58 protein-coding genes and 1 riboswitch (2 of these 59 running past the window's edge) are annotated in these 55690 nt (G+C 62.1%); of the genes, 30 read left to right on the forward strand and 28 right to left on the reverse strand.

Annotated features, from left to right (window positions below; genetic code table 11):
* From J2045_RS05415 to J2045_RS05445, 7 genes are all read right to left on the reverse strand, one after another.
* A protein-coding gene (locus J2045_RS05415) for a LysR substrate-binding domain-containing protein (RefSeq protein WP_307370225.1) crosses the window boundary here: on the reverse strand, positions 1-661 show its 5' portion. The gene continues 257 nt to the left of window position 1, outside the view; 661 of the gene's 918 nt are visible here — the first part of the coding sequence; it begins with the start codon at positions 659-661; its stop codon lies beyond the left edge, outside the window.
* Between the two features lie 436 nt (positions 662-1097).
* Complete coding sequence (gene olsB / locus J2045_RS05420; RefSeq protein WP_307370227.1) at positions 1098-1979, reverse strand: l-ornithine N(alpha)-acyltransferase; 882 nt, start codon at positions 1977-1979, stop codon at positions 1098-1100.
* Positions 1980-2065: 86 nt separating this feature from the next.
* Positions 2066-2557 carry a signal peptidase II gene (gene lspA / locus J2045_RS05425; RefSeq protein ID WP_307370230.1) on the reverse strand — a complete coding sequence of 164 codons (492 nt, stop codon included), beginning with the start codon at positions 2555-2557 and terminating at the stop codon, positions 2066-2068.
* Between the two features lie 2 nt (positions 2558-2559).
* Positions 2560-3420, reverse strand: a complete 861-nt coding sequence (locus tag J2045_RS05430) for a TrmH family RNA methyltransferase (protein WP_307370231.1) — start codon at positions 3418-3420, stop codon at positions 2560-2562.
* Positions 3417-4559, reverse strand: a complete 1143-nt coding sequence (locus J2045_RS05435) for a class I SAM-dependent methyltransferase (protein WP_307370234.1) — start codon at positions 4557-4559, stop codon at positions 3417-3419. Before J2045_RS05435 ends, J2045_RS05430 begins: the two co-directional genes overlap by 4 nt.
* Positions 4560-4665: 106 nt before the next feature.
* Positions 4666-5010, reverse strand: a complete 345-nt coding sequence (locus J2045_RS05440; protein ID WP_307370235.1) for a LapA family protein — start codon at positions 5008-5010, stop codon at positions 4666-4668.
* 93 nt (positions 5011-5103) lie between these two features.
* Positions 5104-5406 carry an integration host factor subunit beta gene (locus tag J2045_RS05445; RefSeq protein WP_054149157.1) on the reverse strand — a complete coding sequence of 101 codons (303 nt, stop codon included), beginning with the start codon at positions 5404-5406 and terminating at the stop codon, positions 5104-5106.
* Positions 5407-5708: 302 nt separating this feature from the next.
* Here J2045_RS05445 and J2045_RS05450 point away from each other — a divergent pair, with 302 nt between their 5' ends.
* The 6 genes from J2045_RS05450 to ptsN all read left to right on the forward strand — a co-directional run bounded on the left by J2045_RS05450 (position 5709) and on the right by ptsN (position 10800).
* Positions 5709-6392 carry an LPS export ABC transporter periplasmic protein LptC gene (locus J2045_RS05450; RefSeq protein WP_307371125.1) on the forward strand — a complete coding sequence of 228 codons (684 nt, stop codon included), beginning with the start codon at positions 5709-5711 and terminating at the stop codon, positions 6390-6392.
* A complete protein-coding gene (locus J2045_RS05455) occupies positions 6389-6937 on the forward strand; it encodes an LptA/OstA family protein (RefSeq protein WP_307370255.1) in 549 nt (182 codons plus the stop codon). Before J2045_RS05450 ends, J2045_RS05455 begins: the two co-directional genes overlap by 4 nt.
* A 75-nt stretch (positions 6938-7012) precedes the next feature.
* Positions 7013-7759, forward strand: coding sequence for an LPS export ABC transporter ATP-binding protein (gene lptB, locus J2045_RS05460; protein WP_166602545.1), 747 nt, complete (start codon positions 7013-7015; stop codon positions 7757-7759).
* A 138-nt stretch (positions 7760-7897) separates the two neighbouring features.
* Positions 7898-9469: an RNA polymerase factor sigma-54 gene (gene rpoN / locus J2045_RS05465; protein WP_307370257.1), complete on the forward strand. Its 1572-nt coding sequence runs from the start codon at positions 7898-7900 to the stop codon at positions 9467-9469.
* Positions 9470-9692: 223 nt separating this feature from the next.
* Entirely contained in the window at positions 9693-10268 is a 576-nt protein-coding gene (gene hpf, locus J2045_RS05470) for a ribosome hibernation-promoting factor, HPF/YfiA family (protein ID WP_166602488.1), read from the forward strand.
* 67 nt (positions 10269-10335) lie between these two features.
* Positions 10336-10800, forward strand: coding sequence for a PTS IIA-like nitrogen regulatory protein PtsN (ptsN, locus tag J2045_RS05475; protein WP_102020754.1), 465 nt, complete (start codon positions 10336-10338; stop codon positions 10798-10800).
* 75 nt (positions 10801-10875) lie between these two features.
* Here the strand turns inward: ptsN and grpE are convergent, their stop codons facing one another.
* Both grpE and hrcA read right to left on the reverse strand, forming a co-directional pair.
* The gene (grpE, locus tag J2045_RS05480) at positions 10876-11502 is read right to left on the reverse strand and encodes a nucleotide exchange factor GrpE (protein WP_307370261.1); all 627 of its coding nucleotides are present in this window, start codon (positions 11500-11502) and stop codon (positions 10876-10878) included.
* Between the two features lie 102 nt (positions 11503-11604).
* Positions 11605-12693, reverse strand: a complete 1089-nt coding sequence (gene hrcA, locus J2045_RS05485; RefSeq protein WP_307370263.1) for a heat-inducible transcriptional repressor HrcA — start codon at positions 12691-12693, stop codon at positions 11605-11607.
* A 171-nt stretch (positions 12694-12864) separates the two neighbouring features.
* Here hrcA and rph point away from each other — a divergent pair, with 171 nt between their 5' ends.
* The 4 genes from rph to J2045_RS05505 are packed head-to-tail and all read left to right on the forward strand — an operon-like array spanning position 12865 to position 16187.
* On the forward strand, positions 12865-13581 hold the full coding sequence (gene rph, locus J2045_RS05490; RefSeq protein ID WP_102020751.1) for a ribonuclease PH: 717 nt from the start codon (positions 12865-12867) through the stop codon (positions 13579-13581).
* A gap of 23 nt (positions 13582-13604) precedes the next feature.
* Positions 13605-14249: an RdgB/HAM1 family non-canonical purine NTP pyrophosphatase gene (gene rdgB / locus J2045_RS05495; RefSeq protein WP_307370265.1), complete on the forward strand. Its 645-nt coding sequence runs from the start codon at positions 13605-13607 to the stop codon at positions 14247-14249.
* Positions 14250-14253: 4 nt separating this feature from the next.
* Positions 14254-15435, forward strand: coding sequence for a radical SAM family heme chaperone HemW (hemW, locus tag J2045_RS05500; protein WP_307370268.1), 1182 nt, complete (start codon positions 14254-14256; stop codon positions 15433-15435).
* Between the two features lie 14 nt (positions 15436-15449).
* Positions 15450-16187, forward strand: coding sequence for a class I SAM-dependent methyltransferase (locus tag J2045_RS05505; protein ID WP_307370271.1), 738 nt, complete (start codon positions 15450-15452; stop codon positions 16185-16187).
* Between the two features lie 79 nt (positions 16188-16266).
* Here the strand turns inward: J2045_RS05505 and dnaA are convergent, their stop codons facing one another.
* The 4 genes from dnaA to mutM form a co-directional block, all read right to left on the reverse strand.
* On the reverse strand, positions 16267-17817 hold the full coding sequence (gene dnaA / locus J2045_RS05510) for a chromosomal replication initiator protein DnaA (protein WP_166602482.1): 1551 nt from the start codon (positions 17815-17817) through the stop codon (positions 16267-16269).
* Positions 17818-18629: 812 nt separating this feature from the next.
* Positions 18630-18896: a 30S ribosomal protein S20 gene (rpsT, locus tag J2045_RS05515; RefSeq protein ID WP_006724980.1), complete on the reverse strand. Its 267-nt coding sequence runs from the start codon at positions 18894-18896 to the stop codon at positions 18630-18632.
* Between the two features lie 189 nt (positions 18897-19085).
* Entirely contained in the window at positions 19086-19859 is a 774-nt protein-coding gene (locus tag J2045_RS05520) for an enoyl-CoA hydratase (protein WP_307370277.1), read from the reverse strand.
* Between the two features lie 28 nt (positions 19860-19887).
* Positions 19888-20778: a bifunctional DNA-formamidopyrimidine glycosylase/DNA-(apurinic or apyrimidinic site) lyase gene (gene mutM / locus J2045_RS05525; protein ID WP_307370280.1), complete on the reverse strand. Its 891-nt coding sequence runs from the start codon at positions 20776-20778 to the stop codon at positions 19888-19890.
* Positions 20779-20915: 137 nt separating this feature from the next.
* On the opposite strand from mutM, the gene ubiE reads away from it, so the two are divergent.
* The 4 genes from ubiE to J2045_RS05545 all read left to right on the forward strand — a co-directional run bounded on the left by ubiE (position 20916) and on the right by J2045_RS05545 (position 24976).
* Positions 20916-21692, forward strand: a complete 777-nt coding sequence (gene ubiE, locus J2045_RS05530) for a bifunctional demethylmenaquinone methyltransferase/2-methoxy-6-polyprenyl-1,4-benzoquinol methylase UbiE (protein ID WP_307370282.1) — start codon at positions 20916-20918, stop codon at positions 21690-21692.
* A gap of 5 nt (positions 21693-21697) precedes the next feature.
* On the forward strand, positions 21698-23272 hold the full coding sequence (gene ubiB / locus J2045_RS05535; RefSeq protein ID WP_307370283.1) for a 2-polyprenylphenol 6-hydroxylase: 1575 nt from the start codon (positions 21698-21700) through the stop codon (positions 23270-23272).
* A 139-nt stretch (positions 23273-23411) separates the two neighbouring features.
* On the forward strand, positions 23412-24626 hold the full coding sequence (gene coaBC, locus J2045_RS05540) for a bifunctional phosphopantothenoylcysteine decarboxylase/phosphopantothenate--cysteine ligase CoaBC (protein WP_166602477.1): 1215 nt from the start codon (positions 23412-23414) through the stop codon (positions 24624-24626).
* Complete coding sequence (locus J2045_RS05545) at positions 24623-24976, forward strand: MmcQ/YjbR family DNA-binding protein (RefSeq protein WP_166602476.1); 354 nt, start codon at positions 24623-24625, stop codon at positions 24974-24976. Before coaBC ends, J2045_RS05545 begins: the two co-directional genes overlap by 4 nt.
* 8 nt (positions 24977-24984) lie before the next feature.
* On the opposite strand, the gene J2045_RS05550 is transcribed toward J2045_RS05545, so the two are convergent.
* A complete protein-coding gene (locus J2045_RS05550; RefSeq protein WP_166602475.1) occupies positions 24985-25812 on the reverse strand; it encodes a class II glutamine amidotransferase in 828 nt (275 codons plus the stop codon).
* A gap of 241 nt (positions 25813-26053) precedes the next feature.
* Here J2045_RS05550 and J2045_RS05555 point away from each other — a divergent pair, with 241 nt between their 5' ends.
* Positions 26054-26965, forward strand: coding sequence for a pirin family protein (locus tag J2045_RS05555; protein ID WP_307370287.1), 912 nt, complete (start codon positions 26054-26056; stop codon positions 26963-26965).
* Positions 26966-27044: 79 nt separating this feature from the next.
* Here the strand turns inward: J2045_RS05555 and thiD are convergent, their stop codons facing one another.
* Positions 27045-27872 (reverse strand): bifunctional hydroxymethylpyrimidine kinase/phosphomethylpyrimidine kinase, encoded by an 828-nt coding sequence (gene thiD, locus J2045_RS05560; RefSeq protein ID WP_307370289.1) that lies wholly within the window; start codon positions 27870-27872, stop codon positions 27045-27047.
* Between the two features lie 51 nt (positions 27873-27923).
* Positions 27924-28020: riboswitch (TPP riboswitch) on the reverse strand.
* A 127-nt stretch (positions 28021-28147) separates the two neighbouring features.
* On the opposite strand from thiD, the gene J2045_RS05565 reads away from it, so the two are divergent.
* On the forward strand, positions 28148-28822 hold the full coding sequence (locus tag J2045_RS05565; protein WP_307370291.1) for an HAD-IA family hydrolase: 675 nt from the start codon (positions 28148-28150) through the stop codon (positions 28820-28822).
* A 54-nt stretch (positions 28823-28876) separates the two neighbouring features.
* Here the strand turns inward: J2045_RS05565 and J2045_RS05570 are convergent, their stop codons facing one another.
* Both J2045_RS05570 and J2045_RS05575 read right to left on the reverse strand, forming a co-directional pair.
* Positions 28877-32557, reverse strand: coding sequence for an autotransporter domain-containing protein (locus J2045_RS05570; protein WP_307370294.1), 3681 nt, complete (start codon positions 32555-32557; stop codon positions 28877-28879).
* A gap of 188 nt (positions 32558-32745) precedes the next feature.
* Positions 32746-34329, reverse strand: a complete 1584-nt coding sequence (locus J2045_RS05575) for a peptide chain release factor 3 (RefSeq protein ID WP_307370296.1) — start codon at positions 34327-34329, stop codon at positions 32746-32748.
* A gap of 87 nt (positions 34330-34416) precedes the next feature.
* Between J2045_RS05575 and dut the strand changes: the two genes are divergently transcribed.
* Together dut and J2045_RS05585 are read left to right on the forward strand one after the other, a co-directional pair.
* Entirely contained in the window at positions 34417-34893 is a 477-nt protein-coding gene (dut, locus tag J2045_RS05580) for a dUTP diphosphatase (protein ID WP_307370298.1), read from the forward strand.
* Positions 34894-34901: 8 nt separating this feature from the next.
* Positions 34902-35786, forward strand: a complete 885-nt coding sequence (locus tag J2045_RS05585) for a GNAT family N-acetyltransferase (RefSeq protein WP_307370301.1) — start codon at positions 34902-34904, stop codon at positions 35784-35786.
* 21 nt (positions 35787-35807) lie between these two features.
* On the opposite strand, the gene J2045_RS05590 is transcribed toward J2045_RS05585, so the two are convergent.
* Positions 35808-36440 (reverse strand): LysE family translocator, encoded by a 633-nt coding sequence (locus J2045_RS05590; RefSeq protein WP_307370303.1) that lies wholly within the window; start codon positions 36438-36440, stop codon positions 35808-35810.
* A 123-nt stretch (positions 36441-36563) separates the two neighbouring features.
* Between J2045_RS05590 and J2045_RS05595 the strand changes: the two genes are divergently transcribed.
* The 3 genes from J2045_RS05595 to J2045_RS05605 all read left to right on the forward strand — a co-directional run bounded on the left by J2045_RS05595 (position 36564) and on the right by J2045_RS05605 (position 39497).
* Positions 36564-37181 carry a LysE family translocator gene (locus J2045_RS05595; RefSeq protein ID WP_307370305.1) on the forward strand — a complete coding sequence of 206 codons (618 nt, stop codon included), beginning with the start codon at positions 36564-36566 and terminating at the stop codon, positions 37179-37181.
* A 174-nt stretch (positions 37182-37355) separates the two neighbouring features.
* Positions 37356-38324 carry a cysteine synthase A gene (gene cysK, locus J2045_RS05600; RefSeq protein ID WP_307370307.1) on the forward strand — a complete coding sequence of 323 codons (969 nt, stop codon included), beginning with the start codon at positions 37356-37358 and terminating at the stop codon, positions 38322-38324.
* A 120-nt stretch (positions 38325-38444) separates the two neighbouring features.
* The gene (locus J2045_RS05605; RefSeq protein ID WP_307370309.1) at positions 38445-39497 is read left to right on the forward strand and encodes an HWE histidine kinase domain-containing protein; all 1053 of its coding nucleotides are present in this window, start codon (positions 38445-38447) and stop codon (positions 39495-39497) included.
* 32 nt (positions 39498-39529) lie between these two features.
* On the opposite strand, the gene J2045_RS05610 is transcribed toward J2045_RS05605, so the two are convergent.
* The 9 genes from J2045_RS05610 to rsmI all read right to left on the reverse strand — a co-directional run bounded on the left by J2045_RS05610 (position 39530) and on the right by rsmI (position 48532).
* On the reverse strand, positions 39530-41059 hold the full coding sequence (locus tag J2045_RS05610; protein WP_307370311.1) for a YifB family Mg chelatase-like AAA ATPase: 1530 nt from the start codon (positions 41057-41059) through the stop codon (positions 39530-39532).
* 193 nt (positions 41060-41252) lie between these two features.
* The gene (gene gshB / locus J2045_RS05615; RefSeq protein ID WP_307370313.1) at positions 41253-42200 is read right to left on the reverse strand and encodes a glutathione synthase; all 948 of its coding nucleotides are present in this window, start codon (positions 42198-42200) and stop codon (positions 41253-41255) included.
* A gap of 96 nt (positions 42201-42296) precedes the next feature.
* Complete coding sequence (locus J2045_RS05620) at positions 42297-42725, reverse strand: cupin domain-containing protein (protein ID WP_370873024.1); 429 nt, start codon at positions 42723-42725, stop codon at positions 42297-42299.
* Positions 42726-42876: 151 nt separating this feature from the next.
* Positions 42877-43995, reverse strand: coding sequence for a sn-glycerol-3-phosphate import ATP-binding protein UgpC (locus J2045_RS05625; RefSeq protein WP_307370318.1), 1119 nt, complete (start codon positions 43993-43995; stop codon positions 42877-42879).
* Between the two features lie 15 nt (positions 43996-44010).
* A complete protein-coding gene (gene ugpE / locus J2045_RS05630; RefSeq protein ID WP_307370321.1) occupies positions 44011-44853 on the reverse strand; it encodes a sn-glycerol-3-phosphate ABC transporter permease UgpE in 843 nt (280 codons plus the stop codon).
* Between the two features lie 10 nt (positions 44854-44863).
* The gene (locus J2045_RS05635) at positions 44864-45745 is read right to left on the reverse strand and encodes an ABC transporter permease subunit (protein ID WP_166599958.1); all 882 of its coding nucleotides are present in this window, start codon (positions 45743-45745) and stop codon (positions 44864-44866) included.
* 70 nt (positions 45746-45815) lie between these two features.
* Positions 45816-47114 (reverse strand): extracellular solute-binding protein, encoded by a 1299-nt coding sequence (locus J2045_RS05640; RefSeq protein ID WP_307370325.1) that lies wholly within the window; start codon positions 47112-47114, stop codon positions 45816-45818.
* Between the two features lie 135 nt (positions 47115-47249).
* Positions 47250-47618: a YraN family protein gene (locus tag J2045_RS05645; protein ID WP_307370327.1), complete on the reverse strand. Its 369-nt coding sequence runs from the start codon at positions 47616-47618 to the stop codon at positions 47250-47252.
* Positions 47615-48532 carry a 16S rRNA (cytidine(1402)-2'-O)-methyltransferase gene (gene rsmI, locus J2045_RS05650; RefSeq protein ID WP_307370330.1) on the reverse strand — a complete coding sequence of 306 codons (918 nt, stop codon included), beginning with the start codon at positions 48530-48532 and terminating at the stop codon, positions 47615-47617. The genes J2045_RS05645 and rsmI overlap by 4 nt, the downstream gene beginning before the upstream one ends.
* A gap of 224 nt (positions 48533-48756) precedes the next feature.
* Here rsmI and dnaN point away from each other — a divergent pair, with 224 nt between their 5' ends.
* The 7 genes from dnaN (at position 48757) to J2045_RS05685 (ending at position 53675) form a co-directional block, all read left to right on the forward strand.
* Entirely contained in the window at positions 48757-49875 is a 1119-nt protein-coding gene (gene dnaN / locus J2045_RS05655) for a DNA polymerase III subunit beta (protein WP_307370332.1), read from the forward strand.
* Between the two features lie 127 nt (positions 49876-50002).
* Positions 50003-50596 carry a phospholipid N-methyltransferase PmtA gene (gene pmtA / locus J2045_RS05660; protein ID WP_307370334.1) on the forward strand — a complete coding sequence of 198 codons (594 nt, stop codon included), beginning with the start codon at positions 50003-50005 and terminating at the stop codon, positions 50594-50596.
* Positions 50597-50606: 10 nt separating this feature from the next.
* On the forward strand, positions 50607-51191 hold the full coding sequence (locus tag J2045_RS05665) for a histidine phosphatase family protein (RefSeq protein WP_307370336.1): 585 nt from the start codon (positions 50607-50609) through the stop codon (positions 51189-51191).
* Between the two features lie 2 nt (positions 51192-51193).
* Positions 51194-51898, forward strand: coding sequence for an orotidine-5'-phosphate decarboxylase (gene pyrF, locus J2045_RS05670; protein ID WP_166599965.1), 705 nt, complete (start codon positions 51194-51196; stop codon positions 51896-51898).
* Between the two features lie 23 nt (positions 51899-51921).
* Positions 51922-52209 carry a DUF1330 domain-containing protein gene (locus J2045_RS05675; RefSeq protein ID WP_166599966.1) on the forward strand — a complete coding sequence of 96 codons (288 nt, stop codon included), beginning with the start codon at positions 51922-51924 and terminating at the stop codon, positions 52207-52209.
* A 131-nt stretch (positions 52210-52340) separates the two neighbouring features.
* Positions 52341-53321, forward strand: a complete 981-nt coding sequence (locus tag J2045_RS05680) for a complex I NDUFA9 subunit family protein (protein ID WP_307370338.1) — start codon at positions 52341-52343, stop codon at positions 53319-53321.
* 195 nt (positions 53322-53516) lie between these two features.
* Entirely contained in the window at positions 53517-53675 is a 159-nt protein-coding gene (locus J2045_RS05685) for a hypothetical protein (protein WP_307370340.1), read from the forward strand.
* Between the two features lie 63 nt (positions 53676-53738).
* Here J2045_RS05685 and J2045_RS05690 read toward each other — a convergent pair whose 3' ends face one another.
* A complete protein-coding gene (locus J2045_RS05690; protein WP_307370343.1) occupies positions 53739-54545 on the reverse strand; it encodes an undecaprenyl-diphosphate phosphatase in 807 nt (268 codons plus the stop codon).
* 141 nt (positions 54546-54686) lie between these two features.
* Between J2045_RS05690 and J2045_RS05695 the strand changes: the two genes are divergently transcribed.
* Together J2045_RS05695 and queG are read left to right on the forward strand one after the other, a co-directional pair.
* Positions 54687-55379, forward strand: coding sequence for a glutathione S-transferase family protein (locus J2045_RS05695; protein WP_166599970.1), 693 nt, complete (start codon positions 54687-54689; stop codon positions 55377-55379).
* An 11-nt stretch (positions 55380-55390) separates the two neighbouring features.
* Positions 55391-55690: the 5' portion of a tRNA epoxyqueuosine(34) reductase QueG gene (gene queG, locus J2045_RS05700; RefSeq protein ID WP_307370345.1), read on the forward strand. Its footprint extends 855 nt past the window's final position; the window shows 300 of its 1155 coding nt (coding positions 1-300); the start codon lies at positions 55391-55393; the stop codon falls past the right edge of the window.

The raw sequence follows: 55690 nt of genomic DNA on the forward strand, positions 1-55690 counted from the left end.
CCTCGCTGAAGGTGTGGCGCGCCCTGATCTCGGCGCCGGCGAGCCCCACAGCTGAGAGCCAGACATCCCAGGTGAACATGGCCCTGCCATCGATGACCTTCGGCAAGTCGAGAATGTCCGAGGGCTTTGCAAGAGTGGCGGCCATGGCCGGCGTGCAGAGCGGCGCAATACGTTGCTCCAGGATGAGTTCGGCCTTGAAACCCGGCCAATGGCCGCGCCCGACACGGATCCTCAGATCCAAGTCGGTCTGGATGGCATCTGTCAGCCGGTCGTTGGCATCGATCCGCAGACCGATTTCGGGGAAGCGCTCCGAAAAGGCGGCGATACGGTGGACGAGCCAGCGGGCAGCAAAGACCGGCGCCACGGAGATGGTCAGCAGGCTGTCGTCGCTGCGTCTGGCAAGGGCCAGGGCGCCCGAAAGGTGGCGGAAGCCATCCGAGAGACGCGCCAGCACATCGGTCGCCGTCTCGACCGGGACCATACCCCTGCTGGTGCGCTCGAAAAGCGGGCGGCCGAGCTGCTGCTCGGTCTTGATCACCTGCTGGCTGACGGCGCCGATGGAGACGCCAAGCTCTTCCGCCGCCGCCTGAAGTGAGCCAAGGCGGGCGACGGCTTCGACGGCGCGCAGGCCGTTCAGATGCACCTGATTGAGATTCTTCATATAGGAAAGCTATACTCAGCAGGGGCAAAACTCAATTGAATTTCGCAGGCTATAGGCCGATGGTGAAGCCTCTTTCGAAGGTTCACACCTTCCTTTCATCACACCGAGGCGAAGCCATGTTCAAGTTTCTCTGGAGACGACGCGAACCCGTTACACCGCTGGTGCGGGACTGGCGGCATGATCCTATGGGGCATCCAGCCTTGCGGGAGATGAACCTGCGGGAACTTGCGGACCTGCCCATGGTGGCAGAAGTGCCGATGCGGGTGGCAAGGGTGGAGGCCACGGAGGGTTGCCAGCGCCGTGTCAGCCGGGTGCAATCAGGCGGATGCGCTGTTTCGCGATGATCGGCAAGCACTGACGACTTTGTGGTTCGGCTTCGCCGCCCCCCTCATCTCCCTGCCGGGATCTTCTCCCCGCCGGGGAGAAGAGGCGGTTGTCAGCTGGCGCTGGCGAAGCGACCGGCGTCCGCGCCGTAGTAATTCACGTAACGGCCGGAGATGCTGGAGATCGGCAGGATGATCAGGACATCGGTGGTGTTGAAGGCCTGGTCGACGACCGCGCCATTGCCGACCATGGCACCGAGACGCAGGTAACCCTTGATCAGCGGCGGCATGGCGAAGAGCGCGCGGCGGGCATTCACGGCTTCCGAGGGCATCAGGTCCATCTCGCGGTAGAGATGCGGCAGCGCGTCGACGGCCCATTCATCTTTGGCGACGGCGTTCTGATGGAGGAATGACAAAGCCAGCGCATGCTCTTCCGGCTGCACGCCGGGGAAGGAGCCGCAGCCGAACATGGCATCGATACGGTGATGCAGGGCATAGGCCCAGCAGCCCTGCCAGAGCAGCTCGACCGTGCGCTTGGTCCGGTATTGCGGCAGAACGCAGGAGCGGCCGAGCTCCATGAAACGTTTGTCCGGATGGCGGGCGACGAGTGCGTCGACGCCGAATTCAGAGCCGGAATAAAAGCCGCCATGGGCCATGGCGACATCGGGGCGCAGGATGCGATAGGTGCCAACGATCTGGTCTTCGGCGTCGCCGTCGATCGAGCGGTCCAGTACCAGGAGATGGTCGCAGAGGCTATCCCAGCTGTCGACCTCGCGCCCACGACGGGCATCTTCGGCGGAAACCTGGGCCTTCATCTCCTCTACGAAGACGCGGTAACGCACGGCCTGAGCGGCGTCTATCTCGCGATCGGTGCGCGCGATGCGAGTTTCGAGACTGCCGATACGGCCCAGGAGATCACGTGACGTGCGGAGCCCCAGCGGCAAGACGGCCGGGCTTTCCAGGAGAAGGTCTCGTTCAATCAGTTCCACGCTCATCGGATCTATCCAGCGTTGAAGTCACGGGCCTTTAAACACGAGACTGCTACAGGAAAGTGACAAAACTTCGGAGGCTTCCGCCTCCGTCAAGCCTCCGGCGGCTTCGGCTTACGGTGCTGGATGATTTCGTCGATGACGATAAAGATCGCGCCAATGGTGATGAAGCTGTCGGCCAGATTGAAGACCGCGAAAGACCAGGTCTGCGTGTAGAAGAGGATATAATCGACCACATAGCCATAGGTGAGGCGGTCGATGATATTGCCGAGCGCGCCTGCGATGATCATCGCAAAGCCGAGATGGGCGAAATGCTGCTCGGGGCCGGTCTTCCGCCAGAGCCACAGGACAAAAGCCACGATCACGAGGCGCAGTCCGACGATAAACCAGCTGTCGAGATGCGACAGCATGGAGAAGGCGACACCGAGATTATGGGTGCGGTACAGCGCCCAGAAAGGCAAAACCGGGATCAGCTCATGCATCGGCAGATAGATTTCCACCGCATATTTGATGGCCTGATCAAGGATCAGAGCGATGGCGATGAAGGTCAGGACCGGACCGGGTCGGTTGAAGGCGGCAAGCATGGTCACTTGGCTCCGTCGAGGGCGAGCAGGTGGCGGCGGACCTCGAACAGCATCACGCCGGTGGCGACTGCCAGATTGAGGCTGTCGGCCATGCCGACCTGGGGAATGCGGGCAAGCTTGTCAGCGGCCTCAGCCAATTCATCCGGAAGGCCGGATTGTTCGTTGCCCATCATCAGGATGACCGGCTTCGACTTGTAATCGATCGTGCGATAGTCGACGGCGCCGGCGAGATGCGTGGCGACGAGGCGGGCATCCACCGACTTCTTCCACTTGAGGAAATCAGCGGGCGTGGTCTTCACCAGCGGCAGGGCGAACATCGAGCCCATGGTCGCGCGCACGGTTTCCATCGAGAAGGGATCGGTGCAATCGCCGACGAGGATGACGCCCGAGGCGCCTACGGCGTCGGCCGTGCGGATGATGGTGCCGAGATTGCCGGGATCGCGGACACGGTCGAGCGCGATCCAGGTTTCCGAGCCCTTCGGCTGGATGTCCTTGAGCGGCGTCCAGCGCTGTTCGAAGACGGCGGCGACCATTTGCGGATTATCGCGCCGCGTGATCGAGGACATCACCTTTTCGCTCACTTCCAGCACCAGGCCGCCGGCGGCGACCGTGCGGGCGGCGACCTTTTCGACCAGTGGCTTGCCCTTGCCGGCCTTGGCATAGACGAGCGTGCGGATGATCCAGCCGCGATCAAGCGCATCGATGACCAGCTTCAGGCCTTCAGCAAGGAAGGTGCGGCTTTCGTCGCGGCTCTTCTTCTGGGAAAGCGCCTTGATGTCCTTGATGATGGGATTGGCGAGGCTGGTGACTTCCTTGACCTGGCCGACGCGGCGCGGGCCTTCGTTTCGATAGTCGTCGGTCATTTCGGCACCCAGCGGCTGAAGAGAGAGGTGGAGAGCGCACGCCCCGGCGTCTTGCCGTCGAGGCCGGCTTCGCGGATGACGAGTTCGCCTGACTCGACGAGGCCGCCCTTGCCGCGCATCGTCTCGCGCATCAATTCGTGGATGGAATAGAAGCTCGCGCGGATGGAATAGGCTGTGAGCACGAGGCCGACGGCCTTGGGCGCCAGCAGTTCGCGGCAGATGTCGAGCATCAGCGGCAAATGGTCGAAGAGCTGCCAGACTTCGCCGTTCGGACCACGGCCAAATTTCGGCGGGTCGGTGAGGATGATGTCGTAGCGGTGGCCGCGACGTTCCTCGCGCAGGATGAACTTCATCGCATCTTCGCAGATCCAGCGGATCGGCGCCTTGTCGAGGCGGCTCAACGACTGGTTCTCGCGCGCCCAGCCGATCGCCTTTTTGGAGGCATCGACATGGGTGACCTCGGCGCCAGCAGCTGCGGCCACGAGCGAGGCAACGCCGGTATAGCCGAAGAGGTTCAGGACTTTCAGCGGCCGATCGGCAGCCTCGATCTTCTGCTTCATCCAGCTCCAATGGGCGATCTGCTCGGGAAACACGCCGACATGGCGGAAGGCGGTGAAGCGGCCGTGGAAATCCACACCTAGAAGAGAGAGCGGCCAGGTTTCGCCGAGCGCCTCGCGCTGGAAGCGCCAGCGGCCCATGCCGTCCTCATCGGTGTCGCCTGTAAACACGGCGTCTGCTTTGTCCCAGACATGGGAAGGCAGCGCCTTCGGCCACAGCGCCTGAGCTTCCGGCCGCACAATGCGATAGGGGCCGTATTGCTCAAGCTTCAGGCCATCGCCGCTGTCGATCAGGTGGAAGTCGCCAGCGCCTGTCGATTCCAGGATCAGCGGCACGCGCTCGGTCGGGCGATCACCGGTGCGGACCGTCAGAGCTCGTGCGGGTTCAGCCGTCGTATCGGGCGATTGCGGCTGAGGCTTCGGCTTTGGTGCCTCGGCATCACGGCGCGGCGGGCGGGCCTGGCGCTCGTCCCTGCCCTTCGATGCATAAGGCTTTGCCGTTGCCGGCCGTGTCTCGCCACTGCCTTTGGCCTTCGCTCCCGGGAATGGCTTGGCGCCGGGGCGACGTTCCTTGTTCTTCACGTCAATGATCCGTGGGTCGTGTTCGTCTCGGCCAGCCCTTAGCATTGCCGGCCCGGCGCGGAAAGGAAATTTGCCGCGAGCGTCCGTCGCTCAGGTTTGCCGGGGCTTAGCGGGCACCGAGCTGGGGAAGGGTCGAGCCGGCAATCTCTTCGGCCCGCGTCTTCTGCCGGTCGGCCTCGGCCTGCCACTGCTGGGCCATGCGCGACTGGCTCCGGGCCTTCTTGCGGTGTTTGCCTTGAGTGAACCAGGTGACCGTGGCGCCGAGAAGGACGCCGAGCATGACGGCGACGATCAGGAAGACAAAGAGGGGCGCGGAAACGGACAGCGCCTGATCTGCCGGATTGAACGGGTTGAGGGCCAGATTGACCGAGGCACGGTTGGCAACGGCCAGAACGACCAGAAGCACTCCGAGCGGAAGGAACACCACGAGGCTCACGACTTTCCGGACCATCTCGACAACTCCCTGATCTCTTTCAGCCCCCTGCCGGGACCTCTCAGAGGTTCAAGTTAAGGACAGAGGCGGAATTTTCAACGCGAAATGCGCTTATTCGTCGTCTTCGTCGCCCATGCCGGGGTTCAGACGCTCGCGCAGCTCCTTGCCGGTCTTGAAGAAGGGGACCCATTTCTCCTCGACGAAAACAGTCTCGCCGGTGCGCGGGTTGCGTCCCGAGCGGGAGGGGCGATTCTTGACCGAAAAGGCGCCGAAGCCGCGCAGTTCCACACGATTGCCGGCTGCCAGCGCGTCGGTGATCTCGTCCAGGACTGCATTTACGATATTTTCGACATCCCGGTGATAGAGATGCGGATTACGGGCCGCGACGATCTGCACCAATTCCGACTTTATCACGCGGACCCCCTGAATTTTCTAATGTGACGTGAGTGCTGACAAAGGTGCCAAAGCAAAAAAGCTCAGTCAAGGAACAACTTAACCATAAATTGACGGCTTTGCGAGAGCTATGACGTGCATCACACGCGGAATCGTGATCGGTCAGGCCTCACTTCCTCCGATCAGACACTCCAGGGTGAATCTGGCATGGTTCTTGTAACAGGGCCGCCACTATCCATATTGGCAACAACCAATAGACATGCGAAACGACGATAATGGCGGACAGGCTTGTGCCCGCACGCCCCGACAACCGGGTTCCGAGGATGCTGCAATCAACACATGAGGGCCTGTCGACCGCCGGACACCGATCCGGTGCGGAGGCCTATCTGCGGGCGGTCAGCCATTCCCGGCGGGTGCGGCGGCTGCGGATCCTTCTGCCGCTCGCGGCGCTGCTGGTTACGCTTGCGTTCATCGCGGTTTCGGTGGCTCGCAGCCTGATGCCCGACGAATTGCAGATTGAGTCCGCCAAGATCGAGGACGGCAAGGTCGTCATGGAAAAGCCGGCCATCTCCGGTCGCAATTCGGATGGCGTTCGTTATTCCATGCGTGCCGAGCGGGCTTTGCAGGACATCAAGAACCCCAACATGATCACACTGGAAACAATCGCCGCCGCCGTACCCGTCAGCGACAAGGTGATCGCCCGCGTGGTGGCGACCAGCGGCATTTTCGACCGGAGTGCCAACTTCCTCAACCTCGACCAGCCGTTCACGCTGAACCTGAGCAGCGGCATTGATGCGCAGTTCGGTTCGGCGCGCCTAGACATCAGCGGCGGCACGATGAAGACCGAAGACCCGGTGGCCATCCAGACCAAAGGCGCCTCGATTGTTGCGAACTCGCTCGAGATGAAGGATAAGGGGCGAACAATGATATTTGCGGGCGCCGTCAAGTTGAACATCGAGCCGTCCGCCCTCCGCAGCAATCGGTCTATGGAAGCCGTCCAGCCATGATTTATCACCCCTCCACCAAGTCCATCCTCGCTGGCTTCCTGTTCGTTTCGGCAAGCGTGCTGGCCTCCACCGCATCGGCGCAGACGACCAGCAGCCAGATGAACGGCTTGAAGCTGTCGAACGATCAACCGATCCAGATCGAGAGCGACCAGCTGGAAATTCGCGAACAGGAGAAGAAGGCCTTCTTCTCGGGCAATGTGAAGGTCGTTCAGGGAACGACGACACTGCAGGCCGGCAGCATGGTCGTGCATTATCGCGGCGAAGGTTCGACCGTGACGCAGGGCAATGCCGATATCGAGAAGATCGACGTGGCCCAGAAGGTGTTCCTCTCGTCCGGCACGCAGCAGGCGACCGCCGACAAGGGGTATTTCGATATGGCGAAGCAGCTCTTCGTCCTTGAGGGCGAGCGCGTCGTGCTGTCCGAGGGGCAGAACGTGTTCGTTGGCTGCAAGCTGACCGTCCAGATGGCATCCGGACAGGCCAAGCTCGACAGCTGTGGAGGCCGCGTGAAGATCCAGCTCGATCCGAAGTCCCAGAAGAACTGACAGATCGGCGTGAACGTGCAGATTCCCTTCCTCTCCAGGACGAAGCAGGCCAACAAGGCCGCGACACCAGCCGGTCTGCCCGGCGACAAGTCGCGTTATGACGGTACGCTGATCGCCCATGGACTGACGAAAACCTACAATTCACGCCGGGTGGTCAACGGGGCATCGCTCGTGGTGCGTCGGGGCGAAGCTGTCGGACTGCTCGGCCCCAACGGCGCCGGCAAAACGACATGCTTCTACATGATCACAGGCCTCGTTCCGGTCGATGCCGGCACGATCTCAATCAATGGCAACGACGTCACGTCGATGCCGATGTATCGGAGGGCTCGCCTCGGCGTGGGCTACCTGCCACAGGAAGCCTCGATCTTTCGCGGCCTGACTGTTGAAGAGAACATCCGCGCCGTGCTTGAAGTGCATGTCTCCGACAGGCGCCAGCGGGAAGCCAAGCTCGACGAACTGCTGGCCGAGTTTCACATCGAGAAACTCCGTAAGTCTCCAGCCGTTGCCTTGTCCGGCGGCGAACGACGCCGCCTCGAAATCGCCCGCGCGCTGGCGACCGACCCCACCTTCATGCTGCTCGACGAACCCTTCGCGGGCGTAGACCCGATCTCGGTCTCCGACATCCAGAACCTCGTGCGCCACTTGACGGCGCGTGGCATCGGCGTTCTCATCACCGATCACAATGTGCGCGAAACGCTTGGTCTCATCGACCGGGCCTACATTATCCATGCCGGCGAAGTGCTGACCCATGGCCGCGCCAACGACATCGTCAACAATGCCGATGTCCGCCGCCTCTATCTGGGCGACAAGTTCAGCCTCTGAGCGGCGACGAAGAAAACGCCGCCCCGCCCTCTCCCGTGGCTTGACCAAAGTAAAATAAAAAGCAATTTTTGGGCCAAGTGGATTTTCTCGCCATCAACGGCGAGAATGAGGGGAATGTAGGGGAGTCGAGCGTCCGTCATGGCCTTATCCGCCAACCTATTCCTGCGGCAAAGCCAGTCTCTGGTGATGACACCCCAGCTGATGCAGTCGATTCAGCTGCTGCAGATGACCCATCTCGAACTGATGCAGTTCATCGCACAGGAAGTCGAGCGGAATCCCCTGCTTGAAATGGCGGCAGATGATGGCGATTTGAGCGGCGGGCTCGGCGAAGAGTCCAGTTCGTCGGGCGACAGCGGGCAACCGGACTCCAACAATGGAGCGGAAGAACTCACAAACACGCCCTCGCTTGAGAGCGACTGGTACGAGAAGGACGGCAGCGAGCGACTGAACGACCGGCTCGACACCAATTTCGACAGCGCCTTCGCCGATGAGGGCTCCGCCCAGCGCCCTGACGCGCCGGAACTGCTAGGCCAGTGGAAGTCGATGCCGGGGCATGGCGGCGAAGGCAGCGAAGGCTTCGATCTCGACGATTTCGTTGCCGGACAGATCAGCCTGCGCGACCACCTGAACCAGCAGATTCCCTTCGCACTGACCTCGGCCTCCGATCAGCTTCTGGCCTCCGTACTGGTGGATCATCTGGATGAGGCGGGCTATCTGCGCGCTGATCTCGATGACATCGCCGCTCGTCTGGGCCTTGCGCCCGCACATATCGAGGGCGTCATTCAAACACTGCAAACGCTGGAACCGGCCGGAGTCTTTGCCCGGACCCTCAGCGAATGCCTGGCGATCCAGCTGCGCCAGCGCGATCGTTGCGACCCGGCGATGGCCGTGCTCGTCGACAATCTCGAACTCCTGGCAAAACGGGACTTCGCGACACTCAAGAAGATCTGCGGTGTCGACGAGGAAGACCTGCTCGACATGCTGTCGGAGATCCGCAAGCTCAACCCAAAGCCAGGCAGCACGTTCGAACACGAGGCAAGCGAATCCGTCACGCCCGATATCGTCGTCAGACCAGACGGGATCGGCGGCTGGCGGGTCGAACTCAACCCGGATGCCCTCCCGCGGGTCCTGGTGAACCACAGCTACATGGTCGCTGTCGGACGGCCAGGCGCCGCGAAGGATGCACCCGACCAGGCCTTCATGTCGGAATGCCTGCAGAACGCCAACTGGCTGACCCGCAGCCTCGACCAGCGGGCGAAGACGATTACCAAGGTGGCCGCAGAAATCGTGCGCCAGCAGTCCGCCTTCCTGGATCACGGCGTGGACCATCTGCGCCCGCTCAACCTCAAGACGGTGGCTGATGCGATCAAGATGCACGAATCGACCGTCAGCCGCGTCACCACGAACAAGTACATGATGACGCCGCGGGGACTCTTCGAGCTCAAGTACTTCTTCAGCGTTTCCATCGCATCGGCGGAAGGCGGAGACAGCCACTCGGCCGAAGCCGTGCGCCACAGGATCCGCGTACTGATCGAGAAGGAGAGTCCGGAGGCCGTGCTTTCCGATGACGATATCGTCGACCAGCTCAAGAGTGGCGGTGTCGACCTTGCCCGCCGCACGGTTGCCAAGTACCGGGAGGCGATGAACATCCCCTCCTCTGTTCAGAGGCGCAGGGAGAAGCGCGCCATGGCCAAGGTCACGGCCCTCTGACCGGCGCCTTTTTGCCGCAAAGATTAACGGGAGATTGACTCTTTCACTGAGGGCGGCTAGAAGCGCGCCGCAATCGACAGCGCACACTGTTGACCGAGGGCCGGATCCCTCGACTACGCCCGACAAATGAAGGCACAGACTGACCGAACCGCTCGAAAGGCTTGGACGCGGACGTCGCTTGGCGTAAAATGGATACGCAACCAATCATAAGAAGGGAAACTCCATGAGTGTGCGTGTATCCGGCAAGCAGATGGAAATCGGTGAAACGTTCCGGAAACGGATCGAGGATCGAATCCAGGATGCGGTTACCAAATACTTCGACGGAGGGTATTCCGGGCAGGTGGTCGTCGCGAAATCCCAGTCGCGATATTCCGCTGATTGCCTGGTGCATCTGGATACCGGGGCCAACCTGCATGCCGCAGGGGAAGCGAATGATCCGCAGGTGGCTTTCGACACCGCCTTCGAGCGCGTCGAAAAGCGTCTGCGTCGCTACAAGCGCAAGCTGAAGGATCATCACGCCGGTGAAGCTGCGAACCCCTCGATCGAGGTCGCCTACACGGTCATGGATTCTCTGGCAGAAGAAAATGACGAAGTGCCGGACGACTACGCTCCGACGATCGTGGCTGAAAGCACCAAGCAGCTTCGAACCATGTCCGTAGCATCTGCCGTCATGGCGCTCGACATGACCGACGAACCCGTTCTCCTGTTCAGAAGCCCGGGAAAAGAACAATTGAATATCGTTTATCGTCGGAATGACGGTAATATCGGGTGGATCGATTCCGCCAACATCAAAGGCTGAAGATCGGCTTGGGCGACTGCGCACTGCAGTCGCCCGTTCCTCGATCCGAGGCATGAAGGACATTGATATGGCATTGGCAGATTTGCTGCAGCAGGATGCTGTCGTACCGGCCCTCCGGGTGAACTCCAAGAAGCAGCTGCTTCAGGAACTTGCGGCCAAAGCCTCCAAGCTCACCGACATTCCGGAACGGGAAATCTTCGACGTGATCCTGCAGCGCGAGCGTCTTGGCTCGACCGGCGTGGGTAACGGCATAGCCATCCCGCATGGCAAGCTCAACAAAATCAGCAAGATCACCGGCATATTTGCCCGCCTGGAAACGCCCGTGGACTTCGAGGCCCTGGACGACCAGCCGGTCGATCTCGTCTTCCTGCTGCTGGCGCCAGAAGGTGCAGGCGCTGACCATCTGAAAGCTCTGTCGCGGATTGCACGCGTGCTGCGCGACCACGATCTCGTGGCCAAGCTGCGCGCGACCGAATCGGCGTCGGCGATCTACACCTTCCTCAACGAGGAACAGGCTTCGAACGCCGCCTGACGGCTACAGCCTGAAAGAAGCCAACAAAAAAGCGCCCGACGGGCGCTTTTTTCATTCACGACGGTTCACGGCAAATCACGCCTTGGCGGCATCCTCGGTTGCAGCCTCTGTCTTCGGGCCACCCTTGGCGACGCCGACCATGGCCGGACGAAGGACGCGTTCACCGATGGCATAGCCCGCCTGGACGACCTGAACGACCGTGTTGTTCGGGACGTTCGGGTTTGGCACCTCAAACATGGCCTGATGGAAGTTCGGATCGAACTTCTGGCCTTCTGCCTCGATCTTGCGCACACCATGGCGTTCCAGCGTTGCCAGCATGCCGCGTTCGGTCATTTCCACGCCCTCGATCAATGCCGTCATCGTGGCATCGGCAGAGGCGCGGGCGTCTTCCGGCAAGGTTTCGATGGCGCGGCGCAGATTGTCGGAAACCGACAGCATGTCGCGGGCGAAGCCGGTCACGGCATAGGACTTGGCATCCTTGACTTCACGATCCGTGCGCCGGCGCAGATTGTCCATCTCGGCGGCGAGACGCAGGAAGCGATCGCGCAGATCGGCATTCTCGGCCTTCAAGGCTTCGACGGGGTCGACCTGTCGTTCCGACGTGCCCTCTCCTTCGCCTGCAGCCTGCTGTTCAGCCGCTTCGGTTGCGTGCGCCTCATGGGCGGCCGCGTCAGGTCCGTTCTTGTTGGTTTCTTCGGTCATGACGTTCTCCGAATGGTTTTAGGTGTTCGAACTCTCGGTGTCGAATTCGTGCCCGATATCAGGGTTTGGTGTGAAAAAATCAAGGGTTGGCGGCAAATCCGCCTAACGACTGCCGCGCGAGAGCCTGGCCATCAGCTGCGCCGTGTAGTCGACCATGGGCACGATGCGCGAATAGTTGAGCCGCGTGGGGCCGATGACGCCCACCGCGCCGACGATCCGGTCTTCGCCGTCTCGATAAGGAGCAACGATCAGGGACGAGCCTGAGAGCGAGAAAAGCTTGTTTTCCGAGCCGATGAAGATCCGTACCCCTGGCCCGCTTTCGGCGAGGTCGAGGATCTCGATCAGGCTTTCCTTGCGCTCCAGGTCATCGAAAAGCAGACGAAGACGATCGATGTCATCGGAACCCGCCAGGCCTTCGAGAAGATTGGCGCGGCCGCGAACGATCAGGCGGGCCGGCTGCTTTTCCGCGACTTCGCCCGACCAGACCGCGAGCCCGCGCTCGACGAGATCCTGCGACAGTGTATCGAGTTCGCTCGCGACCTGTGTCTTGAGCTTCTCGATCTGGCTCCGCAATTCCCGCATCGTCTGGCCGGCGAGATTGGCGTTCAGGAAATTCGCCGCTTCCGTCAGCTGGGAGGCGGTGACACCGGCCGGCAGATCAATGATGCGGTTTTCGATCTGGTTGTGTTCGCCAACCAGAACGGCGAGCGCCTTGGTCGGCTCCAGCCGGATGAATTCGACATGCTTGAGGACCGGATCATTCTTGGACGAGATGACGAGACCGGCACCCCGCGACAGGCCGGAGAGCATACGGCTCGCTTCGGTCAGCATCGCCTCCATCGGCTGGTCCGCGCTTGTCGGGCGGATCTGGCGCTCGATCTCGTCGCGTTCGCCGTCCGAGAGATCGCCGATCTGCATGAAGGCATCGACGAAGAAGCGGAGCCCGGCTTGCGTCGGTAGCCGTCCGGCACTGACATGCGGGGCGTAGATAAGGCCGAGGTCTTCGAGATCGCTCATCACGTTGCGCACGGAGGCGGGCGACAGCGACATCGGGAGAAGGCGCGACAGGTTGCGCGAGCCAAGGGGATCACCGGAATCGAGATAGGTCTCGACGATCCGACGAAACACCTCCCTGGAGCGGTCGTCCAGGGACGCGGAAACGTCTGCGACGGTTGTCTTCAGTGATGCCATTGGCGCAGCGGACAGGATCTCAGATGTTTCATGCTGGAAATATAGTCACTGTGCGATGGATGACCAAGCGGTAATTCCAGGTCTTGGTGCCTCTCGACGCTGCAGCATGGTTTTTCTTTGCAAATGGCGGCCTGCCTCCTTAGAAGGCAACAGACAACCCAGGAGATTACGATGCGGCCATCCGGCAGAAAAACCGACCAAATGCGCAAGGTTTCGTTCGAGCGCAATTTTTCCAAGCATGCGGAAGGCTCCTGCCTGGTGAAGTTCGGCGATACGCATGTGCTGTGCACCGCGAGCCTTGAAGAAAAGACGCCGCCATGGCTGCGCAATTCCGGCAAGGGCTGGGTGACGGCCGAATACGGCATGCTGCCGCGTGCCACCGGCGAGCGCATGCGCCGCGAGGCATCGTCCGGCAAGCAGAGCGGTCGCACGCAGGAAATCCAGCGGTTGATCGGTCGCTCGCTGCGCGCCATCGTCGACCTGGAAGCGCTCGGCGAGCGGCAGATCTCGATCGACTGCGACGTCATCCAGGCGGATGGCGGCACGCGGACTGCGGCGATCACGGGCGCCTTCATTGCCCTGCATGACTGCCTGAAGTGGATGGAAACCCGCAGCATGATCAAGGTCGAGAAGGTCCTGAAGGACCATATCGCGGCCGTTTCCTGCGGGATCTTCGCCAGCCAGCCGGTGATCGACCTGGATTACCTGGAGGACTCTGCGGCTGAGACCGATGCAAACTTCGTTATGACCGGTTCCGGCGGCATCGTCGAAATCCAGGGCACGGCCGAAGGCAAGCCGTTCAGCCAGGACGAGTTCCTGACGCTGCTTGGTCTGGCGCGGAACGGCATCGACGAACTGGTCGCGCTGCAGAAGCAGGCGATCGGCTGAGACGAAAGGCCGGAGAGGCATCCATGCGCACACTCGACACCCGCACCATCGTCGTTGCCAGCCACAATGCCGGCAAGATCGCCGAGATCGCCGATCTGATCGGCCCCTTCGGCTTTTCAGCCAAGTCGGCGAAGGATCTGAACTTCGTTGAGCCCGATGAAACCGGCACGACCTTCGAAGAAAATGCCGCGATCAAGGCGCTGGCTTCGGCCAAGGCGTCGGGCCTGCCTGCCCTCTCCGACGATAGCGGCCTTGTCATCGACGCGCTCGACGGCGCGCCCGGCGTCTACACGGCGAACTGGGCCGAGCGCGAGGATGGCAGCCGCGACTTCCCGATGGCCATGGAGAAGGTCGAGAAGGCCTTGCAGGAGCGCGGGGTCACTGCGGCTTCGCAGCGCACCTGCCGCTTCGTCAGCGTGCTCTGTCTGGCCTGGCCTGATGGTCATACGGAATTCTTCCGGGGCGAGGTCGAGGGCACCGTTGCCTGGCCGCCGCGTGGGTCAGCCGGTTTCGGCTACGACCCGATCTTCCAGCCGGAGGGGCATGAGCGCACCTTTGGCGAGATGACGGCAGACGAGAAGCATGGCTGGAAGCCGGGCGATGCGGCGGCCCTTTCGCATCGTGCGCGGGCCTTCAAGCTCTTCGTCGAAACCTGCCTGGAGGCCTGAGGCTTTGACCGATCGGTCCTTCACGCTACTGCCCGACACGGGAGAACCCGGCTTCGGCGTTTATGTGCATTGGCCCTTCTGCGCGGCCAAATGCCCCTACTGCGACTTCAACAGCCATGTGCGGCACCAGCCGGTGGATCAGGCGCGTTTCGTTGCGGCTTTCCTCGCCGAGCTCAAGGCCGTGCGCGCGCTGTCCGGTCCGAAGACGGTCACCAGCGTCTTCATGGGCGGCGGCACGCCCTCGCTGATGGATCCCTCGACGGTCGGGGCGATCCTCGACGGGATCGCGGCCAACTGGCATATGCCCGATGGCATCGAGATCACCATGGAGGCGAACCCTTCAAGCGTCGAGGCGACCCGCTTCCACGGCTACCGGGCGGCTGGCGTGAACCGCGTGTCGCTCGGTGTGCAGGCGCTGAACGATCCGGACCTGCGCTTCCTTGGACGCCTGCATGACGTCGCGGATGCGCTGAAAGCCATCAAGCTGGCGCGCGAGATCTTTCCGCGCATGTCCTTCGACCTGATCTACGCCCGCCCGAACCAGACGGTCGAGGCCTGGGAGCGTGAGCTGAAGGAAGCGATCTCCTATGCGGTCGATCATCTATCGCTCTACCAGTTGACGATCGAGGAGGGCACGGCCTTCTACGGCCTGCACAAGGCCGGCAAGCTGATCGTGCCTGACGATGAGCATGCGGCGACGCTTTACGAGGCGACGCAGGAGATTACCGCCCGCGAGGGGCTTCCGGCCTATGAGGTTTCCAACCACGCCCGCCCGGGTGCGGAGAGCCGGCATAACCTCACCTATTGGCGCTACGGCGATTATGCCGGCATCGGACCCGGCGCGCATGGACGGCTGACGCAGGGGCGGACGAAGATCGCAACAGTCGCTGAACGACATCCCGAGACCTGGCTTTCTGCCGTCGAGCAGAACGGGCATGGCATCATCGAGCGCGAAGAGCTCGATCACGAGGCCCAGGCCGACGAACTCCTGCTGATGGGGCTTCGGCTGCGCGAAGGGGTCGATCTCGCCCGCTGGCAGCAGCTTTCCGGTCGCGATCCCGATCCGGACAAGGAGCAGTTCCTGCTGGAACAGGGCTTCATCGAGCGGCTCGGCAATTCGCGGCTGCGCTGCACGCCGCCCGGCATGCTGATCCTCGACGCCGTCGTCGCCGATCTCGCCTGCTGAGGGAGTGAGAGACGATGCCGGTCGATCCAGCCTTTGCCCGCTTCGACATGGCCCGCCTCTATGACGCCTTCAATCATCATGGCGAAGACGGCGATTTCTACGAAAATTTCGCCCAAACTCCCTGCCGCGTGCTCGACATCGGATGTGGCACGGGATCGGTGACGCTGCGTCTGGCAAACCGCGGTCACACTGTGACCGGCGTCGATCCGGCAGACGGCATGCTGCAGGTCGCGCGGATGAAAGACTCGGAAGGCCGGGTGGACTGGGTTCGGGCCCCGGCTGCCGAGTTCTCACTGCCAGATCGCTTCGATCTTGCCATCATGACGGGTCACGTCTTCCAGGTCTTTCTCGACGATGTCGGGACGCTTGCCGCCTTGCGCAACATTCACCAGCACATGGTGCCGGGCGGCAGGCTGATCCTTGAAAGCCGCAATCCGCAAGACAAAGCCTGGCAAGACTGGACGCGGGAGAAGACACGCGAACAGCGGGTCGTGGACGGCATCGGGACGGTCGACGTCTATTACCAGATCAAGGATGTCGAGGGTGAACACGTGACCTTCGATGCGGTGTTCACGATCGAAGCCACGGGCGAGACCCTGGTCAGCGAGAGCCGACTACGTTTTGCGCCGGTAGAAACCATCCGGGGCCTGCTCTCCGCAGCGGGATTTGGCGAGGTCGAGCTTCTCGGCTGGTGGGATGGAACACCCTATTCGGAAACCAGCCCCGAAATCATCGCGATCGCCCACGCCTGAACCCATATCCGGATACGAAAAAGCCACCGCGAACCCATATTCAGGGATCGCGGTGGCCTATATCTCTGCGACTGATCGCTTACTCGTTGATCAGACGGCGCAGCAATTCGATTTCCTGCGACAGCTTCTGATCGGCCGAGATCAGCTCTTCGATCTTGCGGACGGCATGCAGCACCGTCGTGTGGTCACGACCGCCGAAGCGACGGCCGATCTCCGGGAAGGAGCGCGGGGTGAGCGTCTTCGACAGATACATGGCGATCTGGCGCGGCTTGACGATGACGCGCGTACGACGGTTCGACACCAGTTCCTGGCGCGAGACGTTGTAGTGGCGTGCCACGACCCGCTGGATGTCTTCAATGCGGACGCGCTTCTGGTCACCGGCACCAACGAGGTGGGCGAGCAGTTCATCGACTCGTTCGATCGACAGGTTCGGCTCGAAGGAGCGACGGAAGAGAAGCTGGTTGAAGGCGCCTTCCAGATCACGGCCGCTGCTGGTGATGTTGCGGGCGACATGCTCCAGGATCTCGGAGGGGATATCGATCGCCGGATCGTCCTTGCGGGCGACATCCAGGCGCGACTTCATCATGTCGAGACGCATGTCGTAGTCAGGCGCTTCCATCTCGATGGCAACACCACCCTGCAGACGCGAACGGACGCGCGGATCAAGCGATTCCAGCTCCCAAGGTGCCCGGTCAGCTGCGACGACTACCTGCTTGGCGCTGTCGAGCAGCATGTTGAGCAGGTGACAGAATTCGTGCTGGATCATCTTGCCCTGCAGGAACTGCATGTCGTCGATGATCAAGAGATCGATGTTGCGCAGCGAGTCCTTCAGCGTCAGGGCATCATTGTCACGGATCGCGGTTGCGAAACGCCACATGAAGTATTCCGCTGTCAGATACACGACGCGCGGCTGGCGCGGGCTGTGGACCGCAGCATTGGCGATCGCCTGCAGCAGGTGCGTCTTGCCGAGACCAACCGAGGAATGGATGAAGAGCGGGTTGAAGCGCACGGCACCAGCGCCGGCCTCCGCAATCGTCTTTGCTGCCGCGAGTGCCACGCGGTTCGATGCGCCTTCGACGAAGCCGTCAAATGTGTAGCGGCTATCCAGCGGAGAGCCGAAGAGCGGACCGCTCTGGCTGCGCACGGATGGGCTCGCCGACGGGGTCTGCGCCGCAGCGATCTGCCCGATCGACTGAGGGCCTGACTTGCGGGCCGTCGATGGCTGTACCGTCTCGTTGCCTACCGGGCGATCTTCTGCCTGAGGACCACGGGTGCTGCGGCTCGCGCTGCGCACCATGATCTCGACCTTGAGGATCGACGGATCCTCGGCCTGGAAGATCGAGGTGATGAGATCGAGGTATCGATTGTTGATCCACGACTTCAGAAAGGTGGTGGGTACGGTCAGGCGCACCACGCTCTTCGATGCGGAATGGAGCTTCAGGCGTCCAAACCAGCTCTGGTATACGTCGACCCCGACCTGGGCCTTCAGTCGCTTGCTGAAGCGGTCAAAGAGATCGTTATGCTTCATATCGGCATTCTCTCCTGCTCCTTCGGAGCACGCGGCGCCGAGCGCCGAATGTGCATTGTCCCCGTTCGCCAACGCACCGGCCGTCATAGAGTTCATATGCATTTTGCCGCCTTCCAAATTCATTCCAGGTGCCGGGCGTCCTTTGGTCGTCCGACAGCCGCTTCATCTCTCGCCGATCCATCCGGACCGGCCGTCCCCGAACTGACCGACGACACCTCAGCCAAAAGGTGCCCACAGCCATACCGCAGCCCCCTCCAGGTCGCGGCGTCCTTAGTCTCGGAAAGGCATCCTCGTAATGCCGATCCATTTATCCTCGCAGACCCAAGGGCCTAGCGAGGCGAAAAACCGCCACCACGCGGAAACAGCCAAGTTTCCGATGCAATGCCGATTGCTTTATGAGAAAACGAGATGGAAACATCCCGCTCCTGCAAGAGAGCACCGCTCCCCCCAAGCATTACTGCCCTTCAGGTGGTCTCGGCGGGTCATTCCCGCGCCCCTTGCTGGAGATCATTAAGGCAGGATCAAAAGCCAAGATCAACACCGATTTTTCCTCGATGGGGAGCTGTGGGCATTGACTCTTCGTACTTCATTTTTGCGTCACATTCGGTCGGAAAAGAATCGCTTTTGAATCAACGAGATTCCCAAACAGGTACAAAATGGACCTTCTGCAAAGCGAAAAAATAAAAATTCTCTTGACTCGCAAGGCTGCCAACTTGCCCCAAGGTAAAGTGTTGCCGGACTCGGGCACCTCGACCAAGCAATTGATTTTGCTATATAATTTGTGTCACGCCAATGACACGATGCGCTGCAGCAGAAAACCCTAAAACATCATTTTCAGGTAACTTGACAGCGAAACGGCAAAAAGCCCGGCAGACCGCCAGGCTCTTCGAAAAATGTCATAAAGGTGTCTAAAATTAGACGGCCAGGGCCTTCACACGAGCGGCGAGACGCGAGATCTTGCGCGATGCCGTGTTGGCGTGAACCACGCCCTTGGTGGCGGCGCGCTGGATCTCCGGCTGGGCTGCCTGGAGGGCGTCCTTGGCGACTGCTGCGTCGCCGGAAGCGATTGCTTCTTCGACCTTGCGGATGAAACCGCGGACCCGCGAACGACGAGCCTTGTTGACTGCAGTACGGGCAGCGATCTTGCGGGTCGCCTTCTTCGCCGAAGTTGTGTTGGCCATGATGCCTCTCTCGAATTCAAACCAAAGCCCACCATCGCCGCGTCGGGTCGTTGCGACCTGCCATACCAGCACTTGGGGAGCTGTTTCATGGGAAAGCGCAAAGGCTTTTCCCAACCGTGGGCGGGCATATAGCGGGAAAGCGCGTATGCGTCAACGCGGATTCTGAAGGAATCCTTCCCCCACTCGCGCTTATCTGTTCTTGAACGCAGGCTTCCGCTTCTCGACGAATGCAGCCATGCCTTCCTTCTGGTCCTCGGTCGCGAAGAGCGAGTGGAACAGCCGCCGCTCGAAACGCAATCCTTCGCCAAGGGTCTGCTCAAAGGCCCGGCTGACGGCTTCCTTGGCCATCATCGTTGCCGGCAATGAGAAAGAGGCGATCTTGGTCGCGGCTTCCAGCGCCTCGTCCATCAGACGTTCCGGCTCGACGACCCGCGCCACGAGGCCCGCGCTCTCGGCCTCAGTCGCATCCATCATGCGGCCGGTGAGGCAGAGATCCATGGCCTTGGCCTTGCCGACGGCGCGGGTCAGGCGCTGCGAACCGCCCATGCCGGGCATGATGCCCAGCGTGATCTCGGGCTGGCCGAACTTTGCCGTCTTCGAGGCGATGATGAAATCGCACATCATGGCGAGCTCACAGCCACCGCCAAGCGCGAAACCGGAGACGGCGGCAATGAAGGGCTTGCGGAAGCCGGCGATCTCGTCCCAGCCGCCGATGAAGTCACCGGTATAGGCGTCGACGAAATCGAGCGACTGCATTTCCTTGATGTCGGCGCCGGCAGCAAAGGCCTTTTCCGAGCCGGTGAGCACGACGGCACCAATACCAGCATCGGCCTGCAGCTCGGCGAGGAGACGGCTCAATTCCCGCATGACGGTCGAGTTCAGGGCATTCAGCGCCTGCGGGCGGTTCAGCGTGACAAGCGCCACACGATCGCGGCGTTCGATCAGCAGGGTTTCAAAGGCCATGATTTCCTCCTCAAGCGGCCCTGGGGCCCTATTTCTGGCAGTGGCGACAATAGAATGTCGATCGGCCGGATTGAACTATCCTTTCGACGGTACCCCCGCAACCATCTGTGAGGCAGGGTTCGCCCTCGCGGTCATAGGCCCGAAAGGAGTGCTGGAAGTAACCCAGCGTACCGTCGGCCTGGATATGGTCCCGCAGCGACGAGCCGCCCGCCTGGATCGCGTCTGCGATGACCTCGCGGATCGACTGGGTCAGCAATGCAAGTTCCGCCTTCGGCTTGCCCTTTGGCGTTACCAAGGTGGAGACCTTACGGGTGGGCGACAAATGCGACCGCCAGAGCGCTTCGCAGACATAGATATTGCCGAGGCCCGCAATCACCTTCTGATCGAGCAGGGCGCCTTTCAGAGGCTGGCTGCGGCCGGCGAAACGGGTCGCCAGGTAGTCGGCGGAGAGGATGTTGCCCACCGGCTCGGGGCCGAGATCGCGAAAGGCGGCATAGGTGTCGAGTTCGGAGCGCGCCATCAGCTCCATGAAGCCGAAACGGCGCGGGTCATTATAGACGACGCGGACGGCACTTTCCGGGCGATGCAAATGAAAGACGACATGGTCGTGCTTTTCGTCCTTGCTGCGCTCGTGATGGAAGACGCCGGGCAGGTTTGCCCCCTCCTCAGCCTCGATGCGGAAGGAGCCGGACATGCCGAGATGGGCGATGACAGTCAGGTCGTCCTCGAAATCGACGAGCAGGTATTTCGCCCGACGCGACAAGCTCAGGATCCTTCGGCCTTCGACCCTTGCGGCAAAATCGCGCGGCAGGGGGAAGCGCAGGTCCGGGCGGCGGAGCTCCAGGCGTTGCAATCTCGCCCCTTCCATGGCGGGCGCCAGACCGCGTCGGACTGTCTCAACCTCTGGCAATTCCGGCATTTGTGCCCATCTTTCTGTTTGAACCGCTTGTTTAAAGGTCTATAGACCAGCGAAGCCAAGGCATTTCCAGTGCAGATAGCGCGGGATAAGCCTTTTCGCTATGGTCTGCCGACCCTTCCGTTATGTGGAGTGAACCGATGACTGCAAGCCGAATTTCCGCCGATGGCGGCATGGAAACCTCCTATGGCTTCCGCCAGGTCGACGAGCAGGAAAAGCAGGGCCTCGTCAACGATGTCTTCCACAAGGTCGCCAAGCGCTACGACATCATGAACGACGTGATGTCGGCCGGTCTGCACCGCGTCTGGAAGGATGCGATGGTGGCGTCGCTCAATCCGCGCAAGGATCCCAACTACAAGGTGCTCGATGTCGCCGGCGGCACCGGGGATATCGCGTTCCGCATCGTCGAAGCCTCCAATCGGCTGGCGCATGCAACCGTGCTCGACATCAATGGTTCCATGCTCGGCGTCGGCGCCGAGCGGGCGGAGAAGAAGGGCCTTTCGCCCAACCTCACCTTCGTCGAGGCGAATGCCGAAAGCCTGCCCTTCGATGACAAGACCTTCGACGCCTACACGATCGCGTTGGGCATCCGCAACGTGCCGCATATCGACGTGGCGTTGTCGGAAGCTTTCCGCGTGTTGAAGCGCGGCGGTCGGCTGCTGGTGCTGGAATTCTCGGAAGTCGAGATGCCGTTGCTCGACAAGCTGTACGACGCCTGGTCGTTCAACGCGATTCCGCGCTTCGGCAAGATGATTACGGGTGACGCAGAGCCCTATCAGTATCTGGTGGAATCGATCCGCAAGTTTCCCAATCAGTCCGATTTTGCCCGGATGATCGAGCGTGCGGGCTTCTCGAAAGTCCGTTTCACCAATTACAACGGTGGCATCGTAGCGCTGCATTCCGGCTGGAAGATCTAAGCCGCATGAGCACGATCGGGGCATATTTCCGCCTGGCGCGGGTCGGCTGGGTGCTGGTGCGCGAAGGTGTCGTTGCGGCCCTTCCGTCCGAAGGACTGCCGCCGCTGGTCGGGATCGCCAAGGCTGCCATTGCACCGCTGGCGCGCAGCCGGGCCAAATCTGCCGAGCGCTCGGATCGGCTGGCCCGTGCTGTCGCCCGTCTCGGGCCGTCTTATGTCAAGATCGGGCAGTTCCTGGCGACGCGACCCGATGTGGTCGGCGCGGATTTCGCCGAGGATCTCGCCGGTCTGCAGGACCGGATGGATTTCTTCCCGACGGAGGCTTCGAGGACGACGATCCGTGAGTCGCTTGGCCGCTCGGTGGACGAACTTTACGCCCATTTCGGCGAACCGATCGCGGCAGCCTCGATCGCGCAGGTGCATCCGGCCGAGGTTGCAACGCCTGACGGTCCTTGCAAGGTGGCCGTCAAGGTGATCCGTCCGGGGGTACGCAAGCGCTTCGCGGCCGACCTTGAGGCAATGTATCTCGTGTCGCATCTCCAGGAACGTTTCCTGCCGAACACCCGGCGCCTGCGTCCCGTCGAGGTGACGAAGACGCTTGAGCAGACCACCAAGGTCGAGATGGATCTCAGGCTTGAGGCGGCTGCACTGTCAGAGATCGCCGAAAACACCAAGGATGATCCCGGTTTCCGGGTGCCCGAAGTCGACTGGGAACGCACCGGCCGCGACGTCGTCACCATGGAATGGATCGACGGCGTCAAGATGTCCGACGTCGAGGGCCTCAAGGCTGCCGGCCATGATCTCGACGCGCTGGCCGATACACTGATCCAGTCCTTCCTGCGCCACACCCTGCGGGACGGCTTCTTCCATGCCGACATGCATCCGGGCAACCTCTTCGTCGATGCCTCCGGCATGATCGTCGCGGTCGACATGGGCATCGCCGGGCGGCTTGGAAAGAAGGAACGCCGGTTCCTTGCCGAAATCCTCTATGGCTTCATCACGCGCGACTATATGCGCGTGGCCGAAGTGCATTTCGAGGCGGGCTATGTGCCCTCGCACCACAATGTCGCAAGCTTTGCCCAGGCGATCCGGGCGATCGGCGAGCCGATCCACGGGCAGCCGGCAGAGACCATCTCGATGGGCAAGCTGCTGACGCTGCTGTTCGAAGTCACCGAGATTTTCGACATGGAAACGCGCCCGGAACTGGTGATGCTGCAAAAGACGATGGTGGTCGTCGAAGGTGTGTCGCGCATCCTCAATCCGCGCTTCAACATGTGGAAAGCTGCCGAGCCGGTCGTCTCCCACTGGATCCGCGACAATCTCGGCCCCAAGCGCATCGCGACCGATCTCAAGGATGGCGCCAAGGCAGCTCTGAGGCTTGCCGAAGCCCTGCCGGACATCGCTGCCAAGACCGAGAAGCTGCATGGCGAGATCGTGCGGATGAGCGAGGAAGGTCTGCGCTTCGACGCCGACACGGCCGAGCGGATCGGCAAGGCTGAAGCGCGACACACACGGCTCGGACGCGTGGCGCTCTGGGTAATCGCCGTGAGCGCCGTGGTGATTGCGGTACAGGTCTCCTGATTGCGAGCGTCCCAAGCGGACTGGCAAAGGTTCCCCTGCTGTTTCATCTGAGCCTGCCGTTTACCAGTCTCGTTCTCGATGATTTGCCAGCGACTGGAATTGCGCTAGGGTCGCGGCCGCAGAGATAAGGGTGCCCTCCATGACCTTGGCCGGAAAGCGCATTTTGCTTGTGATCGCGGGCGGCATCGCCGCCTACAAGAGCCTCGACCTCATCCGGAGGCTTCGCGAGCGCGGCGCGAGCGTGCGGCCGATCATGACGCGCGGTGCGCAGGAATTCGTGACGCCGCTTGCGGTGGGCGCACTGTCGGCAAGCCATGTTTATACCGAGCTCTTTTCCCGCGAGGACGAGCAGGATGTCGGCCATATCCGGCTGGCGCGGGAATGCGATCTGGTGCTCGTTGCACCTGCGACCGCGGACCTGATGGCGAAGATGGCAAACGGGCTGGCCGATGACCTCGCTTCTACCGTATTGCTTGCAACCGACCGTCCCGTGCTGATCGCGCCGGCCATGAACCCGAAGATGTGGGCGCATCCGGCAACCCAGCGGAATTTCGCGGTGCTTCAACGTGACGGCATCCAGGCGATTGGGCCGATGGAAGGCGAGATGGCCGAGAGCGGCGAACGCGGGCGCGGACGCATGGCCGAGCCACTGGAGATCGCGGATCGGGTGGAAGACCTGCTTTCGGGACCGAAGCCACTCGCCGGAATGAAAGCCGTCGTTACCTCAGGCCCGACGCATGAGCCCATCGATCCCGTGCGCTACATCGCCAATCGCTCATCGGGCAAGCAGGGCCATGCGATCGCAGCCGCCCTTGCGCGGCTCGGCGCTGATGTGACGCTGGTCTCCGGCCCCGTGACGATTGCCGATCCGGCCGGTGTCAACACGCGGCATGTGGAGCGGGCCGAGGAAATGCGTGACGCGGTCCTTTCCGCACTTCCTGCCGACATTGCCGTGATGGTTGCCGCTGTTGCCGACTGGCGGGTCGCCTCATCGGCAGAACAGAAGATCAAGAAGCAGCCCGGCGAAGGCCCCCCGCCGCTGCAGCTGGCCGAAAACCCCGACATTCTGAAGACCGTCGGCCATCATGCTGAGCGTCCCCGCATCGTGGTGGGTTTTGCGGCAGAGACTGAGAATGTCGAAGAGAACGGTCGCGCCAAGCTCGAACGTAAGGGGGCCGACCTGATCGTGGCGAACGACGTCTCGCCGGAGACCGGCATCATGGGTGGTGACCGGAACCGCGTGAAGCTCATCAGCCGCGACGGTGTCGAAGCCTGGCCGGATCTCTCCAAGGACGAGGTTGCCGAACGTCTGGCGCTCTGGATTGCCACCCAGATCGGCGGGACAGGCGCATGAGCCTGTTTTCACGCCCCGACTTCGAAGCTTATGTGAGAGGCCTGACCGGAACCACGCTCGTCGATCAATGGGACGCGCGAATTGCAAAGGTCGGGAATAAGGTTTTCGCGCTTTTGACCGACGGCGAGAACAGGCTTGCCTTCAAGGTAAGCGAAGAGAGTTTCGAGATCCTGACCTCGCTGAAAGGCGTTTCGCAGGCACCCTATTTCGCCAAGCGCAAATGGGTGACCGTGGAGCCCGCCACGGAACTCAACGAGGCAGACTTGGTGGAGTATATCGGCCGATCCTATCGCACTGTTGCAGGCTCGCTGACGCGCAAAGTCCAGGCCGAGCTCGGGATCATTCTGTAAGGCGGTAATCAGCCAGCAGCCATGGCCGGCTGGCGAACCTGTTCGACCCGCATTCGATCAACCTCGGGCTTGAACTCGGCTGCGTCCAGCCCCTTCTCGCTGAGGATCACGGCGCTTCCAGCGGGGATCTCCACCCAGGTATCCGTCTCATCGTTCAGCGGCTCTGAGACAAGGCAGAAGCTGCCCTTCGGACCCATGGGTGCTGCAAACAGCGTCGGCGCGTGTTCATCCGTCGAGTAGCGCACGGCATAGAGCGTCTTGCCGTCGGAGAAGGCCGCTGTGAGGCGAATACGGGCGATCCCGGTCAGATGCAGGCTTATCTGCTCGACGAAGCCCACGGCCTCGCTCATCGCCGCGATCGGGCGCTCTCTCAGGCCGAACTGAAGGGCGAGCAGGAAGAGCAATTCGCTGTCCGTGGTGCCGACGCGGGCATGGAAATGCTCGTCATCCAGCATGCCTTCCATCGGTCGGCGGATGCGGTCAAAATTGTCGATCTGGCCATTGTGCATGAAGGACCAGTTGCCCTGCACAAAGGGATGACAGTTGTCGCGGCGGGTGGCGCCATGGGTGGCGGCGCGGACATGGGCGAGGAAAAGCGGCGAGCGGATCTGGCTTGCGAGGCTTTTCAGATTGCAGTCCGACCAGGCGGGCAGAACATCGCGGAAGCGGCCAGGCTCGGGGCGATCCCCATACCAGGCAAGACCGAAGCCATCGCCATTGGTGGCCGTCTTGGCGCGGGTCGCACAATGGGATTGCTCAATCAGGGAATGCGCAGGCGAGGTGACAAGCTCCTCAAGGAAGATTGGTACACCACGGTAAGCCACCCAACGACACATGTGATTTTGCCCCAGTTCCATCGAACCGACTGCTGATCTTCAACAGTCTTCGCCCGATAGACTAATGATTTGCAAACATGAGCCCATTCATGACAAAATTTTGTCGGGCAGTGCAACATTTCTTCGGGGCCGGATTGGCGCAAATGTGAACACTGCGTTCTGACAGCCCCACCTGCGTGGCAGCGACCGCTCGCCTATATTGCCACGCAAGCAAGCCCGTTTCCGGAGGAGGTCCACCACAATGTCCATTCGCCCCGTCAAGCATGAGAGCCGCGCCACGCCGACCATGGAGGGTGCCGGTGTCAAGCTGCACCGGGTCTTCGGCTTCGGCGATCCCTCGATGACCGATCCTTTCCTGATGATGGACGATTTCCGCAATGACGAGCCGATGGATTACGTCCGCGGCTTCCCCTGGCATCCTCATCGCGGCATCGAGACGATCACCTATGTGCTGGCCGGAACCGTCGAGCATGGCGACAGCCTGGGCAACCAGGGCATGCTGGGCGCGGGCGATCTGCAATGGATGACCGCCGGCAGCGGCATCCTGCATCAGGAAATGCCGAAGGGCGACTTTGCCGGCCGCATGCATGGCTTCCAGCTCTGGGCCAACCTGCCTTCGTCACTGAAGATGACGAAGCCGCGCTATCAGGACATCAAGTCGCCCGAGATCCCCGTTGTTATCGATGATGACGGCACGTCGGTGCGGGTCATCTGTGGCGACTTCTGGGGCAAAAGTGGCCCGGTCGACGGCATCGCTGCAGAACCCGTCTATCTCGACATCTCGGTGCCGCCCGGCAAGCGCAAGACTTTCCCGGTCGACACCTATCGCTCGGCCTTTGCCTATATCTTCGCCGGCTCCGGCTCGTTCCGGGATGCCTCCAAGCCCTTCGGCGTGAAGGTCGAGAAGGAATATATGGGCGAAGAGCTGAATATCCGCGACCTCTCCGGCAACCGCACGCTCGTTGTCTTTGATACGGGAGACGAAATCACCGTGCAGGCCGGCGAACAGGGCATCCGCTTCTTGCTCGTCACCGGCAAGCCGATCAAGGAGCCGGTCGCCTGGCATGGTCCGATCGTCATGAACACGCGCGAGGAGCTGATGCAGGCGATGAAGGAGCTGCAGAACGGAACCTTTATCAGGGCCGATCATTGATCACACCGAGTCAAGTTCACATCGCCCGGCGGTTTTCCACCGCCGGGCTTTCTTTTGCCTGCACGCACCGCCTCTGAGATCAATTCTGTGCAGTCGCCGGCCAAAGCGCGTGGAAGTGGTGGACAGGACCGTGTCCCGACCCGACCGTCAGCGCACCCGAGTGGCGGACGGCATCCGCGAGCCAGGCCTTGGCCACGCGGACGGCCTCTGGCGCATCACCCCCCTTTGCCAGTTCGGCTGCGAGCGCACTCGACAGGGAACAGCCGGTGCCATGCGTGTTGCGCGTTGCGATGCGGTCCGCCTCGAACCAGGTCACCTGCCCCTCCGCCACCAGCACGTCAGGACTTTCGCCACCGGCAAGGTGACCGCCTTTGACGAGGACGCCCTGGGAGCCGAGCGATGTCAGCCGGACGGCCTGGGATTCCATGATGCGGCGGTCGCAAGCTTCCGGGTCGCCGAGCAGGGCCGCCGCCTCCGGCAGGTTCGGTGTGAGAAGGGTGGCAAGCGGCAAGAGTTCGGTCCTAAGCACTTCGACTGCCTCGGGATCCAGTAGCGATGCGCCGCCCTTGGCGATCATGACGGGGTCGAGGACGACAGGTATGCCACGATAGGGTTTCAGCACATGGGCCACCGCCCTTGCGATCCCGGCATTGGCGATCATGCCGATCTTGACGGCGTCGACGTGTACATCGGCAAAAATCGTGCGGATCTGCTCCGCGACAAAAGCGGGATCGAGTGGCATCACCGCAGAAACACCTTGCGTGTTCTGCGCCGTCAGCGCGGTGATGACGGCCATGCCATAGCAGCCCCGCGCGGAAAAGGCCTTGAGATCGGCTTGGATGCCGGCGCCGCCCGAAGGATCGGAGCCGGCGATGCTGAGCACGTTGCGGATGGGGGAGGCGGTCATTTCTGCTTCTCCTTGGACGGCGAAGAAGCGACGGGCAGGACGCGGAGAGACCGCGGCACCCGAGCGACTCCCTCCGCCAGCATGATCTGGTTCAGGTTCAAAGGGTGCTTCTCAGCCCGGCTTTCGCCAGACGCCCCTGTCTCTCGTGTCAAAGACTAGGGCAGAGAGAAGGCCCTGTCACCTGTCATCCAGGCCTATCCCGATTAAGTGTTTGCAGGCACGGTTCCGAGCCGGTACGGGAGCCTCATCGTGCGTTCGACCAAAGGATCCAGGCCTTGCATCATTCCCCCGACCGGCTTTTCGACCGCTTCTATGACGCCTTCCTCTTCGATATGGACGGCACGCTGCTCAATTCCATCGCCGCGGCCGAGCGCGTCTGGAGCCGCTGGGCGCTCAAGCATGGGCTTGATCTCCAAACCTTCCTGCCGAGCATGCATGGCAAGCGCGGGGTCGACACGATCAGCGCGCTGAACCTGCCCGGCATCGATGTGGAGCAGGAGGCCCTTGAAGTGGAGCGCGGCGAGATCGAGGATCTGGAGAGCATCGTTCCCATCCCGGGCGCCATCGAATTCCTCAAGAGCCTGCCGGCCGAGCGCTGGGCGATCGTGACATCGGCACCATCAGCCCTCGCCCGCGCGCGCATCGGCGCTGCCGGCCTGCCGCAGCCGCTGCAGATCGTGACAGCGGAAGACGTTAAGATCGGCAAGCCCGATCCCGCCGGCTATCGCCTTGGGGCAGAGCGGCTGGGCTTCGATCCTTCCCGCTGCCTGGTGTTCGAGGATGTGCTGGCCGGAGTCAGGGCTGGAGAAGCGGCGGGCGCCGATGTTGCCGTCGTTACGGCCACCCATGCCCATCCGCTCGACACGTTGCATCCGACCATCGCCAGCTACGAGCACCTGCGCGTCGATTTCCACGCTTCGCAGGGGCTGCGGATCGGGCCTGCGCGCTGAGGGCTATCTGGGAAATGCGGGGCGCTCAGCCGCCCCGCACTGGTCGAACTCTCGTCAGAACTGCTTCTGGAAGTTCAGTTTGACCGATTGCGCGTTGCCGCGATTGCTGTAGTTGCCATCAAAACCGATGCCGACGGTCGCCATGGTGCCTATCGGCATGTCGATGCCGGCCTGCAAGACTAGGCTGTTCTCGGCGACCGTCTTGCTGGACGTGACGAAATCGCTGCCACCGGAAAAGGACAGGGTCGAGGCCGTTTCCGTATCACCGAAAGCATGCTGCCATCCAGCAGCCCCCCGGACCGTTGCATTCACGCCGGCCAGCGCCACCTCGGTCGCGGCCCGGAGACCGAGATTGGTGAAGGTCAGGTTCATGTCGCTCGCCTCGCGTGACAGGGAGGCGGCACCGCCCTCTTCGCTGAAGGCGGGCGTGTGCATATGGACCTGGGCGAGGTTGACGTAGGGCTCCAGGCGCACATCCCGGACCTTGATCTCATAGCCCAGCTCCGCGAAGGCCTGTGCGGTATTGGTCCCGTAATCGGCGGAGAGCTGATCGGTGAAGCCACCAAAATCGACTGTCCGTTCGGTCGAGACCTGCTGGTGCTTGTAGAGCGCTCCGAAGCGAAGCGCGAGCGGCCCCCACTGGTTGCCGCCATAGATCCCGATATCGAAATCGTCGCTGTCGCCGCTCGACAGACCGTCGCTCAGTTCGAACGAAGCGGCCCCATAGCCACCGAGAATGCCGAGACGCCAGGTGGTGTCGGCCAGCGCCATATCGATGCCGAAGGCTAACCCGCCAATCGAATTGGACAGATCGGCATCGCCGTTCTCCCCGAAACTCTTGCCCCATCCACCATAGGCTTCCGCCCAGGCAACGGGGCCGGCCTTTTCCGGTGTCACCAGGATCGACTCGGCCGCCAGTTCTGCCGGGGTCTTCGCCCTTTCTTCGCCATAGGCCAGCGCATTGCTCGTGCTGCCAAGGGAGACGACATTGGTTTGGCCGGCGCCAACCGAACCGAAGGCGGAACGCATGCGATTGCCCCCGAGACTGCGGATCAGGCCGCTGTTTTCGAGGCTCGCGCTCACGCCATGGCCGTGGACTTCGCCGGAGAGCTGCTGGAAGGCCGTCGAGGCCGCCTCATCGCCCAGAACAACAACCGCATCGTAGATCGCATTACCGGAGCCCAGGCTTTCGATTGCGCCTGCCGTCGCAGACTGGTTCGTCGATTGCGCGATATCGGCGAAGTCGTTGGCATTGCGGGTCAGCGTCAGTGTCACATCATTCGCATCGTAGCCGAGCGCGGCATCAAGGAAGCTGTAATCCGTATCGACCGTGTCGAAGGTTCCGGTCAGGCCGCCATCGGACGAGAGGATGACATAGGACTGGTTGGCGGCGTAGCCGCTGGATGGTCCAACGTGGAGGACGGAGCCTCCGTTGAGCGTTGCCGTGCCTGTCGCATGCAAGAGGTCGCTGGCGCCGGTCGAGGTGTCGACGTCGACCTCATAGGTCGCGCCCGCGTCGAAATCGAGATTGCCGTCAACCGTCAGGGTTCCGACGCCGGAACCGCCGGGGGTTACCGTGGCACCGCTGGAAAGTGTCGTGGAACCGACCGTGCCCGTTCCGCCGAGCGTTCCCCAGCCGGAGACGGAGAGCGTGCCGCCGAGGGTGGCATCGTCCAGTTCCAATGTGCCCCCCGTGACGTCTGTCGTTCCGCTGAAGGCGCTGCCATCGCCCTCGTAAATGACCTTGCCATTGGCGACCGCTATCTCTCCCTCTCCATCAATCAGCGAGTCGAAGGTGAGGTCGGTCCCGCCGAAGTTGAAGACGAGCGCGCCGTTGCCCTCACCGAAATGGATTTCATCGGCGTCGAAACTGGCGCTACCGCCGGCCGTCTGGCCAAGCTCGGCGCCGATGATCAACGTCCCGGTGGAGCCCACTTCGTTGGCGATGGTGATCTCATCGGCGGAAATGAAACCGCCACCGGTGACGATGAGCGTGCCGGTACCTTCGTTGCCGACATAGAGACCGCCGGTGGTGGTCCAGGTCGAACCATTGCCGGAGACCGTGGCCATGCCTTCCGATCCGACATTGTTTCCGATCAGACTGCGCCCTGCGGTCACATCGCCCCCCAGGGCAATGGTGAGTTCGCCTTCCCCGATGCGGCCGACATTCAGGTCGCTCGATACGTCCCAGAGAGACCCGTTGCCGGTTACCAGCATTTCCCCATGGGACCCTGCGAGATCGCCTAGAATGCCCTGCCGGTTCTCGATCAGGCCGCCGGCGGAGATCGTGACCGCCCCTTGCGCACCGTTGTTGTGACCGACGAGGAAGTCACCGCTCATGACCCAGCTTGAGCCGGTCCCGTTGACGGTGGCTTCACTGTCTGAGCCGTTCTCCGTGCCGACATAACCGTCGGTGCTGGTCAGGTCACCGCCCGTCAGAAGCTGTAACGAGCCGTCGCCGAGATTGCCGACATAAAACACGCCCGTGTTCTCCCAGAGGCTATCGTCTCCGGAGATCGTCACGAGGCCTGAACCAGAGGCCTCATGCCCAACAAGGCCGCCGGTCGAGCTGATCTTGCCGCCATTGGTGAGGTTGACTGTGCCGGCGCCGAGACCACCGACACTGACGCGGTCGGAGAGGTCCCAGAGCGAGCCTGTTCCGTCAACATTCGCCGTGCCTTCCGACCCCGTGCTGTCGCCCAGGATCGCAGAGGTGCCATTGACTATGGCCCCGGCCAGAATGTCCAAGGTTCCGTTGCCTGCGACCGAACTCGACGTGTCGGAGCGATCGCCACCGATCAGGAGCGCGCCGGTGGTCCAGGTGGAGCCGCTGCCGGACACGGTGACGGAGGATGTCGAATGTCGGCCAATGACGGCGCTGCCATTCGAAACCGTGGCGCCTACGAGAATGTCCAGTGTGGAATCGCCAGAGGAGCCAATGAAGAGCTCTCCGGTATTGACCCAGGTAGTCCCGGTGCCCGTGACCGTCACGCTGCTGCCGGTGGAACCGGCACCATTGCCGATATAGGCTGCCGTGCCCGAGACCTCGGCGCCCTCCTTGATCAGCAGCGAACCAACGCCGCCGCCACCGATCGTCAGTGCATCGGTCAGTGTCCACTCCGAAACGGTCGCAACCGTGGCGCTACCCGACGAGCCGATACCGTCTGCGATGACCGTCCGCCCCGTCGTCGCCGTCGCGTCCTGCTCCAGGGTGAAAGTGCCGTCACCTCCGTAACCGATATAGAACCTCGTCGCTTCGAAATGGCTCTGGTTGGAGACATTGAGCGTGCCCTCACCCGTGGTCCCGGCCCCGAGATAGACGACGCCACCCAGAAACTCGCCCTGGGTGAGCACATTGACTGTGCCGCTACCGTCATTGCCGATGTAGGTATTCCCGCTGTTGGCCCATCCGCCGAGGTTTCCGGTCACCGTGATGGTCCCTGCCGAGCCATCGCTGTTGGCAATCGTCGTGTTCGTGGTCGACAGCTCACGACGGATGGTCAGGTCGCCATTGGTTCCACTGCCGGTTCCCACATAGAGGTTTCCAGCAGCGCCATCGGCACCATCCAGCACCACGCCCTGAGTATCGATGCGGGCATCGTCCGCTGATGTTGGCACATGCCCGTCCCAGACCCAGTTGCTGTCGGTGAACCAGTCAGTGTTGGTGGAGCCTTGCCAATAGACGCTGTCAGCCAGGGCGGCGACAGACGTCGAAAGAAGTGCCGCAACACTCACCGAGGCCAGGAGAGCCGCGCGACGATGGAATAAATTAGAATATTCGAACAAAACACCCCGGCCAAAACGACCGCCCACACAAGATTTGAAGGTGTGTTGACAGTATCACGCCAGAGTGAAGTTCAAAGGCAAGTATCCGGCCAAAAGCGGCATGAATTCGGACCAGTTCTGGGTAGAACTGGTGACGTTCACGCCGCCTTAGCGACGTGATATTCCTTGATGGCGACCATCTTGATCGCGGGGTAGCGCTCGGACTCGTAACGCAGCGAGAACTGGTCCTGCGCCATGAAGACGGGGTCGCCGTCGAGATCGCGGCAGATATCACCTCGGCGCTGGGTCATGAACTTTTCCAGATCGTCCTTGTTCTCGGCCGAAATCCAGCGGCAGACCGAGAAGCGCGACATTTCGAAGGAGACCGGCAGGCCGTATTCGCCCTGGAGGCGCTCCTTCAAGACGTCGAGCTGCAGCGCGCCGACGACGCCGACGATGGCTGGCGAGCCGTCTTCCGGCGAGAAGAGCTGCACGACGCCCTCTTCGGCCATCTGCTGCAGGGCTTCCTTCAGCTTTTTCGCCTTCATCGCATCTTCAAGCCGCACGCGGCGGAGGATTTCCGGCGAGAAGTTCGGCACGCCCTGGAAGACGAGGTTTTCGCCTTCGGTCAGCGTGTCCCCGATGCGGAGCGTCCCGTGGTTCGGGATGCCGACGACGTCACCGGCGTAAGCCGTATCCGCCAGCTGGCGCTGCGAGGCAAAGAAGAACTGCGGTGCGGTCAGGCCCATCTGCTTGCCGGTGCGGGCAAGGCGGGCCTTCATGCCGCGCTCGAGCTTGCCGGAGCAGATGCGGGCAAAGGCGATTCGGTCGCGGTGGTTCGGGTCCATGTTGGCCTGGATCTTGAAGACGAAGGCCGTCATCTTGTCTTCTGCGGCATGCACGGTACGCGTATCAGCCACTTGGTCGCGCGGCGGGGGGGCATAGGCACCCAGCGCGTTGATCAGGTCGCGCACACCGAAATTGCGCAGCGCCGAGCCGAAGAAAACAGGCGTCATATGGCCTTCGAGGAAGCTCTCCCGATCGAAGGGGCGGCAGGCCTCGCGGGCGAGCTCCAGCTCATCGATGAAGGCCTGGCGCTCGTTCTCGGGAAGGTTTTCCGACACGCTCTGCGCGCCATTCACCTTGACCGGTTCAACCTGGGCATCGCCCCCACGATAGGTGTTGTTGGCGAGGTGATAGGACCCGCAAAATGTCTTGGAGCGACCGACCGGCCAGGTGATCGGGGCGGTGTCGAGCGCCAGCTTCTCTTCCACCTCATCAAGGATTTCGAAGGGATCACGGCTTTCGCGGTCCATCTTGTTGATGAAGGTGATGATCGGAATGTCGCGCATGCGGCAGACCTCGAACAGCTTCAGCGTCCGCGGCTCGATACCTTTGGCTGCGTCGATGACCATGACGGCAGCGTCAACCGCTGTCAGCGTACGATAGGTGTCGTCGGCGAAGTCTTCGTGACCGGGTGTGTCGAGGATGTTGAAGACATGGCCTTCGTATTCGAAGGTCATGACCGAGGTGACGACCGAGATGCCGCGTTCGCGCTCGATCTTCATCCAGTCCGAGCGGGTCTGGATGCGATCCTTCTTGGCTTTCACTTCACCGGCGAGCTGGATGGCGCCGCCGAACAGCAGCAGCTTTTCGGTGAGCGTCGTCTTACCCGCATCCGGGTGCGCGATAATAGCAAAGGTGCGGCGGCGGGAGACCGCCTCGGCGAGCGTTTCAGCCATATCTCAGGAATTCCTTGTGGTCGGGCGGTTATCTAGCGTTTCGAGGGCCAATATGCAATTGAGCGGGGGCAACAAAGGAATCTCGCCATGTCCGCCATCAGCCCCGAATACCTCGGCCCCGTCCTGAACCTGAAGCGCCTGCCGCATGGCGCGGGCCTCGACGTGCCGGCTTACGAGACGGCGGGGGCAGCCGGCATGGATCTGCGCGCAGCCGTAGGAGACGATGAGCCGATGGCGCTTGCACCGGGCGCGCGGGCGCTGCTGCCGACGGGCTTTGTGATGGAAATCCCCCCAGGTTTCGAGGCGCAGATCCGGCCGCGCTCGGGTCTTGCCTTCAAGAACGGCGTGACCTGCCTCAACACACCCGGCACCATCGACAGCGACTATCGCGGCGAGGTGAAGGTGCTTCTGGTCAATCTAGGCCAGGAGGATTTCGTGATTACCCGCGGCATGCGCATCGCCCAGATGGTGATTGCTCCGGTAACCCAGGTCAGGGTGGCCGAGGTGACGGAGACATCCGACACGGCGCGGGGTGCCGGCGGGTTTGGCTCGACGGGGGTGTGAGGGCGCCAATGCCGGAAACGCTCGCGCTGCGGGAAGGCTACTTCGGAGATCCCGCTGCATTTCAGGCGCTCGCGGATCTGCTCCAGGATATCTTCGGCATCGATATCTCCCACCAGATGGCCCTGGGCGGACCTGATCCCACATCCATGCCGTTTGGCTATTTCAATCCGTCAGGACGGTGCGTTGCGAATTTCTCAGCCTTCTCCATGCCACTCGTCGTCAATGGACGGGTGGTTCGGGCTGCGGGCTACCAGTCAGGCGCCGTGCGGCCGGACTATCGCGGACAAGGGCTATACCGGGCCTTGATGCAGAGGGCCTTCGACTGGGCGGAACGCGAAGGGTTCGAAGCCGGGATACTGCTGACGGACAAGCCGGGGCTCTATGAACCCTACGGCTTCCGGACCGTGCCGCAGTTCAAATTTCAGGGTGCCGTTCCACATACTGACTCATCCGTGCCCAGGGCGCGTGACCTCGACCTGAAGCAAGAGGCGGATCTCCACATCGTTCAGATGGCACTTGAGGCTCGGCAACCCGTCTCGGAGATCTTCTCCGTCGTGCGGCAAAAGGAAATGTTCCTGCTCAATGCCCACTTCGATCCAGACATCAGGTTGAGCCTGCTGGAAGAAGACGATGCGGTTATTGCCTGGAAACCGCAAGGGGACACGTCGCTCGAGATCCTGGATGTCGCGGCACGCCATATCCCGCCGCTCGGCCATATCGTGGCGAGCCTCGGGGCCCATTTCGAGCGGGCAGAGGTATTCTTCCCAACAGATCGGCTCGGTTGGGACGGTATGGCAACACCGTATCAAGGCGACTGTGTGCTCATGGTAAAGGGCCTTGAGCCCGCATCTCTGGGGAAGCCGTTCATGCTCTCGCCGCTGGCGGATTTCTGATAAGCGGTCTTCTCCGGATGTTCAGCGCTGCGCTTCCGTCACCATGCGGATCGCAAGAGCCGCCAGCACGGTGCCCATGAGCCAGCGTTGCACCACCATCCAGAACGGGCGGCCGGCGAGGAAGAGCGCGATGCTGCCGGCTGAGAGGGCGATCAGTCCGTTGCCCGTCACGCCGATGACGATCTGCGTAAAGCCCAAGACCAGCGACTGGAGCAGCACGCTGCCGCGGGTCGGATCGATGAACTGCGGCAGAAGCGACATGTAGAGTATCGCGACTTTGGGGTTCAGCAGGTTGGTGACGAGCCCCATGACAAAGAGCTTGCGGGGACTATCGGCAGGCAGATCACGCACCTGAAAGGGCGAGCGGCCAGCAGGCCTCAGCGCCTGCCAGGCGAGCCAGCCGAGATAGAGCGCGCCACAGAATTTCAGAACCTCGAAGGCGAAGGGAACGGCGAGCAGCAGCACGGTGATGCCGAAGGCTGTGAGAAGCATGTAGACGACGAAGCCGAGAGCCACGCCGCCCAGCGAAATGAGGCCTGCCATGGGGCCCTGGCAGATAGACCGCGACACCAGATAGATCATGTTCGGCCCGGGCGTGAGGACCATACCAAGGCAGATCAGGCTGAAGGCAAGGAATGCGGGCAGGCTTGGCATGACATCGTTTCCTCACGGCGATTGATGCCTCCTAACGGCAACCGGCTGAGAGCCGCAATCGCGATCGTGTCACCGTTGCAAGTCTTTCCGCACGAGATTAGGAATGGGCGAGGAGGAGCCCCCATGACACTGACGACCATCATCGCCTATTGCGGCGCCCTGTTCATTGCGGCTGCCATTCCGGGGCCCGGCATGACGGCGATCGTGGCGCGTGCGCTGGGCTCCGGCTTCCGGCCGACCTTCTTCATGGGGCTCGGGCTGATCCTCGGCGATCTCGTCTACCTGACTGCCGTCATCCTCGGGCTCTCGGTACTGGCCAAGACATTCGTCACACCCTTCATTATTCTGAAGTTCCTCGGCGCGGCTTACCTCATCTATGTCGCCTGGAAGCTTTGGACAGCCGGCCTCGTTCCCCAGGACATAAAGGCGCAGAAGGCGATGCGCCCGGCGCTTTCCTTCCTGTCCGGCCTGCTGGTGACACTCGGCAATCCGAAGACCATGCTCTTCTATGTCGCGCTGGTGCCAACACTTATTCCGCTCGAGGCGATCGGGCTTGCCGATTACATCCTGCTGGTCGGGCTGACCTTCATCGTGCTGATGGCGGTGCTCCTGCCCTATATCCTGCTGGCGGCCCAGGCGCGCGGACTGCTCAAGCGCCCTGAGGCGCTGAAAGTTCTGAACCGCAGCGCAGCGGGCATCCTGGCCGGCACGGCGGCCTATATCGCGGCGCGCGCGGCCTGAGTTTTCAAGGCATGCAACAAACCGGCCGCGGGCGCTTTTCTTCTGAAGGGTCAACAACGGGCCGGCGGCGGAGCAGATTTTTCCAAGGATGCCGCTCGCCGCGGCATGGCTATGCTGGAATGCACGGGGCACCGGGCGTAAGCTCACGCCAACCAAATCATCAGGGAGAGACACATGACTGAGCAGAAGAAACCCGGTCGCGGACGCGTCTATGGCTCGATCACCGAGACGATCGGCGACACCCCGATCGTGCGCCTCGACAAACTGGCCAAGGAAAAGGGCGTGAAGGCGCATCTGCTGGCGAAGCTCGAATTCTTCAATCCGATCGCCTCGGTCAAGGATCGCATCGGCGTGGCGATGATCGAAAGCCTGGAAGCCCAGGGCAAGATCGTGTCCGGCAAGACCGTGCTGATCGAGCCGACCTCCGGCAATACCGGCATTGCGCTTGCCTTCGCCGCCGCCGCCAAGGGCTATCGACTGATCCTCACCATGCCCGAGACCATGTCGATCGAGCGCCGCAAGATGCTGGCGCTGCTTGGCGCAGAACTCGTCCTGACCGAAGGCGCCAAGGGCATGAAGGGCGCCATCGCCAAGGCTCAGGAACTGGCCGAGACGACGCCGGATGCCGTTATCCCGCAGCAGTTCGAGAACCCGGCCAATCCGGAAATCCACCGCAAGACCACCGCCGAGGAAATCTGGAACGATACCGACGGTTCGATCGACATCCTCGTCTCCGGCATCGGCACGGGCGGCACCATCACCGGCACCGGCCAGGTGCTGAAGGCGAAGAAGCCCTCGGTTCAGGTCGTTGCTGTCGAGCCCGCCGACAGTCCGGTTCTCTCCGGCGGCAATCCCGGCCCGCACAAGATCCAGGGCATCGGCGCGGGCTTTGCGCCTGCCATCCTCGACACGCATGTCTATGATGAAGTCATCACCGTCACCAATGACGAGGCCTTCGAAAACGCGCGTCTTGTTGCCCGGCTCGAAGGCGTGCCGGTCGGGATCTCCTCAGGTGCTGCGCTCACCGCCGCGATCAAGGTCGGCCAGCGCGACGAAAATGCCGGCAAGACGATCGTGGTCATCATCCCCTCCTTTGCCGAACGTTATCTCTCGACCGCGCTCTTTGCCGGCCTCGGCGAATAGATCCCGTCCCGTCCCCGCCCCGGCGCACTCCCGTGCCGGGGGCGGGGACGCGCCACTGATTGCGGCGAAGCAAGCCCTCGGATAGAGTTGGCCGGAAAACCTGCGGTACTTCGGAGGCCCATGCGCATCTCCCTACGTTCCCTGCCGGCCTTCGCTGCAATCCAGGACCGCCCATCCGGCCTGAGCATGGCCGCATCATATGGGGCAAGCCTGCTCGTCTTTGCGGTCGCGCTGCTTCTGAGGGCCTGGCTCGATCCATTGATGCCGACGGGCTTTCCGTTTCTCACCTTCTTTCCGGCCGTGGTCATCTGTGGCTTCGTGTTCGGCGTGAAGCAGGGTATCCTCATCGGAATCCTGTCCGGCATGTCGGCCTGGTATTTTTTCATCACCCCGTTCCGTTTCGATTTTTCGCCCGGCACCCTGCTTGCGATGGGGCTCTACGTGTTCGTCATCGTCACCGACCTGACGCTCATTCACCTGATCATGCGCGCCTATCGCGCGGAGATTGCCGCTCGCGAACGCAGCCAGCAGCTTGCCGACCGGCAGGAGGTGATGGCACAGGAACTCGATCATCGCCTGAAGAACATCTTTGCCACCATCAACGCCATCATCAGCCTGTCGCTGAAGAATGCGTCCAGCGCGGACGAACTCGCCGCCCGGCTGCGTGATCGCCTGACCGCGCTCGGCCGCTCCAACCTGCTGCTGCGAGGCCTGCGCGAGGGCGAAGACGCATCGCTGCAAAGTGTCGTCTTCCAGGCGCTGGAACCGTTTTCGATCGTCGGGACCCCCCGTTTCCAGACCGGCGGACCGCGTGTGCCGATCGGCGGCCAGACAGTCGTCGTGCTGAGCCTGATCCTGCACGAACTCGGCACGAACGCCGCCAAATACGGCGCGCTCAGTGTCAGCTCCGGTCAGGTCTCGCTGACATGGCAGATCCTGCCGTCACCCGATCAGGGCGAGGACCTGGTGATCGAGTGGCGCGAAAGCGGAGGGCCAAGGCCGGAGGCACCGCAGGCGGGATCTGGAGGTTTCGGCTCGACGCTGGTGCGCCGGGTGATCGCCGGCGTGCGCGGCCATAGCGATATCACCTATCCCGAAGACGGTGCCTTCATTCGTCTGACACTGCCCGTCGACATGCTGCGCCCGTCTCAGGCCGAGACCTCCACCACCTGAGCGACACGCGCGACGGATCGCTCCGAGCCAGGTCAGGCTGCGGCGGTCAGGCGTTCGGACGCGATGCGATAGGAGATCGCCTCGGCGAGATGGATCCGCCCCAGCGTCTCCACGCCATCGAGGTCGGCAAGCGTGCGGGCCACCTTGAGCACACGGTGATAACCGCGGGCCGAAAAACGGAATTTTTCGGCGGCGTCCCGCAGAAGCTGCAGGCCTGAGGGATCCGGTTCTGCCAATGTCTCGATCAGGGCGGTGGAGCAGCGGGCATTGGTGGCGAAAGGCAGGCCGAGACGCCGGAAGCGCTCGCGCTGACGCTCCCGGGCAGCGGCGACCCGGGCAGCCACGACCGCACTGCTTTCGGCGACGCGCGGGCGGATCAGATCGGTCGCGGATACAGCCGGCACATCGATGCGGATGTCGATGCGGTCCATCAGCGGCCCTGAAATGCGGCCCTGATACTCGCTCTGGCAGCGTATGCCACGGGCGCAGACATGGCCGGGCTCCCCTGCCATGCCGCAGCGGCAGGGATTCATTGCCGCGACCAGCTGGAAATCTGAAGGGTAGGAGACCCGGTGGTTGGCGCGGGCGATGATGCATTCGCCGGTCTCGAGCGGCTGGCGCAAGGCATCCACCACCGGCGAGGCAAACTCCGGCAGTTCGTCAAGGAAGAGTATGCCGTGGTGGGCAAGCGAGGCCTCCCCGGGCCTGGCCCTCAGGCCTCCACCAACCAGGGCCGCCATGGTCGCCGAATGATGCGGCGTGCGGAAAGGCCTGCGGTCGGAGAGCTTGCCGCCGGACAATTGCCCGGCAATCGAATGGATCATCGAGACTTCGAGCAACTCGGGTGCGGAAAGCGGCGGCAGAATGGAGGGGAGCCGCGCCGCGAGCATCGACTTGCCCGAGCCGGGTGGCCCGACCATCAGGAGATTGTGGCCGCCGGCGGCTGCGACCTCCAGGGCTCGCTTGGCGCTTTCCTGCCCCTTGATATCGGCCAGGTCCGGCAGGTTGGCCGGCTGCGCACGGATCGCCGGTGCCGGTCGGCTGAGCACCTGCGTACCCCGAAAATGATTGGCAAGCGCGATCAGGCTGCGGGGGGCGAGGATGTCGATCTCGCTGCCGGCCCAGGCCGCCTCCGCGCCACTGTCGGCCGGGCAGATCAGACCTTTCTCGACAGCATTGGCGCTGATCGCGGCGGGCAGTGCACCAGCGATCGGCGCAATTGTACCATCGAGATTAAGCTCGCCGATGACGAGATAGCCGGACAGCGCATCACCCGGGATGGCGCCAAGCGCCGCCATCAGGCCAAGCGCTATGGGCAGATCGAAATGCGAGCCCTCTTTGGGAAGATCTGCGGGCGCCAGGTTGACCGTCACGCGCTTGGGCGGCAGCGACAGGCCCGAGGCGTGCAGGGCCGCCTGGACCCGTTCACGGCTCTCGGCGACCGCCTTGTCGGGCAGACCGACGATCTGCATGCCGACCTTGCCGGGCGCCACCATGACCTGCACCTCGACAGGCAGGCCCTCGATACCCTGAAATGCAACCGTACTGACACGCGCCACCATTGCCCGCCCTCGCCGATCTATCGATGGTCGCGAGCGCAACTTCATATTGCGTGTGGCGACAGCGACAATCTCGCATAAGGCGCAGCAAAACACAAGAACGTTTGCGGAACATCCGCAGCCTCAGATAGGCATACAGTTGCGCCCGGTTGCATAACCGGAACAAGTCGGGAACTTCGAAAGACAATTCAGCGTGTTAGGGGCGCTTGCGTTCGATGGCATCCCAAAGGAGCGCTGAGATGTCTGCACCGCCGAACTTCTTCACCTCGCGGATACCGGTCGGCGAGGTGACGTTGATCTCGGTCATGTAGTCGCCGATGACATCGATGCCGACGAGGAGGAAACCGCGCTCGCGCAAGGCCGGCCCGATGCGGGCGCAGATCTCCCGTTCGCGAGAGGTCAACTCTGTTGGCTCGGGCTTGCCGCCGGCATGCATGTTGGAGCGCGCGTCGTGTTCTGCAGGAACCCGGTTGATCGCGCCGGCCGGCTCGCCATCGACCAGGATAATGCGCTTGTCACCCTTGCGCACGGCCGGCAGATAACCCTGGGCGATGAACGGCTCACGGAACATCTGGCCGAACATTTCCATCAGCGACGAGAAATTGCGGTCATCGCGGGTCGAATGGAAGACGCCGGCGCCGCCGTTCCCGTAAAGCGGCTTCAGGATGATATCGCCCTGTTCCTGGCGGAAACGGGCAATCTCGGCCGCGTCCCTGGTGATCAGCGTCGGCGGCATCAGGTCGGCGAATTCTGTGACGAAGATCTTTTCCGGCGAATTGCGCACCCAGGCCGGATCGTTGACGACGAGCGTCTTCGGGTGAATGCGCTCAAGCAGATGGGTGGAGGTGATGTAGGCCATGTCGAAGGGCGGATCCTGGCGCAGCAGGACGACATCCATGGTCGAGAGATCGACGCGCTCCGGGGTGCCGAGCGTGTAATGATCATCCTTGACGTCGCGCAGCTGCATGGGCTCGACCGTCGCATAGACACGGCCGTCACGCATGGAGAGCCGGTCCGGCGTATAGTGGAAGAGCTTGTAACCGCGCGCCTGGGCTTCCAGGCTCATGGCGAAGGTAGAGTCGCCCGCGATGTTGATCGTGGATACGTGGTCCATCTGGACCGCGACATTGATGATCTTCGCCATGTGGTGTGTCCCCGTTCGAAAGCATCGGAGATTTAGGCCGTGCGGCGGGGGATGGCAACGCCGGGCGGCCTCAATTTTGCTGAAGGTCTCTTCAGGTCAGAGCGCGGAATATTTCCCGCGCCTTAAGGCATTGCGGATCCGGTAGAGTGTCGCGAGCGGCCCCGGGAAGGGCTTGCGCAGGAAGGCGATCTTGCGGACATAGGTGTCGACGCGCCAGGTCGACCAGGTTCCGCGGCGGAAGTAGGCGATATCGCCGGCCTTCAAGAGGCGCTGACTGCCATCCTCGGCGGTAACATGCACCTCTCCTTCCTGGATCACAACAGTCTCGTCCCAGCCGAAGAACCAGCGAAACTCACCGGCGGTGCAATCCCAGACGGCCGTCAGGCTCGCCTCGTCGGCACTCTGGGAGTGCTCGCCAATCCGGGCGAGCGGCGTTCCACGGATGATCCACTCCGGATTGATCGGTGCCGCGCGCAGCGCCAGGTGATCACCGTGAGCGGCGATCACCGGCGGCTGGGCATCCATGCGGCGGGTGGGCGCCGCCAGCGCCACGCTTGCCATGCCGGCGAGAAGCATTTTCAAAGCCATCCTCATTCCCCTTCCCAAGTTTCGGGGGGACGCTAGCAGCAAGCTCCTAAATCGACGTATTCAATATTGTTAAAATGCGAACAAGCCGTCACGCCAGCGCCGGAAGCGGAAGTGCATCCCGGGTGGCGGGTTCGCTGGCCACTGACGGCCGGGATGGGAACATGCGTCGGCCGGTGTCTGACGTGAAGAAATGCAACCTGTCTGCCTCGATCCGCAAGGGCAGCCGGTCGGCGAGCTCCACCTGAGAACCGAGAACGGCCGTCAGGGCCTGGCCGCCGATCAGACCATGGACGAGACGCTGGGCTCCAAGTTCCTCGACATAGTCGACGACCAGATGGAAATCGGCGGGGCCGTCGCCGGCCAGAACGAGGTCTTCGGCGCGCATCCCGACTCGGACTGCGCCATCAGGCCATGCCTCGTACAAAGACAGGCGCGCATCACCGATCGTCAGCTGCCCGCCGTCGATGTGTCCATCGACGAGATTCATGGCCGGCGAGCCGATGAAGCTCGCGACAAATGTCGAGGCGGGACGGTTGTAGACCTCGAGAGGCGTGCCGATCTGCTCGATCACGCCACCGTTGAGAACCACGAGACGATCGGCGAGCGTCATGGCTTCGAGCTGATCATGAGTGACGTAGATTGCCGTCGTCTTCAGCCGCTTCTGCAGCTTGCGGATTTCGCCGCGCATGGAGACGCGCAGCTTGGCATCCAGGTTGGACAGCGGTTCGTCGAACAGGAAGACGGCCGGCTTGCGCACGATGGCGCGCCCCATGGCGACGCGCTGACGCTGGCCGCCGGAGAGCGCACGTGGCTTGCGATCCAGGTACTTCTCGATTTCCAGCATCCTTGCGGCTTCCGCGACGCGCGCGGCGATCTCCGTCTTCGGCGTACCGCGGTTCTTCAGGCCATAGGCTAGATTGTCGTAGACCGTCATGTGCGGATAGAGCGCATAGTTCTGGAAGACCATGGCGATGTCCCGGTCTGCCGGTTCGATCTGGTTGACCACGCGGTCACCGATCGAGATCGTGCCTTGCGAGATGTCTTCGAGGCCTGCCACCATGCGCAACAGCGTGGACTTGCCGCAGCCCGACGGGCCCACGAGAACGATGAACTCGCCATCCTCGATCTGGATGTCAACCGTGTCCACGGCCTTGGCGCCGCCCTTGTCGTAGATCTTGGAGACCTGCTTGATACCGATGGAAGCCATGGATTTGCTCCTCTCTCACTTGTCTGTTTCGGTGAGCCCCTTGATGAACCAGCTCTGGAACACCACCACCACGATGACGGGCGGCAGCATGGCGAGCACGGCCATGGCAAAGGCTTCGTTGTAATCGGGGATCTGCGAGCCGATCCACACCTGGAGGATCTGCTTGATGCCGCGCATCAGGGTGTAGAAACCCTCTTCCGTGGTCATCAGCATGGGCCAGAGATACTGGTTCCAGCCATAGACGAACATGATGATGAAGACGGCGGCGATCATGGTGCGCGACAGCGGCAGCAGGATATCGATGAAGAACTTGAAGGGCCCGGCGCCGTCGATACGGGCGGCTTCCAGCAATTCGTCTGGGACGGACTTGAAGAACTGGCGGAAGAAGAAGGTGCCTGTCGCCGAGGCCAGCAGCGGCAGGATCAGGCCCTGGTAGCTGTTCAACAGGTTCAGATCGCTCATCACCTTGTAGGTCGGCAGAATGCGCACTTCGAGCGGCAAAAGCAGCGTGGTGAAGATCAGCCAGAAGGCGAGGGTCGCAAAGCGGAAGCGGAAATAGACGATGGCATAGGCCGCCAGCATCGAGAGCACGATCTTGCCGACGGCGAAACCGAGACCCAGGATCAGCGAGTTCATCGCCATGGTGAGACCCGTCACCTGGCCGGTGAAACCACCGCTCTTGAACAGCACCTTGTCATAAGTCGCGGCGGCGTCATTGCCTATCGACAGCATCAGGCCATGGCTATGGATCTCGGCCGCAGAATGGGTCGAGGTGGTGAAGGCGACAACCAGTGGCCCGAGCATGAAGATCACGCCTGCGATCAGGATCAGGTGGTCGAAGAATTTGGTGCGGTACATGGCGCTCTCCTCACCCGTAATGGACGCGGCGTTCGATGAAGCGGAACTGGATCAGGGTCAGCACGAGGACGATCACCATCAGGATCACCGACTGGGCCGAGGAGGAGCCGAGGTCATTGCCCCGGAAACCATCGAGATAGACCTTGTAGACCAGCGTGATCGGATTGTTCGCCGCACTGTCCTTCACCATCACGTCGACGACGCCGAAGGTGTCGAAGAGCGAATAGGTCATGTTGATGATCAGCAGGAAGAAGGCGGTCGGCGCGAGAAGCGGCAGGGTCACGGTCCAGAAGCGGCGCGTCCCGGACTTGCAGTCCATCGTCGCCGCCTCACGGATCGAGTTCGGAATGCCCTGGAGGCCGGACAGGAAGAAGATGAAATTATAGGGGATCTGGTTCCAGACGGCGATCAGCACCATGGCAAAGGCGGTGTCGAAATAGTTGATGCCGATCTTCATGTCCCAGCCGAACCAGGAAACGAAGGTGACGAAAGGTCCGATGTGCTGGTCGAAGAACATCAGCCCGATCAACCCGGCGACCGGCGGTGCGATGGCATAGACCACAATCAGCAGGGTCTTGTAGGTCGACTGGCCACGGATCACGGCATCGGCCTTCAAAGCCAAAAGCAGGCCGAGCGACAGCACGAGAACCGTGACGATGATGCTGAAAAAGACGGTGAAGCGCGCGATCCGGGCATATTGAGAGGCCGAGAGCACATCGGAATAATTGCTCAGCCCAACAAAGCTGGAACCGAAGCCGAACGGGTCCTCGATGTAGAACGACGACTGGATCGCCTGGACCGACGGCCAATAGAAGAAGATCGCGATGATCGCCAGCTGCGGCAGAAGAAACAGGTAAGGCAGGAATCGCGAATTGAACTGGACGCGCTTCATCTGGGACCCCTCAAAGGAAAGCCCGGGGACCAAAGGCCCCCGGGAGCGACAATGGAACCAACAGACCTGATCAGCCGGCGGTCTTGGCGAAGCGGGCGAGGATCTCGTTGGACTCGGCTTCGATCGTCTTGAAGGCGTCATCCACGGTGACTTCGCCCGAGAAGATCTTGACGAATTCGCGGTTCATCACGTCACGGATCTGCGGGTAGAAGCCCATACGGTAACCCTTGGACCATTCGCCGCCCTTCAGCATCAGCTGCTGCAGGCCAACTTCGGCCTGGGGGGTGCGCTCGTAGTGGCCGTCCTTCTTGGCCAGCTCGTAGGCAGCCGTGGTCAGCGGCACGTAGCCGGTTTCCTTGTGGTAGTAGTACTGGATTTCCGGCGAGGCGATGAAGTTGAAGAAGTCGCCCGTGCACTTGTTTTCTTCGGCCGGCTTGCCTGCCATTGCAAAGAGGGCAGCGCCACCGATGAAGGAGTTGGTGCCGGAGCCTTCGATGCTGCTCCAGTTGGGCAGGAAGGTTGCGGCAAACGGCATGGTGGCGGTCTTCAGCAGGCCACCGAAGGAACCGGAGGAGCCAACCCAGAGAGCGACCTTGCCTTCTTCGAAGGGCTTCTGGTTGTCGTTCCAGCCAGCGCCGTAGAAGGCGAACATGCCGGCGTCCTGCCATTCCTTGAGCTTGGAGAACATCATCCGCTGCTCTTCGGTGTTCACCATGATCTTGGTGTCGACGACGCTGTCATAACCATTGTTGTTGGTCGCGAACTGCAGGTTGTTGCGCGAGTGGAAGTTCTCGACCATCTGCCAGGGCAGGTGCGACTGAACGAGCGGGATATAGCCGGCTTCCTTGAGCTTCGGCGCGATGGCTTCGAACTCTTCCCAGGTCGTCGGGGCTTCGACGCCGGCCTTCTTCATGGCATCGACGTTGTAATACATGATAGGCGCCGACGAGGAGAGCGGCATGCCGACGAACTTGCCGTCAGCATCGGCGTAGAAATAACGAACGCCCTGGATATAGTCTTCGGCGTTGAAGGTGTGGCCGGCTTCGCGGATGATGTCTTCAGCGGCAACGGTTGCGCCCTTGGCATTGATGATGGTGGCAGCACCGGCATCGAAAACCTGCAGGATGTTCGGGTGCTGGCCCGAACGGAAGGCGGCGATGCCAGAAGCCAGAGCTTCTTCGTAGGTGCCCTTGGAAACGGGGGTCAGGACGCAGGCCGTCTGGGCTGCGTTGAACTTCTGGGCAAGCTCGTTGAGCACTTCGCCGTTGCGGCCACCCATGCCGTGCCACCAGGTGATGTTGGTCGCGGCAAGCGTCGTCGATGCGGTCATGGTCAGGGCCAGAGCGGCCAGGGAAATCTTCTTGATCATGGGTCAGATCCTCTCCACAGGTTGTTGCGGTGAGGCCTGCATTAGGGCCGCTCCATGACAGCGACTTGAAAGTTTTGTGTCACGACTGTCACAAAACGAAGGTTTCGAAACCTCGTGATCGAAAGTGAAACGAAGCTAGAATGCGTCCTCGAAATGGACCGGCCAGCGCCAGGGTCGCACGACAATCATATCATGCCGAAGTGACAGCCGTGTTGCGTCGGATTGCCTGCGCAGCCAATGATCTGCGGCGTTCGCGATGCGTCGCTCGGCCGCTTGACCGACCGCATCGACACCGGTGCGCAGGTCTCGTCTCGCTTTCACTTCGACAAAAATGACGAGGTCGCCACGTCGGGCGATGATGTCCACTTCACCGGCCCCGGTCTTGTAGCGCAGCGCCACGATCCGGTAGCCCTTGAACAGAAGTGAAAGAGCCGCCCGATACTCCGACCAGCGGCCCCGCCTCTCGGCGCGGATACGTTTCTGATCCGCGCCTCTGGGCTTCATGCGGCCCCCTTGAGTTCCAGAAGGCGCTGGTAGAGATCCTTGCGCGGCAGGCCGGTCAGCTTTGCGGCCTCGGTCGCGGCCTTGGCCGTCGGCATGGTGGCGGAGAGTTCGGCAAGCAGGCTGTCGACATCGGCGGCGTCCGGTGCGGCATCGGGGGCCGGCGGGCCGATGACGAGGACGATCTCGCCCTTGACCGTCTTGTCGGCATAGGCCGCGGCCAGATCGCCGAGCGGGCCTCGGCGGAATTCCTCGAAAGTCTTGGTCAGTTCCCGGCAGACGGAGGCCGGTCGATCATGGCCGAGTTCGTCGGCTGCCGCGACAAGCGTGTCGCCGATGCGATGCGGGGACTCGAAGAAGATCAGCGTTGCCGGCACCTTGGCGAGTTCGCGAAGGCGATCACGCTTTGCCTTGTCCTTGGTCGGCAGGAAGCCGGCAAAGAGGAAGGCATCGTTGGGAAGGCCGGACCCGACAAGGGCCGCCAGCGGAGCAGAGGCGCCGGGGATGGGCACGACGCGGTGGCCGGCCTCGATGGCCAGCTGGCCGAGCCGATAGCCGGGGTCGGAGACCAGCGGCGTTCCGGCATCAGAAACGAGGGCGACGGACTTTCCGGCTTCGAGGGCGGCAAGCAGCCGGGCGCCCGCCTCGTCTGCATTATACTCGTGATAAGCGTAAGGCCGGTTCTCGATGCCGTAGCGGTCGAGAAGCACGCGCGTCACGCGGGTGTCCTCGCAGGCTAGCACATCGGCACCAGCCAGCGTTTCCAGCGCGCGGATGGTGATGTCGCCGAGATTGCCGATCGGCGTCGCCACCAGATAGAGCGCGGGTTCCAGTGGCCTTGCCGCAACAGGCGTGTCGTTGAGGCGATAGCGCTTGGAACCTGGCACTGTGGCCGCATTTTTGTCTTCTGTTGTCATGCGGCCTTTATCCTCTACCCCCATGCTCGCGGCAAGGGTGCCGCCGCCATAAACCATTCCGATAACCTTCGCGTGGGACTGGCGTGGAAAACCTTGGAGCCTCTTGCTTTTCCCGCTCTTTTACTGCCATTTTGCCCGTCCACATCGTCCGGCCCGGGAACTTCCCGGCCCCTTTTTCCGATCCGGAACTCCGGAAGACGACACGTCGAAAGCGGTAGCATCTCATGCGTATAACTCTTGAACGGTCCAATCTCCTCAAGTCTCTGAACCACGTGCATCGCGTGGTCGAGCGCCGCAACACGATCCCGATCCTGTCGAACGTGCTGCTGAAAGCCGAGGGTGCCGCCCTCGACATGAAGGCGACGGACCTTGATCTCGAGATCACCGAAAGCACGGCGGCCATGGTCGAGCAGGCTGGGGCCACGACCGTTCCGGCGCATCTGCTTTATGAAATCGTGCGCAAGCTGCCCGACGGTTCCGAGGTTCTGCTCGCCACCAATCCGGATGGCGGGACGATGACGGTTGCTTCCGGCCGCTCGAAATTTTCGCTGCAGTGCCTGCCGAAGTCTGATTTCCCGGATCTCACTGCCGGCACCTTTACCCATTCCTTCAAGATGAAGGCATCCGATTTCAAGATGCTGATCGATCGCACGCAGTTTGCGATCTCGACCGAAGAGACCCGCTATTATCTGAACGGCATTTTCCTGCACACCATCGAAGCCGGCGGGGCCCTGAAGCTGCGCGCCGTGGCGACCGACGGTCACCGTCTGGCGCGCGCCGATGTCGACGCACCCTCGGGCTCGGAAGGCATGCCGGGCATCATCATCCCGCGCAAGACGGTCGGCGAGCTGCAGAAGCTCATCGACAATCCGGAGCTGAGCATCGGCATCGAGATTTCCGATTCGAAGATCCGCCTCTCCATCGGTTCGGTCGTTCTGACCTCCAAGCTGATCGACGGTACCTTCCCGGACTACCAGCGCGTCATTCCGCAGGCGAACGACAAGGAAATGCGCGTCGATTGCCAGACCTTCGCGCGCGCCGTCGACCGCGTCTCGACCATTTCGTCAGAGCGTGGCCGCGCCGTGAAGCTTGCGCTCGCCGACGGCCAGTTGATGCTCACCGTCAACAACCCGGATTCGGGCAGCGCTACCGAAGAAGTCGCCGTCGGCTATGAAAGCGACGCCATGGAGATCGGCTTCAACGCCAAGTATCTGCTTGATATCACGGCCCAGCTGTCCGGCGAAGACGCGATCTTCCTGCTGGCGGACGCCGGCTCCCCGACGCTCATCCGCGACACGGCCGGCGCCGATGCCCTTTATGTCCTGATGCCGATGCGCGTTTAAACGCGCGAAACTTTCTGGCGGGCATTTGGCCCGCCAGCGTCATTCTCTCTTGCGTTTGCGACAGGCTGGCCCAAAATTGTCGCAATCGGCTCGCAGCAATCGAGCAGCAACAGGAAGAGGGACGATCATGGCCATTCGACTGAAGGAACGGTTCGAAAAGAAATTCGATGAGGAGATCCGCTTCTTCAAGGGCATGATGCAGGGTCCCAAGACCGTCGGTGCGATTGCGCCGACATCCTCGGTCACCGCGAAGCGCATGGCGAGCGTCATCGATGTCAAGTCAGGCCTGCCTGTCCTCGAGCTCGGCCCCGGCACGGGCGTGATCACCAAGCAGATCCTGGCGCGGGGCGTGGCGCCCGAGAAGATCGTTTCCGTCGAGTATTCGGAGAATTTCTATCGCCGCCTCGTCGAGGACTATGCGGGTGTCAACTTCATCCACGGCGACGCCTTCGATCTGACACATACGCTCGGCGCCCTGGCCGACCAGACCTTCGATTGCGTCATCTCGGCGGTGCCGCTGCTGAGCTTCCCGATGGAAGCGCGCATTCGCTTGCTGGAAGATCTCCTGAACCGCATTCCCGAGGGACGCCCGGTGGTGCAGATCACCTATGGGCCTGTCTCCCCTGTTATCGCCAAGCCGGATCGCTACCACATCCAGCATTTCGACTTCGTCGTGCGCAACATTCCGCCCGCCCAGCTCTGGATCTACCGCAAGGCCTGAGCGGCGAGCGATGTTCGGCCTCTACATCACGCATCCGCAGATCGAGATCGATCCGGCGGTCCCTGTCCCGGATTGGGGTCTGTCGGCTGCCGGGCGAGCACGTGCCGAGGTCTGTGCGAAACAGCCTTGGGTGCAACAGCTTTCGCGGATCATCAGCAGCGGCGAGCGCAAGGCAATCGAGACCGCAGACATCCTGGCCAAAGCTGCGGGGATCCAGATGGAGATCCACAGGTCGACGCATGAAAACGATCGGTCTGCGACCGGCTTCCTTGCGCCTTCCGATTTCGAGACGGCAGCCGACTGGTTCTTTGCGCATCCGGACGAAAGCTATCGGGGCTGGGAGCGTGCCGCTGACGCGCAGGCGCGCATCGTCGAAGCAGTCAGCGACATCCTGGCGAGGCATGACCCCAGCAAGCCGATCGCCTTTGTCGGTCACGGTGGCGTTGGCACCCTGCTGAAATGCCATTTCACCGGCATCCCAATCTCACGGCGGCAGGATCAGCCTGGGGGCGGCGGCAATCTTTTCTGCTTCTCCCTTGCAGACCGACGCGTCTCATGCGACTGGACGGCCATGGAGATCTGGCAGGAGTCTTAAACTTGAGCGCACGTCATCGTCTCATCGTCGGACTGGATGTTCCGACCGTCCAGGAAGCGGAGCGCGTCGTCTCGACGCTCGGCGACAGCATCTCGTTTTACAAGATCGGCTACCAGCTCGCCTTTGCCGGCGGCCTTGAATTCGCCCGCGACCTGGCCAAGCAGGGCAAGCAGGTCTTCCTCGACATGAAGCTGCTCGACATCGACAACACGATCGCTTCCGCAGTCGAGAACATCGCACGCATGGGCATGACCATGCTGACGCTGCATGCCTATCCGAAAGCCATGGCAGCCGCCGTCAAGGCGGCCGAAGGCTCCGGCCTCTGCCTGCTCGGCGTCACCGTGTTGACCTCAATGGACGAGCAGGATCTGACCGATGCAGGCTACGAATACGATCCGCATACGCTGGTTCTCAGGCGCGCCGAACAGGCCCGCATCGCCGGCATGGGCGGCATCGTCTGCTCGGCCGAAGAGGCATCCGCAGTGCGACAGATCGTCGGGCCGAAGATGGCGATCGTCACCCCCGGCATCCGGCCGGCCGGCGCCGACAAGGGCGACCAGAAGCGCGTGATGACGCCATCGGATGCGATCGCGGCCGGCTCCAGCCACCTCGTCGTGGCCCGCCCGATCGTCAAGGCCGGCGATCCCAAAGCGGCGGCACTCGCCATTCTTGCCGAGATGGACGAGGCGCTGGCCAAGCAGCCATAATCGACAACAACCGGGAGGAAGACATGGCCAAGGGCTATTGGATCGCACGCGTGGATATCAGGGATCCCGAGCGCTACAAGGATTACGTCGCGGCTGCGAAGCCGGCTTTCGAAACGTATGGCGCGACTTTCCTCGCGCGGGGCGGTCCCTACACCCAGCTCGAAGGCCAGGTTCGTGCGCGCAACGTGGTGATCGAGTTCCCTACCTATCAGGCCGCCGTTGATTGCTACAACTCACCGGAATACCAGATCGCCGCCAAGATCCGCCAAGAAGCGGCGGATGCAGAGATGGTGGTCGTCGAGGGCGTCTGAGCCTCGCCTCGCCTGAGGCCTGATGTCCCCCGGGTGCGGCTCTGACGGGCCTTTCCCCCGCCGGACGATTCGGTTAAGAGAGGCCAGATCGCGCATATCGTGTGCGCCCAGCCAGTTCAGGGGAGCCGTCCATGACCTTGTCCAACCTTCCGCCGCTCGTCACCGTTTTCGGGGGCTCGGGCTTCGTCGGACGGCATGTCGTCAGGGCGCTTGCCAAGCGCGGCTATCGCATTCGCGTTGCTGTTCGCCGCCCTGATCTCGCCGGCTTCCTGCAGCCGCTCGGCAATGTCGGCCAGATCTCCTTCGTCCAGGCCAATCTGCGTTACCGCTCGTCGGTCGACGCCGCCGTTCAGGGCGCAGACCATGTCGTGAACTGCGTCGGCATCCTGTTTGAAAGCGGCCGCAACGGCTTTGACGCCGTGCAGGATTTTGGCGCGCGCGCGGTGGCGGAAGCCGCCCGTTCGGTCGGTGCCAGCCTGACGCATATCTCGGCCATCGGCGCCGACGCCAAGTCGGATTCGGTTTACGCCGCCACCAAGGGTCGTGCGGAAGCGGCTGTCCAGGCAATCCTGCCTGACGCCACCATCCTGCGCCCTTCGATCGTCTTCGGACCAGAGGACGGCTTCTTCAACAAGTTCGCCGCCATGGCCCGCCTCGCCCCGGCGCTCCCGCTGGTCGGCGGTGGCAAGACGAAGTTCCAGCCGGTCTATGTGGAAGATGTCGCCGAAGTGGTGGCACGCGCCGTCGACGGCTCGATTGCCCGCGGCAAGATCTACGAACTCGGCGGCCGTGACGTTGCGACCTTCAAGCAGTGTCTCGAGATGATGCTGGAGATCATCGGACGCAAGCGGGCGCTCATCACCCTGCCCTTCGGCATCGCCTCCTTGATGGGCAGCATCGCCTCTGCCGTGCCGCTGATCACGCCGCCGCTCACCAGCGATCAGGTGAAGCTGCTGAAGAAAGACAACGTCGTCTCTGCTGCTGCAAAGGCGGAAGGTCGCACGTTGGAAGGCCTTGGCATCCAGCCGGTGACAATGGCTGCGATCCTGCCGACCTATCTCGTGCAGTATCGCGTTCACGGCCAGTATACGGGGTCCGGCAAGGCAGCCTGAGGCTGCCTTGCATCGCCTGACAATCGTCACGCCGTTGCACAAAAGACGCAACTAAACAAAGACCTGCGTTAACCGCGGATAAAGCAAGTTCGCCTATTGATGGCGGTCGTGGCAATGCGTAAAGACTGGCCCCCAACAGCCAGCCGGCAGCACTTGCCGGCCCTTCATTTTCAGACAGTCTCAAGAGGCATTTCCATGGGCAAGTCCATCGCACTGTTCTTCGCATGTGCGGCACTGGTAATCATCGCTGGCTCCTTCGTCGCCCCGACCACGGTGGCGGCCCGCAAGGACAATTGCTCGCCTGCCTATGGCATCGACCCCTGCTCGACGTCGTCCATTCCGGCGACCAACTGATTTCCCCAGATAGAAAAGGCCGCCCCTCGGGACGGCCTTTTTTCTTGTCTGCGTCTTGTGACTTCAGCCGAAGGTGAGAAGTCCGACAATGCCGAGCGTGCCGACCGCGATCCGCCACAAGGCAAACGGCGCATAGCCCCGTTTTGAGACAAAATCCAAGAGACCCCGGACGACAAAGAGCGCCGAGATGAAGGCTGCGACAAAGCCGATCGCGATGATCAGGCCGTCGTCCATCGTCAGCGCATTGCGGTTCTTGTAGAGATCGAGCGTAAACGCGCCGAGCATGGTTGGCATGGCGAGGAAGAAGGAAAATTCCGCCGCCGAACGCTTGTCCGCGCCGAGGAGCAGAGCGCCGACGATCGTCGCCCCCGAACGCGAGGTTCCCGGGATCATCGCCAGGCACTGGCAAAAGCCGATCTTCAAGGCGAGCGACAGCGGGTATTGTGTGACATCGGTATAGCGGGGCTTGAGCGGCAACCGATCGATCCACAACAGGACGAAACCGCCGAGAATGAGGACGACACAGATCAGCATCGGCGTTTCAAACAGCACCGTCTTGATGAAATCATGGGCCAGCGCGCCGATCACCGCGGCCGGCAGGAAGCCCAGCAGCACAGCCCCGACGAAGCGTCGGCTTTCGGCGCTTGTCGGCAACGACAGCGCAATGCCTAAGAGCTTGGCGAAGTAGACGCTCAGGATCGCAAGGATCGCACCCAACTGGATCAGAACCGCAAAGGTGTTGCCGGGCGATTCAAAGCCGAGGAAATGGCCCGCCAGCAGAACATGGGCGGTGGAGGATACCGGCACGAACTCGGTCAGGCCCTCGATGAGGCCAAGGACCAGCGCGCTGATAATGGATTGATCTTCCATGAGGTCTCCTTCAAGGGGAAGGCAAAGTGATTTGCTTGTATTGCCGGGGCCGAAACCCTATAGCTTGGAAGCCGCGCTGATGACCAGCCGCTTCGACAGCCTGCGTCGCGGCCACTGAAAAATCCGAGAATCCGAGTTCCGATGCCGACCCTGTACCATCATACGATGTCCACCGCGTCCCGTTTCATTCGCCTGGTGCTGTCCGAATACGGCTTCCAGACGGATCTGGTGGAGGAGCAGACCTGGGAGAAGCGCAAGGAATTCCTCGCCTTCAACCCGGCCGGTACGCTGCCTGTCTATGTCGACGACAACATGCGGGCGCTTTGCGGTCCGATCGTCATTTCCGAATTCATCGACGAAACACATGGCGTCCTGAAGCGCGACCGGCGCCTCTTTGCCGAAGACCCGTTCCAGCGCGCCGAGATCCGCCGGCTGACGGAATGGTTCCTGCAGAAGATGGAGCAGGATGTCACGAAGCCGCTGGTGCGCGAACGCGTGCACAAGCTTATCATCCCGAACGGGCTCGGTGGAGGCGCGCCCGACTCGAAGGTCCTTCGCACGGCGCGCTCGAACATCCGCCACCACATGAAGTATCTGACCTGGCTTTCCGGCTCGCGCCAGTGGATCGCCGGTGAGCGGTTGAGCTATGCCGATCTTTCTGCTGCGGCTGCCGTCTCCGTGCTGGACTATCTGGGCGAGATCGACTGGAACGAGTATCCGGTCGCCAAGGAATGGTATCAGCGGATCAAATCGCGGCCGTCCTTCCGGCCGATGCTGACCGAGCGGGTGCGCGGCATCACGCCGGTGTCGCACTACGCCGACCTCGACTTCTGACTGACGCTGCCATGGACGAGCCGCAGATCGACAACAAGATCCGGAAGCGGCGGGCAGATCTCACACGGTTCTTGCGCCAGGAGGCGGAGGCGCAGGGCTTCGATCTCTGTCGCATCACGCTGCCGGATGCCATTCCCGAAGCACCGGCGCGGCTTGAGAGCTTTCTTGAGGCCGGTCGTCACGGCACCATGGCCTGGATGGAAGAGACCAAGGAGCGGCGCGGCGATCCACGCGCCCTCTGGTCCGAGGTGCGCTCCATCGTCATGTTCGGCATGAACTATGGACCGGATGAGGATCCGCGCCGGCTGCAG

Origin of the sequence: Peteryoungia aggregata LMG 23059 (genome assembly GCF_030814435.1) — a bacterium.
Classification (GTDB): Bacteria; Pseudomonadota; Alphaproteobacteria; order Rhizobiales; family Rhizobiaceae; genus Allorhizobium; species Allorhizobium aggregatum.

Excerpts from the sequence above, each read along its gene's own strand:
- olsB (WP_307370227.1), bottom strand. The coding sequence starts at position 1,979 with ATGAGCGTGGAACTGATTGAACGAGACCTTCTCCTGGAAAGCCCGGCC.
- lspA (WP_307370230.1), bottom strand. The coding sequence starts at position 2,557 with ATGCTTGCCGCCTTCAACCGACCCGGTCCGGTCCTGACCTTCATCGCC.
- J2045_RS05430 (WP_307370231.1), bottom strand. The coding sequence starts at position 3,420 with ATGACCGACGACTATCGAAACGAAGGCCCGCGCCGCGTCGGCCAGGTC.
- J2045_RS05440 (WP_307370235.1), bottom strand. The coding sequence starts at position 5,010 with ATGGTCCGGAAAGTCGTGAGCCTCGTGGTGTTCCTTCCGCTCGGAGTG.
- J2045_RS05450 (WP_307371125.1), top strand. The coding sequence starts at position 5,709 with ATGCTGCAATCAACACATGAGGGCCTGTCGACCGCCGGACACCGATCC.
- J2045_RS05455 (WP_307370255.1), top strand. The coding sequence starts at position 6,389 with ATGATTTATCACCCCTCCACCAAGTCCATCCTCGCTGGCTTCCTGTTC.
- rpoN (WP_307370257.1), top strand. The coding sequence starts at position 7,898 with ATGGCCTTATCCGCCAACCTATTCCTGCGGCAAAGCCAGTCTCTGGTG.
- hpf (WP_166602488.1), top strand. The coding sequence starts at position 9,693 with ATGAGTGTGCGTGTATCCGGCAAGCAGATGGAAATCGGTGAAACGTTC.
- ptsN (WP_102020754.1), top strand. The coding sequence starts at position 10,336 with ATGGCATTGGCAGATTTGCTGCAGCAGGATGCTGTCGTACCGGCCCTC.
- grpE (WP_307370261.1), bottom strand. The coding sequence starts at position 11,502 with ATGACCGAAGAAACCAACAAGAACGGACCTGACGCGGCCGCCCATGAG.
- hrcA (WP_307370263.1), bottom strand. The coding sequence starts at position 12,693 with ATGGCATCACTGAAGACAACCGTCGCAGACGTTTCCGCGTCCCTGGAC.
- rph (WP_102020751.1), top strand. The coding sequence starts at position 12,865 with ATGCGGCCATCCGGCAGAAAAACCGACCAAATGCGCAAGGTTTCGTTC.
- rdgB (WP_307370265.1), top strand. The coding sequence starts at position 13,605 with ATGCGCACACTCGACACCCGCACCATCGTCGTTGCCAGCCACAATGCC.
- J2045_RS05505 (WP_307370271.1), top strand. The coding sequence starts at position 15,450 with ATGCCGGTCGATCCAGCCTTTGCCCGCTTCGACATGGCCCGCCTCTAT.
- dnaA (WP_166602482.1), bottom strand. The coding sequence starts at position 17,817 with ATGCATATGAACTCTATGACGGCCGGTGCGTTGGCGAACGGGGACAAT.
- rpsT (WP_006724980.1), bottom strand. The coding sequence starts at position 18,896 with ATGGCCAACACAACTTCGGCGAAGAAGGCGACCCGCAAGATCGCTGCC.
- J2045_RS05520 (WP_307370277.1), bottom strand. The coding sequence starts at position 19,859 with ATGGCCTTTGAAACCCTGCTGATCGAACGCCGCGATCGTGTGGCGCTT.
- mutM (WP_307370280.1), bottom strand. The coding sequence starts at position 20,778 with ATGCCGGAATTGCCAGAGGTTGAGACAGTCCGACGCGGTCTGGCGCCC.
- ubiE (WP_307370282.1), top strand. The coding sequence starts at position 20,916 with ATGACTGCAAGCCGAATTTCCGCCGATGGCGGCATGGAAACCTCCTAT.
- ubiB (WP_307370283.1), top strand. The coding sequence starts at position 21,698 with ATGAGCACGATCGGGGCATATTTCCGCCTGGCGCGGGTCGGCTGGGTG.
- coaBC (WP_166602477.1), top strand. The coding sequence starts at position 23,412 with ATGACCTTGGCCGGAAAGCGCATTTTGCTTGTGATCGCGGGCGGCATC.
- J2045_RS05545 (WP_166602476.1), top strand. The coding sequence starts at position 24,623 with ATGAGCCTGTTTTCACGCCCCGACTTCGAAGCTTATGTGAGAGGCCTG.
- J2045_RS05550 (WP_166602475.1), bottom strand. The coding sequence starts at position 25,812 with ATGTGTCGTTGGGTGGCTTACCGTGGTGTACCAATCTTCCTTGAGGAG.
- J2045_RS05555 (WP_307370287.1), top strand. The coding sequence starts at position 26,054 with ATGTCCATTCGCCCCGTCAAGCATGAGAGCCGCGCCACGCCGACCATG.
- thiD (WP_307370289.1), bottom strand. The coding sequence starts at position 27,872 with ATGACCGCCTCCCCCATCCGCAACGTGCTCAGCATCGCCGGCTCCGAT.
- J2045_RS05575 (WP_307370296.1), bottom strand. The coding sequence starts at position 34,329 with ATGGCTGAAACGCTCGCCGAGGCGGTCTCCCGCCGCCGCACCTTTGCT.
- dut (WP_307370298.1), top strand. The coding sequence starts at position 34,417 with ATGTCCGCCATCAGCCCCGAATACCTCGGCCCCGTCCTGAACCTGAAG.
- J2045_RS05585 (WP_307370301.1), top strand. The coding sequence starts at position 34,902 with ATGCCGGAAACGCTCGCGCTGCGGGAAGGCTACTTCGGAGATCCCGCT.
- J2045_RS05590 (WP_307370303.1), bottom strand. The coding sequence starts at position 36,440 with ATGCCAAGCCTGCCCGCATTCCTTGCCTTCAGCCTGATCTGCCTTGGT.
- J2045_RS05595 (WP_307370305.1), top strand. The coding sequence starts at position 36,564 with ATGACACTGACGACCATCATCGCCTATTGCGGCGCCCTGTTCATTGCG.
- cysK (WP_307370307.1), top strand. The coding sequence starts at position 37,356 with ATGACTGAGCAGAAGAAACCCGGTCGCGGACGCGTCTATGGCTCGATC.
- J2045_RS05605 (WP_307370309.1), top strand. The coding sequence starts at position 38,445 with ATGCGCATCTCCCTACGTTCCCTGCCGGCCTTCGCTGCAATCCAGGAC.
- J2045_RS05610 (WP_307370311.1), bottom strand. The coding sequence starts at position 41,059 with ATGGTGGCGCGTGTCAGTACGGTTGCATTTCAGGGTATCGAGGGCCTG.
- gshB (WP_307370313.1), bottom strand. The coding sequence starts at position 42,200 with ATGGCGAAGATCATCAATGTCGCGGTCCAGATGGACCACGTATCCACG.
- J2045_RS05620 (WP_370873024.1), bottom strand. The coding sequence starts at position 42,725 with ATGGATGCCCAGCCGCCGGTGATCGCCGCTCACGGTGATCACCTGGCG.
- J2045_RS05625 (WP_307370318.1), bottom strand. The coding sequence starts at position 43,995 with ATGGCTTCCATCGGTATCAAGCAGGTCTCCAAGATCTACGACAAGGGC.
- ugpE (WP_307370321.1), bottom strand. The coding sequence starts at position 44,853 with ATGTACCGCACCAAATTCTTCGACCACCTGATCCTGATCGCAGGCGTG.
- J2045_RS05635 (WP_166599958.1), bottom strand. The coding sequence starts at position 45,745 with ATGAAGCGCGTCCAGTTCAATTCGCGATTCCTGCCTTACCTGTTTCTT.
- J2045_RS05640 (WP_307370325.1), bottom strand. The coding sequence starts at position 47,114 with ATGATCAAGAAGATTTCCCTGGCCGCTCTGGCCCTGACCATGACCGCA.
- J2045_RS05645 (WP_307370327.1), bottom strand. The coding sequence starts at position 47,618 with ATGAAGCCCAGAGGCGCGGATCAGAAACGTATCCGCGCCGAGAGGCGG.
- rsmI (WP_307370330.1), bottom strand. The coding sequence starts at position 48,532 with ATGACAACAGAAGACAAAAATGCGGCCACAGTGCCAGGTTCCAAGCGC.
- dnaN (WP_307370332.1), top strand. The coding sequence starts at position 48,757 with ATGCGTATAACTCTTGAACGGTCCAATCTCCTCAAGTCTCTGAACCAC.
- pmtA (WP_307370334.1), top strand. The coding sequence starts at position 50,003 with ATGGCCATTCGACTGAAGGAACGGTTCGAAAAGAAATTCGATGAGGAG.
- J2045_RS05665 (WP_307370336.1), top strand. The coding sequence starts at position 50,607 with ATGTTCGGCCTCTACATCACGCATCCGCAGATCGAGATCGATCCGGCG.
- J2045_RS05675 (WP_166599966.1), top strand. The coding sequence starts at position 51,922 with ATGGCCAAGGGCTATTGGATCGCACGCGTGGATATCAGGGATCCCGAG.
- J2045_RS05680 (WP_307370338.1), top strand. The coding sequence starts at position 52,341 with ATGACCTTGTCCAACCTTCCGCCGCTCGTCACCGTTTTCGGGGGCTCG.
- J2045_RS05685 (WP_307370340.1), top strand. The coding sequence starts at position 53,517 with ATGGGCAAGTCCATCGCACTGTTCTTCGCATGTGCGGCACTGGTAATC.
- J2045_RS05690 (WP_307370343.1), bottom strand. The coding sequence starts at position 54,545 with ATGGAAGATCAATCCATTATCAGCGCGCTGGTCCTTGGCCTCATCGAG.
- J2045_RS05695 (WP_166599970.1), top strand. The coding sequence starts at position 54,687 with ATGCCGACCCTGTACCATCATACGATGTCCACCGCGTCCCGTTTCATT.